This window comes from Streptomyces sp. NPDC058198 (genome assembly GCF_042882605.1).
In the GTDB taxonomy this organism is placed as follows: domain Bacteria; phylum Actinomycetota; class Actinomycetes; order Streptomycetales; family Streptomycetaceae; genus Streptomyces.
Window position 1 is genome coordinate 1 of sequence record NZ_JBHVVP010000014.1, and the last position, 56496, is coordinate 56496.

Annotated in this window: 53 protein-coding genes and 1 riboswitch (1 of these 54 only partly in view); of the genes, 28 read left to right on the plus strand and 25 right to left on the minus strand. The window is 70.5% G+C overall.

The annotated features are described in order from the left end of the window. The first annotated feature begins 222 nt into the window (after positions 1-222). From ACFVWW_RS30080 to ACFVWW_RS30125, 10 genes are all read left to right on the plus strand, one after another. The gene (locus ACFVWW_RS30080; RefSeq protein ID WP_386879472.1) at positions 223-831 is read left to right on the plus strand and encodes a CDP-alcohol phosphatidyltransferase family protein; all 609 of its coding nucleotides are present in this window, start codon (positions 223-225) and stop codon (positions 829-831) included. Positions 832-943: 112 nt separating this feature from the next. Continuing rightward, entirely contained in the window at positions 944-3439 is a 2496-nt protein-coding gene (locus tag ACFVWW_RS30085) for a sugar phosphate nucleotidyltransferase (RefSeq protein ID WP_384192768.1), read from the plus strand. A gap of 121 nt (positions 3440-3560) precedes the next feature. Next, positions 3561-4490, plus strand: coding sequence for a DUF881 domain-containing protein (locus tag ACFVWW_RS30090; protein WP_384337624.1), 930 nt, complete (start codon positions 3561-3563; stop codon positions 4488-4490). Continuing rightward, positions 4487-4819 (plus strand): small basic family protein, encoded by a 333-nt coding sequence (locus ACFVWW_RS30095; RefSeq protein WP_003970459.1) that lies wholly within the window; start codon positions 4487-4489, stop codon positions 4817-4819. Before ACFVWW_RS30090 ends, ACFVWW_RS30095 begins: the two co-directional genes overlap by 4 nt. 5 nt (positions 4820-4824) lie before the next feature. After that, positions 4825-5613, plus strand: a complete 789-nt coding sequence (locus ACFVWW_RS30100; protein ID WP_384337626.1) for a DUF881 domain-containing protein — start codon at positions 4825-4827, stop codon at positions 5611-5613. Between the two features lie 70 nt (positions 5614-5683). Then, positions 5684-6646 (plus strand): FHA domain-containing protein, encoded by a 963-nt coding sequence (locus tag ACFVWW_RS30105; RefSeq protein ID WP_384192761.1) that lies wholly within the window; start codon positions 5684-5686, stop codon positions 6644-6646. Positions 6647-6663: 17 nt separating this feature from the next. Then, positions 6664-7401, plus strand: a complete 738-nt coding sequence (locus ACFVWW_RS30110) for a MerR family transcriptional regulator (RefSeq protein WP_384192759.1) — start codon at positions 6664-6666, stop codon at positions 7399-7401. Positions 7402-7454: 53 nt separating this feature from the next. Then, positions 7455-7928, plus strand: coding sequence for a bifunctional nuclease family protein (locus ACFVWW_RS30115; protein WP_006123076.1), 474 nt, complete (start codon positions 7455-7457; stop codon positions 7926-7928). 180 nt (positions 7929-8108) lie between these two features. After that, a complete protein-coding gene (locus ACFVWW_RS30120; protein WP_384192757.1) occupies positions 8109-8678 on the plus strand; it encodes a MerR family transcriptional regulator in 570 nt (189 codons plus the stop codon). A gap of 89 nt (positions 8679-8767) precedes the next feature. After that, positions 8768-10216 (plus strand): DNA polymerase IV, encoded by a 1449-nt coding sequence (locus ACFVWW_RS30125; protein WP_386879473.1) that lies wholly within the window; start codon positions 8768-8770, stop codon positions 10214-10216. Here ACFVWW_RS30125 and ACFVWW_RS30130 read toward each other — a convergent pair. Continuing rightward, complete coding sequence (locus ACFVWW_RS30130) at positions 10180-10578, minus strand: PRC-barrel domain-containing protein (protein ID WP_384192753.1); 399 nt, start codon at positions 10576-10578, stop codon at positions 10180-10182. The two genes, ACFVWW_RS30125 and ACFVWW_RS30130, sit on opposite strands and share 37 nt — an antisense overlap. Before the next feature lie 113 nt (positions 10579-10691). Beyond that, positions 10692-10790, plus strand: a riboswitch (glycine riboswitch). Positions 10791-10967: 177 nt separating this feature from the next. On the opposite strand from ACFVWW_RS30130, the gene gcvP reads away from it, so the two are divergent. Further along, entirely contained in the window at positions 10968-13853 is a 2886-nt protein-coding gene (gene gcvP / locus ACFVWW_RS30135; protein WP_384192750.1) for an aminomethyl-transferring glycine dehydrogenase, read from the plus strand. Between the two features lie 103 nt (positions 13854-13956). Here the strand turns inward: gcvP and ACFVWW_RS30140 are convergent, their stop codons facing one another. Together ACFVWW_RS30140 and ACFVWW_RS30145 are read right to left on the minus strand one after the other, a co-directional pair. Continuing rightward, entirely contained in the window at positions 13957-14163 is a 207-nt protein-coding gene (locus ACFVWW_RS30140; RefSeq protein ID WP_384192747.1) for a DUF5999 family protein, read from the minus strand. A 312-nt stretch (positions 14164-14475) separates the two neighbouring features. Then, complete coding sequence (locus ACFVWW_RS30145; protein WP_384192744.1) at positions 14476-15063, minus strand: hypothetical protein; 588 nt, start codon at positions 15061-15063, stop codon at positions 14476-14478. A gap of 496 nt (positions 15064-15559) precedes the next feature. Here ACFVWW_RS30145 and ACFVWW_RS30150 point away from each other — a divergent pair, with 496 nt between their 5' ends. Both ACFVWW_RS30150 and ACFVWW_RS30155 read left to right on the plus strand, forming a co-directional pair. Next, the gene (locus tag ACFVWW_RS30150; protein WP_384192742.1) at positions 15560-17098 is read left to right on the plus strand and encodes a glutamate--cysteine ligase; all 1539 of its coding nucleotides are present in this window, start codon (positions 15560-15562) and stop codon (positions 17096-17098) included. Positions 17099-17207: 109 nt separating this feature from the next. Then, the gene (locus ACFVWW_RS30155) at positions 17208-18029 is read left to right on the plus strand and encodes a CPBP family intramembrane glutamic endopeptidase (RefSeq protein WP_384192740.1); all 822 of its coding nucleotides are present in this window, start codon (positions 17208-17210) and stop codon (positions 18027-18029) included. 72 nt (positions 18030-18101) lie between these two features. Here ACFVWW_RS30155 and ACFVWW_RS30160 read toward each other — a convergent pair whose 3' ends face one another. Next, positions 18102-18923: a PhzF family phenazine biosynthesis protein gene (locus ACFVWW_RS30160; RefSeq protein ID WP_386879474.1), complete on the minus strand. Its 822-nt coding sequence runs from the start codon at positions 18921-18923 to the stop codon at positions 18102-18104. Between the two features lie 195 nt (positions 18924-19118). Continuing rightward, a complete protein-coding gene (locus tag ACFVWW_RS30165) occupies positions 19119-19883 on the minus strand; it encodes an SDR family NAD(P)-dependent oxidoreductase (protein ID WP_386879475.1) in 765 nt (254 codons plus the stop codon). 234 nt (positions 19884-20117) lie between these two features. Between ACFVWW_RS30165 and ACFVWW_RS30170 the strand changes: the two genes are divergently transcribed. The 4 genes from ACFVWW_RS30170 (at position 20118) to ACFVWW_RS30185 (ending at position 23648) form a co-directional block, all read left to right on the plus strand. Then, positions 20118-20723, plus strand: coding sequence for a PadR family transcriptional regulator (locus ACFVWW_RS30170; protein WP_384192734.1), 606 nt, complete (start codon positions 20118-20120; stop codon positions 20721-20723). A gap of 216 nt (positions 20724-20939) precedes the next feature. After that, on the plus strand, positions 20940-21494 hold the full coding sequence (locus ACFVWW_RS30175; protein ID WP_384192731.1) for a Clp protease N-terminal domain-containing protein: 555 nt from the start codon (positions 20940-20942) through the stop codon (positions 21492-21494). Positions 21495-21531: 37 nt separating this feature from the next. After that, on the plus strand, positions 21532-22521 hold the full coding sequence (locus ACFVWW_RS30180; RefSeq protein ID WP_384192729.1) for a DMT family transporter: 990 nt from the start codon (positions 21532-21534) through the stop codon (positions 22519-22521). 194 nt (positions 22522-22715) lie between these two features. After that, a complete protein-coding gene (locus ACFVWW_RS30185; protein WP_389680277.1) occupies positions 22716-23648 on the plus strand; it encodes a DMT family transporter in 933 nt (310 codons plus the stop codon). A 232-nt stretch (positions 23649-23880) separates the two neighbouring features. Here the strand turns inward: ACFVWW_RS30185 and ACFVWW_RS30190 are convergent, their stop codons facing one another. Further along, positions 23881-24615, minus strand: a complete 735-nt coding sequence (locus ACFVWW_RS30190) for a pyridoxamine 5'-phosphate oxidase family protein (RefSeq protein WP_386878839.1) — start codon at positions 24613-24615, stop codon at positions 23881-23883. Positions 24616-24651: 36 nt separating this feature from the next. Here ACFVWW_RS30190 and ACFVWW_RS30195 point away from each other — a divergent pair, with 36 nt between their 5' ends. After that, positions 24652-25983: an aminotransferase class I/II-fold pyridoxal phosphate-dependent enzyme gene (locus ACFVWW_RS30195; RefSeq protein ID WP_386878840.1), complete on the plus strand. Its 1332-nt coding sequence runs from the start codon at positions 24652-24654 to the stop codon at positions 25981-25983. Here ACFVWW_RS30195 and ACFVWW_RS30200 read toward each other — a convergent pair. Continuing rightward, positions 25974-27020: a DMT family transporter gene (locus tag ACFVWW_RS30200; RefSeq protein WP_386878841.1), complete on the minus strand. Its 1047-nt coding sequence runs from the start codon at positions 27018-27020 to the stop codon at positions 25974-25976. The genes ACFVWW_RS30195 and ACFVWW_RS30200 overlap by 10 nt on opposite strands. A gap of 74 nt (positions 27021-27094) precedes the next feature. On the opposite strand from ACFVWW_RS30200, the gene ACFVWW_RS30205 reads away from it, so the two are divergent. Further along, on the plus strand, positions 27095-28000 hold the full coding sequence (locus tag ACFVWW_RS30205) for a LysR family transcriptional regulator (RefSeq protein WP_386878842.1): 906 nt from the start codon (positions 27095-27097) through the stop codon (positions 27998-28000). Between the two features lie 62 nt (positions 28001-28062). Here the strand turns inward: ACFVWW_RS30205 and ACFVWW_RS30210 are convergent, their stop codons facing one another. Both ACFVWW_RS30210 and ACFVWW_RS30215 read right to left on the minus strand, forming a co-directional pair. Beyond that, a complete protein-coding gene (locus ACFVWW_RS30210) occupies positions 28063-28509 on the minus strand; it encodes a Rieske (2Fe-2S) protein (protein ID WP_384180870.1) in 447 nt (148 codons plus the stop codon). 75 nt (positions 28510-28584) lie between these two features. Then, positions 28585-30648 (minus strand): prolyl oligopeptidase family serine peptidase, encoded by a 2064-nt coding sequence (locus ACFVWW_RS30215; protein WP_386878843.1) that lies wholly within the window; start codon positions 30646-30648, stop codon positions 28585-28587. 84 nt (positions 30649-30732) lie between these two features. Here ACFVWW_RS30215 and ACFVWW_RS30220 point away from each other — a divergent pair, with 84 nt between their 5' ends. The 7 genes from ACFVWW_RS30220 (at position 30733) to ACFVWW_RS30250 (ending at position 36767) form a co-directional block, all read left to right on the plus strand. Then, entirely contained in the window at positions 30733-31629 is an 897-nt protein-coding gene (locus ACFVWW_RS30220; RefSeq protein ID WP_384180866.1) for a HipA family kinase, read from the plus strand. Beyond that, a complete protein-coding gene (locus ACFVWW_RS30225; protein WP_384180864.1) occupies positions 31626-32009 on the plus strand; it encodes a DUF3037 domain-containing protein in 384 nt (127 codons plus the stop codon). The genes ACFVWW_RS30220 and ACFVWW_RS30225 overlap by 4 nt, the downstream gene beginning before the upstream one ends. Positions 32010-32190: 181 nt before the next feature. Continuing rightward, a complete protein-coding gene (gene fabG, locus ACFVWW_RS30230; protein WP_386878844.1) occupies positions 32191-32952 on the plus strand; it encodes a 3-oxoacyl-ACP reductase FabG in 762 nt (253 codons plus the stop codon). Between the two features lie 19 nt (positions 32953-32971). Next, entirely contained in the window at positions 32972-33733 is a 762-nt protein-coding gene (locus ACFVWW_RS30235; protein WP_386878845.1) for an SDR family oxidoreductase, read from the plus strand. A 106-nt stretch (positions 33734-33839) separates the two neighbouring features. Next, complete coding sequence (locus ACFVWW_RS30240) at positions 33840-35420, plus strand: ABC transporter substrate-binding protein (RefSeq protein ID WP_384180859.1); 1581 nt, start codon at positions 33840-33842, stop codon at positions 35418-35420. Between the two features lie 70 nt (positions 35421-35490). After that, positions 35491-36174 carry a uracil-DNA glycosylase gene (locus ACFVWW_RS30245; RefSeq protein WP_384180857.1) on the plus strand — a complete coding sequence of 228 codons (684 nt, stop codon included), beginning with the start codon at positions 35491-35493 and terminating at the stop codon, positions 36172-36174. Positions 36175-36290: 116 nt separating this feature from the next. Continuing rightward, a complete protein-coding gene (locus ACFVWW_RS30250) occupies positions 36291-36767 on the plus strand; it encodes a hypothetical protein (RefSeq protein WP_384180855.1) in 477 nt (158 codons plus the stop codon). Between the two features lie 20 nt (positions 36768-36787). Here the strand turns inward: ACFVWW_RS30250 and ACFVWW_RS30255 are convergent, their stop codons facing one another. Further along, a complete protein-coding gene (locus ACFVWW_RS30255; RefSeq protein WP_384180853.1) occupies positions 36788-37306 on the minus strand; it encodes a DinB family protein in 519 nt (172 codons plus the stop codon). A gap of 204 nt (positions 37307-37510) precedes the next feature. On the opposite strand from ACFVWW_RS30255, the gene ACFVWW_RS30260 reads away from it, so the two are divergent. Beyond that, the gene (locus ACFVWW_RS30260) at positions 37511-38416 is read left to right on the plus strand and encodes a Gfo/Idh/MocA family protein (protein ID WP_384180851.1); all 906 of its coding nucleotides are present in this window, start codon (positions 37511-37513) and stop codon (positions 38414-38416) included. Here the strand turns inward: ACFVWW_RS30260 and lnt are convergent. The 15 genes from lnt to ACFVWW_RS30335 form a co-directional block, all read right to left on the minus strand. Further along, positions 38340-39950, minus strand: a complete 1611-nt coding sequence (gene lnt, locus ACFVWW_RS30265; RefSeq protein WP_386878846.1) for an apolipoprotein N-acyltransferase — start codon at positions 39948-39950, stop codon at positions 38340-38342. The genes ACFVWW_RS30260 and lnt overlap by 77 nt on opposite strands. Positions 39951-40103: 153 nt before the next feature. Next, complete coding sequence (locus ACFVWW_RS30270; RefSeq protein ID WP_384180847.1) at positions 40104-40562, minus strand: nuclear transport factor 2 family protein; 459 nt, start codon at positions 40560-40562, stop codon at positions 40104-40106. A 123-nt stretch (positions 40563-40685) separates the two neighbouring features. Continuing rightward, a complete protein-coding gene (locus ACFVWW_RS30275; RefSeq protein ID WP_386878847.1) occupies positions 40686-41825 on the minus strand; it encodes a zinc ribbon domain-containing protein in 1140 nt (379 codons plus the stop codon). Then, positions 41822-42400: a phage tail protein gene (locus ACFVWW_RS30280; protein WP_386878848.1), complete on the minus strand. Its 579-nt coding sequence runs from the start codon at positions 42398-42400 to the stop codon at positions 41822-41824. The genes ACFVWW_RS30275 and ACFVWW_RS30280 overlap by 4 nt, the downstream gene beginning before the upstream one ends. A 3-nt stretch (positions 42401-42403) precedes the next feature. Next, positions 42404-44356 carry a putative baseplate assembly protein gene (locus ACFVWW_RS30285; protein WP_386878849.1) on the minus strand — a complete coding sequence of 651 codons (1953 nt, stop codon included), beginning with the start codon at positions 44354-44356 and terminating at the stop codon, positions 42404-42406. Beyond that, positions 44353-44763, minus strand: a complete 411-nt coding sequence (locus tag ACFVWW_RS30290; RefSeq protein WP_384180839.1) for a GPW/gp25 family protein — start codon at positions 44761-44763, stop codon at positions 44353-44355. Before ACFVWW_RS30290 ends, ACFVWW_RS30285 begins: the two co-directional genes overlap by 4 nt. A 5-nt stretch (positions 44764-44768) precedes the next feature. Then, positions 44769-45050 carry a PAAR domain-containing protein gene (locus tag ACFVWW_RS30295; RefSeq protein WP_384180837.1) on the minus strand — a complete coding sequence of 94 codons (282 nt, stop codon included), beginning with the start codon at positions 45048-45050 and terminating at the stop codon, positions 44769-44771. An 82-nt stretch (positions 45051-45132) separates the two neighbouring features. After that, positions 45133-47019, minus strand: coding sequence for a VgrG-related protein (locus ACFVWW_RS30300; RefSeq protein WP_384180835.1), 1887 nt, complete (start codon positions 47017-47019; stop codon positions 45133-45135). 6 nt (positions 47020-47025) lie between these two features. Beyond that, the gene (locus ACFVWW_RS30305; protein WP_384180833.1) at positions 47026-47817 is read right to left on the minus strand and encodes a peptidase M23; all 792 of its coding nucleotides are present in this window, start codon (positions 47815-47817) and stop codon (positions 47026-47028) included. Positions 47818-47822: 5 nt separating this feature from the next. Continuing rightward, positions 47823-48260: a phage tail protein gene (locus ACFVWW_RS30310; protein WP_384180831.1), complete on the minus strand. Its 438-nt coding sequence runs from the start codon at positions 48258-48260 to the stop codon at positions 47823-47825. A 98-nt stretch (positions 48261-48358) separates the two neighbouring features. Further along, the gene (locus ACFVWW_RS30315) at positions 48359-50179 is read right to left on the minus strand and encodes a hypothetical protein (protein WP_386878850.1); all 1821 of its coding nucleotides are present in this window, start codon (positions 50177-50179) and stop codon (positions 48359-48361) included. Between the two features lie 31 nt (positions 50180-50210). Continuing rightward, complete coding sequence (locus ACFVWW_RS30320) at positions 50211-50354, minus strand: DUF6760 family protein (protein ID WP_384180827.1); 144 nt, start codon at positions 50352-50354, stop codon at positions 50211-50213. Beyond that, positions 50351-50815, minus strand: a complete 465-nt coding sequence (locus tag ACFVWW_RS30325; RefSeq protein WP_386878851.1) for a hypothetical protein — start codon at positions 50813-50815, stop codon at positions 50351-50353. The genes ACFVWW_RS30320 and ACFVWW_RS30325 overlap by 4 nt, the downstream gene beginning before the upstream one ends. Continuing rightward, a complete protein-coding gene (locus ACFVWW_RS30330; protein ID WP_386878963.1) occupies positions 50815-51213 on the minus strand; it encodes a phage tail protein in 399 nt (132 codons plus the stop codon). Before ACFVWW_RS30330 ends, ACFVWW_RS30325 begins: the two co-directional genes overlap by 1 nt. A gap of 124 nt (positions 51214-51337) precedes the next feature. After that, positions 51338-52885 (minus strand): phage tail sheath family protein, encoded by a 1548-nt coding sequence (locus tag ACFVWW_RS30335; protein ID WP_386878852.1) that lies wholly within the window; start codon positions 52883-52885, stop codon positions 51338-51340. A gap of 233 nt (positions 52886-53118) precedes the next feature. On the opposite strand from ACFVWW_RS30335, the gene ACFVWW_RS30340 reads away from it, so the two are divergent. Beyond that, positions 53119-56496, plus strand: partial view of a hypothetical protein gene (locus ACFVWW_RS30340; RefSeq protein WP_386878853.1) — the 5' portion only. The gene runs 726 nt beyond the window's last position; only the first 3378 of its 4104 coding nucleotides appear in the window; the start codon lies at positions 53119-53121; its stop codon lies off the right edge, out of view.

Below are 56496 nucleotides of genomic sequence, written 5' to 3' on the forward strand. Positions count from 1 at the left end.
ACTGCAGGGGGGACCCTGTGGGAGAGTAGGACGCCGCCGAACAATCTTTGTGGGAATGCCCCGCACCGTATGGTGCGGGGCATTTCTGCGTTCACGACTCTTTTCATGGCCCGTTTTCAAGACCGTTTCAGGGATGTCCGGTTACCCCCTTGCACTCGCCGGCCGAGGCTGAGGGTAAGGTCAGGAGGCATCGTTGGCACGTTCCACACAGGAGGCCCCCGGGTGGAGGTCCAGGAGACTCGCGTTCAGACGGACCGGGTGCTCACCATCCCCAACATCCTCAGCATGGCTCGCCTCGTCGGTGTGCCGCTCTTCCTGTGGCTGATCCTCCGCCCCGAGTTCGGAGGACCCAAGAGCGACGGCTGGGCATTGCTGGTGCTGATGCTGAGCGGTGCCAGCGACTATCTCGACGGAAAGCTCGCTCGCCGGTGGAACCAGATCAGCAGCCTGGGACGGCTCCTGGACCCCGCCGCCGACCGGCTGTACATCCTTTCCACCCTGGTCGGGCTCACCTGGCGAGAGATCTTGCCCCTCTGGCTCACCGCGGCGCTATTGGCGCGAGAGTTGATGCTTCTGGTGATGGTGGGAATCCTTCGCCGGCACGGCTATCCGCCTCCCCAGGTGAACTTCCTCGGGAAGGCGGCTACCTTCAACTTGATGTATGCCTTCCCGCTCCTGCTCCTCAGTGACGGGAACGGATGGCTTGCGTCACTCGCCGAAGTTTTCGGATGGGCGTTCGCCGGATGGGGTACAACCCTGTATTGGTGGGCAGGGATCCTGTATGTGGTCCAGGTCCGCCGGCTCGTCAAGGCGGACAACGCGGCCGATTGAGCTCGTCGAAGTGGTGCCGTGCAGAGTCGCCGGCCCGCGCCTGACGCCATGAGGCCTCTGTCCAGACGGGTGAAGTCGGCGAGTCCGTCTCTTCAAGGAGGACGCTTCCGACATGAAGGCCGTCGTGATGGCTGGTGGCGAAGGAACTCGACTTCGCCCCATGACCTCAAGCATGCCCAAGCCGCTCCTGCCGGTGGTGAATCGGCCGATCATGGAGCATGTGCTGCGGTTGCTCAAGCGTCATGGGCTCAGCGAGACCGTCGTAACCGTGCAATTCCTCGCCTCCCTCGTCAAGAACTACTTCGGCGACGGTGAAGAGCTCGGTATGGAGCTCACCTACGCCAACGAGGAGAAGCCGCTCGGCACCGCCGGGAGCGTCAAGAATGCCGAAGAGGCCCTGAAGGACGATGCCTTCCTCGTCATCTCCGGAGACGCTCTCACCGACTTCGACCTGACCGACCTCATCGCCTTCCACAAGGAGAAGGGCGCACTGGTGACGGTGTGCCTGACCCGGGTGCCGAATCCGCTGGAATTCGGCATCACGATCGTGGACGAAGAGGGAAAGGTCGAACGCTTCCTGGAGAAGCCCACCTGGGGCCAGGTCTTCTCGGACACCGTGAATACGGGCATCTATGTCATGGAGCCCGAGGTCTTCGACTACGTCGAGGCCGATGTCTCCGTCGACTGGTCCGGCGATGTCTTCCCTCAGCTGATGAAGGAAGGCAAGCCCATCTACGGCTATATCGCCGAGGGCTACTGGGAGGACGTGGGCACGCACGAGAGCTATGTGAAGGCCCAGGCCGATGTTCTCGAGGGCAAAGTCGATGTGGACATCGACGGCTTCGAGATCTCTCCCGGCGTATGGGTGGCCGAAGGCGCCGAGGTCGACCCCGACGCGGTGTTGCGCGGTCCGCTGTACATCGGTGACTACGCCAAGGTCGAAGCCGACGTGGAGCTCCGCGAGCACACCGTCGTCGGGTCCAACGTCGTTATCAAGACCGGTGCGTTCCTCCACCGGGCGGTCGTCCACGACAACGTCTATATCGGGCAGCACAGCAATCTGCGTGGCTGCGTGATCGGTAAGAACACCGACATCATGCGAGCGGCCCGGATCGAGGACGGCGCGGTCATCGGCGACGAGTGCCTCGTCGGCGAGGAATCGATCATCCAGGGCAATGTGCGGGTCTACCCGTTCAAGACCATCGAGGCGGGCGCGTTCGTCAACACCTCGGTGATCTGGGAGTCCAGGGGGCAGGCGAATCTCTTCGGAGCCCGGGGCGTCTCCGGCATCCTGAACGTCGAGATCACGCCGGAAGTCGTGGTGCGGCTGGCCGGCGCGTACGCCACCACCCTGAAGAAGGGGTCCACGGTCACCACGGCGCGTGATCACTCACGTGGCGCGCGTGCCCTCAAACGGGCCGTGATCTCCTCGCTGCAGTCCAGCGCCATCGACGTGCGGGACCTGGAGAACGTACCGCTGCCGGTCGCCCGTCAGCAGACCGCCCGGGGCAGCGCCGGCGGCATCATGATCCGGACGTCGCCGGGCGTGCCCGACTCGGTGGACATCATGTTCTTCGACGAGCGGGGAGCGGACCTTTCGCAGGCCGGTCAGCGCAAGCTGGACCGGGTGTACGCACGCCAGGAGTACCGTCGCGCGTTCCCCGGGGAGATCGGGGACCTTCACTTCCCCGCCAGCGTCTTCGACTCGTACACCGGCTCGTTGCTCCGCAATGTCGACACCTCGGGGATCGCCGAGGCCGGGCTCAAGGTCGTGGTCGACGCGTCCAACGGCAGCGCCGGCCTGGTGCTGCCCAGCCTGCTGGGCCGGCTCGGCGTCGACGCGCTGACCATCAATCCCGGCCTCGACGAGGCGCGGCCGACCGAGACGGCCGAGTCGCGCCGCTCCGGTCTGGTCAGGCTCGGGGAGATCGTCGCCTCGGCGCGTGCCGCGTTCGGGGTGCGGTTCGACCCCGTCGGTGAGCGGCTGTCGCTCGTCGACGAACGAGGGCGGATCATCGAGGACGACCGGGCCCTCCTGGTGCTGCTGGATCTGGTCGCGGCCGAGCGGCGCAGCGGGCGGGTGGCACTGCCCGTGACGACCACCAGGATCGCCGAGCAGGTCGCCGCGTACCACGGGACTCAGGTGGAGTGGACGACCACGTCACCCGACGATCTGACCCGGGTGGGCCGCGAGGAGACCACGATCTTCGGTGGTGACGGCCGTGGAGCCTTCATCGTGCCGGAGTTCAGCAGTGTCCTCGACGGTACGGCGGCCTTTGTGCGGCTGCTCGGGCTTGTGGCGCGTACACAGCTCACGCTGAGCCAGATCGACGCCCGCATTCCGCGTGCGCATGTGCTGCGGCGGGACCTGGCGACCCCCTGGGCCGTCAAGGGTCTGGTGATGCGCACCGTCGTGGAGGCGGCGGGCGACCGGCAGGTGGACACGACCGACGGCGTACGGGTGGTCGAGGCCGACGGGCGCTGGGTCATGGTGCTGCCCGACCCCTCCGAGGCCGTCACTCATCTGTGGGCGGAGGGCCCCGACGACGCGTCGGCGCAGGCGCTCCTGGACGAGTGGTCGTCCGTCGTGGACAGCGCAGGCCACTAAGGCCGGTCCAGGGCAGGTCAGCCAGGTGGGACCGGTGTGCCGGGCGGTGTCTTCGTACGCCGTCCGGCACACCGGTGGGGCCATTCGGCGGTAGCGCGTGCGACGTGCGACGATGTGCGGCATGTCGCCGCAGCCCCCCATTCGGAGTACCGCTTCTCCACCCGCGCGCCCCGATGCTTCGATGTCGCTGCTGACGAATGTGATGGACCACAGCCTCGACGAAGGCTATGCGGAGGCGGCGGCCCGCAGGGACGCCGAGGAGGGCGGACTGCCGCGCACACTCCGGGCGAAGCTCGGGCTCGCGGCGGGTCTGGTGCTGGCCGCCATGGTGGTCACCGTCGGTGCGGCCCAGGCGCGGATCTCGGCGCCGGTCGTGGCCAAGGAGCGCGAGGAGCTCATCGACCGGATCAACGACGAGACCTCGGCGGCGGACGCGCTGGAAGACACGGTCGAGAAACTCCGTGGTGAGGTCGGCGAGCGGCAGCGCGCGGCGCTGCGCTCCCTCGGCGGCGACCAGGGCGCACGGGTCGCGTTGGTGGCCGGTGCCACGGCGGTGCACGGTCCGGGTGTGAAGCTCGTGGTCGATGACGCCAAGGACACCCAATCGGGCGGCGGCGGGCCGCGGGAGAGCAGCGGCTTCTCCGACAAGGGCCGGGTACGCGACCGGGACATGCAGCTGGTCGTCAACGGCCTGTGGGAATCGGGCGCGGAAGCCATCGCCATCAACGGACAGCGGCTGACCTCACTGTCCGCGATCCGGGCCGCGGGCGACGCCATATTGGTCGACAACAGGCCGCTGGTGCCGCCGTACACGGTGCTCGCGGTGGGGGACGGGAAAAAGCTGAGCACCACATTCGAGAAAAGTGCCGACGGCCAGTATCTGCATTCGCTGCAGGAGAGCTTCGGTATCCGCACCAGCATCTCCGACCAGGAAGAGGTGCGTCTGCCTGCCGCGCCGAGCCTGATCGTACGTACCGCAGAGCCGCAGGCCGCCGACGCCGGGAAGGGCAACGGGCAGGGCACGGCCGACACCGGGAAGGGCACATCGTGATCGCCGTACTGGGCCTCGTCGTGGGAGTCGTGGTCGGGCTATTGGTCCGGCCCGAGGTGCCGGCGGTGGTCGAGCCCTATCTCCCGATCGCCGTCGTCGCCGCTCTGGACGCGGTCTTCGGTGGCCTGCGGGCCATGCTCGACGGGATCTTCGTCGACAAGGTGTTCGTCGTCTCCTTCCTGTCGAACGTCGTCGTGGCCGCACTCATCGTCTTCCTGGGCGACAAGCTGGGCGTGGGCGCCCAGCTGTCCACCGGCGTGGTCGTCGTGCTGGGTATCCGGATCTTCTCCAACGCTGCCGCGATCCGGCGGCACGTGTTCCGGGCGTGAGGCCGATGAGCAGCGAAGAGACCCCCAGGAACGAGGGATCCGCGGACACTGCGCCGGCCGCCGAGCCGCAACAGCTGACCGGTCGTCAGCGGTTGGCGGCGGGGCTGTGGCCGCCGCGTGTCACGCGGGCTCAACTCATCGTCGCCGTCCTGCTGTTCGTGCTCGGGCTCGGGCTCGCCATCCAGGTCAGGTCGAACAATGACGACAGCGCGCTGCGGGGCGCCCGTCAGGAGGACCTGGTGCGCATCCTCGACGAGCTCGACGACCGCACCCAGCGGCTGGAGGACGAGAAGCAGCGTCTCGTGAACCAGCGCACCGAGCTGGAGACCAGCTCGGACCAGGCCGAGGAGGCCCGTAAGCAGACGATGGAGAAGGAACAGCAGCTGGGCATCCTGGCCGGCACGGTCGCCGCTCAGGGGCCCGGTATCACCCTCACCATCAACGACCCGAGCGGCACGGTCGAGCCGGACATGCTGCTCGACGCGCTCCAGGAGCTGCGGGCTGCGGGCGCCGAGGCGATTCAGGTCAATGACATGCGGGTGATCGCGGATACTTACTTCTCGGGTACGGGAGGTGACGTACAGGTGGACGGCAAGGCGGTGACGGCGCCGTACCGCTTCAAGGTCATCGGCAAGCCGCAGGATCTCGAGCCCGCTCTCAACATTCCGGGCGGGGTGGTGCAGACGCTGGAGAAGGAGCAGGCCACAGCCACGGTGACCCGGGCTGAGAAGATCACCGTGGACGCCTTGCGACCGGCGCAGCGGCCTGACTACGCTCGGTCGTCATCGCCGTGAGCCGGCGGTGCATGGCAGCTGCCGGACGCGGGCATGAGGTTGCGGGGGGTCGGCGCACGAACAGCGTGGTGTGTGGTGGAAACTGTCCGGTGGATACGGACGTTGTCAAGATGTCCGGGTCGGCAGGTGTGTTCATTCAGGGTTCGTCCTGCCCCACGGGCGGGTCTGTATCGGTCAAGGGGAATCGCCCGTGAAGTTGTTTGCGAAGTTGTTCGGCAAGAGCGCACGCGAGGACGGCGGCTCCGCTCGCCATCGCGCGGCGCGCCAGGGCCAGAGCGAGGAGCCGGGCGGCGAGCGCCCGCTCTTCCGTGACGAGGTGGGTGGTCAGGGTGGCGCCGCGCCCGAGGGGCGGGGCGCGTCGTCTGTTGACCCTGCCGGTCCCGGCCGCATAGGTTTCGGGGAGTCATCAGCCTCACGTACGGGTGGAGGGTTTTCCTCGGACCCGCACGCATCCGATGCCCCCACGGGGCAGTCGCGGCAGGAGGACCCCGCCATGTCGGCCTTGCCGGTTTGTACGAGGTGCGGACACCGAAACGCCGAGGCCAGTCGGTTCTGCTCCAACTGTGGTGCGCCGCTGCGGCCCGGGGTGCCCGCGGAGCGCGCTTCGGAGACGACCTCGACGATCTCCATCTCCGGCCTCGAAGCGTACGACTCCGAAGTGACCGGTCAGACGGCGCTTCCGTCGCTCTCTCCGGAGGCGCAGGCCGCCGTCGACGCCCTGCCGCTGGGCTCGGCGCTCCTGGTGGTGCGCCGCGGTCCGAATTCGGGCAGCCGTTTCCTGCTGGACAGCGAGCTGACCACGGCCGGCCGTCACCCCCAGAGCGACATCTTCCTCGACGACGTGACCGTGTCGCGCCGCCATGTGGAGTTCCGCAGGGGCGCCGACGGTCACTTCACCGTCTCGGACGTGGGCAGCCTCAACGGCACGTACGTCAACCGTGAGCGGATCGATTCGGTCCTGCTGGCGAACGGCGACGAGGTCCAGATCGGCAAGTACCGGCTGGTCTTCTACGGGAGCCAGCGGGGCGTGTGACCCCTCAGGGAAGGTCCATGCTGCGAACACCGTCGGGCGGTGCCGGTCACGGCACCGCCCCCACGGGCGACCCACTGGTCAGCATCGGCGCGGTGCTGAGCCGGCTGCGGGACGAGTTTCCCGAGGTCACCATCTCCAAGATCCGTTTTCTGGAGGCGGAGGGGCTGGTCGAGCCGCGCAGAACCGCCTCCGGCTACCGCAAGTTCAGCTCCGAGGACGTCGAGCGGCTGGCCCGCGTGCTGCGGATGCAGCGCGATCACTATCTTCCGCTGAAGGTCATCAGAGAGCATCTGGACGCCCAGGGACGCGGCGAGCGCGTTCAGCTGCCCGGCCCGCAGCGGGAGCCGCTGGGCGGCGCCTGGGAGGCCGGGAGCGAGGTTCCGACCGCGGCGAGGATCGGCCGCGAGGAGCTGCTCGCCGCCGCCGAGGCCACCGAGAGCCGGCTCGACGAGTGGGAGTCGTACGGCCTCATCGGTCCGCTGCCGGACGGTGGATACGACCCGGAGTCGGTCACTGTGGCGAAACTCATCGCGGATCTGGGGAGATTCGGCCTGGAGCCCCGGCATCTGCGAGCCATGAAGGCGGCCGCCGAGCGTGAGGCGGGGCTGGTCGAGCAGGTGGTGGCGCCGCTGCGGCGGCACCGTAATCCGCAGACCAGGGCCCATGCCGAGGCGACCACGAATGAACTCGCCGCGCTCTCCGTACGGCTGCACGCGGCGCTGGTACGGACGGCTCTCGGGGTCCGGCAGCACTGATCATGGGGATGTCCGACTACCCAAACCGGCCGGGCACGTCCTAGGGTTGCTGTGTGAACGAGCTCGACGTTGTGGGTGTCCGGGTGGAAATGCCCTCCAACCAACCGATCGTGCTCCTGCGTGAAGTGGGAGGCGACCGGTACCTCCCCATCTGGATCGGACCGGGGGAGGCTACCGCTATTGCCTTCGCCCAGCAGGGCATGGCCCCGGCCCGGCCGCTGACGCACGACCTCTTCAAGGACGTCCTTGAGGCGGTGGGCCAGGAGCTCACCGAGGTCCGCATCACGGATCTGCGTGAAGGGGTCTTCTATGCGGAGCTGGTCTTCGCCAGCGGGGTCGAGGTGAGCGCCAGGCCGTCCGACGCCATAGCGCTGGCGCTGCGCACGGGTACGCCGATCTACGGCAGTGACGGGGTTCTGGACGATGCCGGCATCGCCATCCCGGACGAGCAGGAGGACGAGGTGGAGAAGTTCCGCGAGTTCCTCGACCAGATCTCTCCGGAGGACTTCGGAACCAACAGCCAGTGAGCGGCCGGTGAGCGCTGCACCGGGCTTTTGTCAGCGCATTCGAGCAGCCCTTCCCCGAAAGCGGGCACGGGAAACCACACTCAGGGTGATTATCACTCGGCGTGGCGAGTGTGGCGATCGTTGACGCACCCCGGGTGACTGCCTACCTTCGACAGGGCAGGTCAAGGACGGAGGGTCGGCGTGAGAAGCAGCGGCGACGGTACGGCGGCGGGCGGGCCGTATCCGCTTCACGGCAGTGCGGCCGACCCCGGTGTCGAGACCGTCGGATACCGGGGCCCGACCGCGTGCGCGGCGGCGGGCATCACCTACCGCCAGTTGGACTACTGGGCGCGTACGGGGCTGGTCGAGCCGAGCGTGCGCTCGGCGTACGGCTCCGGCACCCAGCGGCTCTACAGCTTCCGGGATGTCGTCGTCCTGAAGATCGTGAAGCGGTTCCTGGACACCGGGGTCGCTCTGCAGAACATCAGGGCGGCGGTCCAGCATCTGCGGGCCCGGGGTTTCCAGGATCTTGAGCGGATGACGCTCATGAGCGACGGCGCGACGGTCTACGAATGCTCCTCGCCCGACGAGGTCGTGGACCTCCTCCAGGGCGGCCAGGGCATCTTCGGGATCGCGGTCGGCGTGGTGTGGCGCGATGTCGAGGCCGCGCTGTCGCAGCTCCACGGGGAGCGGATCGACACCGGTGAGACGCTGATCGGCAACAATCCCGCCGACGAACTGGCCCGGCGGCGCCGGGACCGCGCCGTCTGACCCCTCCGCCGGTCCTTCCGGCCCCTCCGGGCGCTGTCCCGCGCCGCTCCTGCGGCCGATTGTCAGTGGTGTGAGGGAGCATCGGTGGGGTGAGATCCGCGCCGACGATCCTGCATCTGGACATGGATGCCTTCTTCGCCGCCGCCGAGCAGGCGGCGAAGCCGAGTCTGCGCGGAAAGCCCGTGGTGGTCGGCGGTCTGGGTCCGCGCGGGGTGGTCTCGACGGCCTCGTACGAGGCGAGACGGTTCGGGGTGCACTCGGCGATGCCGATGGGCCAGGCGAGACGGCTCGCTCCGAACGCCGCCTATCTCGTACCGCGCTTCTCCGTCTACCGCGCGATCAGCGAGCAGGTGATGGAGCTGCTGGGGCGGCTCTCCCCGCTGGTGGAGCCGCTCAGCCTGGACGAGGCCTTCGTGGACCTGGAGGCGGGCGGCTCCGCGCATGACTCGGCTTCCGCGCGGGCGGCGGGCGAGCGGCTGCGCCGGGACATCAGGGCGGTCACCGGCCTCACCGGTTCCGTCGGGCTCGCGGGGTCCAAGATGCTGGCGAAGATCGGCTCGGAGCAGGCCAAGCCGGACGGTCTGGTGCTCATCGAGCCCGGCACGGAGCGCGAGCTGCTGGGGCCGATGTCCGCGAGGATCCTGCCCGGGGTGGGGCCGGCGACCGGAGAGCATCTGAGACGGGCCGGGATGACCACCGTCGCCGAACTGGCCGGGGCGGGTGAGGACGAGCTCGTACGGCTGCTGGGGAAGGCGCACGGCGCCTCGCTGTACCGGATGGCGCGGGGGCACGACGACCGGCCCGTGGTGTCGGACCGCGATGCCAAGTCCGTGTCGGTCGAGGACACCTTCGATGTCGATCTGCACGACCGGGTCCGGGTGAGGACGGAGGTGGACCGGCTCGCCGACCGGTGCGTCGAGCGGCTGCGGGCGGCGGGGCGCTCGGGGCGGACGGTCGTGCTCAAGGTCCGGCGGTACGACTTCTCCACGCTGACCCGTTCGGAGACGCTCCGCGGTCCCACGGACGACCCGGGAGTGGTGCGGGAGGCGGCGGGCCGGCTGCTGGAGTCGGTGGACACCATGGGCGGGGTGCGGCTGCTGGGGGTGGGGGTGACGGGGCTCGCGGACTTCACCCAGGAGGATCTCTTCGCCCAGGCCGCGGCCGACGAGTCCGCCCGTCACGGGCCCGTCGCGGCGCCCGAGCCGGCCGACGACCGGGCCGCCGAGGGCGGCCCGGAGCGGGAGGCCGAACGGGCGGCCGAGCAGGAGCCCGGGAGCGCGCCGGCGGTGGTGGCGCCGGCGCCCGCCGAGCGGCGCTTCCCGGCCGGACATGATGTGCGCCACGCCGAGTTCGGAGCGGGCTGGGTACAGGGCAGCGGGCTGCGGAGGGTCACCGTACGGTTCGAGGAGCCGGGGTCCGCGCCGGGGCGGGTGCGGACGTTCTGGGTCGACGATCCGGATCTGGAGCTGTCCGACCCGCTGCCTCTGGTACCGGCGGCGGATCAGTCGTCCTGGCCGGCCAGCCGCCCGAAGTTGTGATCGGAGTCACGCTCGGAGAGGGACGCGGCCCCCTCCGGCGGCTCGGGCTCGGGAAGGGTGAGTCCGTAGTGGTGGTAGAGCTGGAGCTCCTGCTCGGGGGAGAGATGGCGGCCCACGCCGAAGTCGGGGGCATCCCTGATGAGGGCGCGCTCGAACGGGACCTGCAGTGCGTTGTTCGTCAGTGTGCTGGGTGCGAGAGGGACGAAGGCATCGCGGCTGAAGATCCCGGTGCGGACGGCCGCCCACTCAGGGATCCCGGTGGCGTCGTCGAGATACACCTCGTCCACCGTGCCGAGCTTGTGGCCATGTCGGTCGAATGCCTTGCGGCCGATCAGGCTGCGCGGATCGATATCGGTCTCCACGGTCCCTCCAACTGGTCGCAACTGCTGGTAAATACTACAAAAGTGCAGATATGAGACGTCGGCCACTCGAAAGTTGTCCGCAAGACCTCGCTGGTAGGCTGGCGAACGGCTGCTGACCCCGTGCGGGAGAGTCCTCCGGTGAGAACAACCGGAGGCGCCGAAGGAGCAAATCCTCCCCGGAATCTCTCAGGCCCCCGTACCGCACGGACGAGGTCACTCTGGAAAGCAGGGCGGGCGTCGGACGGCATCCGCTCTCACCGACGGTGAAAGCCGGGCCGCCTCGTGGCGGGCCGGTGAAGCTCTCAGGTCGAGATGACAGAGGGGGAGGCCGTCCGGGCACCCGCGTCTTGGTGCCCCTCGCAGGTCGTGTCAGACCAGGAGGCCTCCGCATGACCCCCAACCGCATTCCGCTCGCACAGCTGGAGCGAGGGATCCCCTTCGAGCAGCGCCACATCGGGCCCGACGCGGCGGCGCAGGCGAAGATGCTCGCGCAGGTCGGATACGGCTCGCTCGACGAGCTGACCGCCGCCGCGGTGCCGGACGTGATCAAGAGCGCCGAGGCGCTGCGGCTTCCCGGCGCCCGCACCGAAGCCGAGGTCCTGGCCGAGCTGCGGTCCCTCGCGGACCGCAACCAGGTGCTCGCGCCGATGATCGGTCTCGGGTACTACGGCACGTTCACCCCTCCGGTGATCCTGCGCAACGTCATGGAGAACCCGGCGTGGTACACCGCGTACACGCCGTACCAGCCGGAGATCTCCCAGGGCCGCCTCGAGGCACTGCTCAACTTCCAGACCGTCGTGGCCGAGCTGACCGGCCTGCCGACCTCGGGCGCCTCCCTGCTGGACGAGAGCACGGCGGCGGCGGAGGCGATGGCGCTGTCGCGCCGCGTCGGCAAGGTCAAGGACGGTGTCTTCCTGATCGACTCCGACGCCCTGCCGCAGACCGTCGCCGTGATCAGGACCCGCGCCGAGCCGACCGGCGTCGAGGTAGTCGTCGCGGACCTGAGCGAGGGCATCCCGGCCGAGGTGGCCGAGCGCGGTGTCTTCGGTGTGCTGATCCAGTACCCGGGCGCCTCCGGGGCCGTCCGGGACATCAGGCCCGTCGTCGAGCGGGCGCACCAGCTGGGCGCGATCGTCACGGTCGCCGCCGACCTGCTCGCGCTGACGCTCCTCACCTCGCCCGGTGAGCTGGGCGCGGACATCGCGGTCGGCACCACGCAGCGCTTCGGGGTGCCGATGGGCTTCGGCGGACCGCACGCCGGCTTCATGGCCGTACGCGACAGGTTCGCGCGCAGCCTGCCCGGCCGGCTCGTCGGGGTCTCCGTGGACGCCGACGGCAACAAGGCGTACCGGCTGGCGCTCCAGACCCGTGAGCAGCACATCCGCCGCGAGAAGGCCACCAGCAACATCTGTACCGCGCAGGTGCTGTTGGCCGTCATGGCCGGGATGTACGCCGTCTACCACGGCCCCGAGGGGCTGCGCGGCATCGCGCGGCGCACCCACCGGTACGCGACGCTGCTCGCCGAGGGCCTGCGCGCGGGCGGTGTCGAGGTCGTCCACGGCGCGTACTTCGACACGCTGACCGTGCGGGTTCCCGGCAGGGCCGCCGGGGTGGTCGCGGCCGCCCGCGAGGGCGGGGTCAACCTCCATCTCGTGGACGGCGACCATGTCTCCCTCGCCTGTGACGAGACCACCGGACGCGCCCAGCTGGCCGCCGTGTGGACCGCCTTCGACGTCGAGGGCGACATCGAGGCGCTGGACGCGGTGGTGGCCGAGGCGCTGCCCGAGGCCCTGCTGCGGACCGGCGAGTACCTGACGCATCCCGTCTTCCACCAGTACCGCTCCGAGACCGCGATGCTGCGTTATCTGCGCAAGCTCGCCGACCGCGACTACGCGCTGGACCGCGGCATGATCCCGCTCGGCTCGTGCACCATGAAGCTGAACGCGACCACCGAGATGGAGCCGGTCACCTGGCCCGAGTTCGGCGCGCTGCACCCCTTCGCCCCGGCCGACCAGGCGCAGGGCTATCTGACGCTGATCAGGGAGCTGGAGGAGCGGCTCGCCGAGGTCACCGGCTACGACGCGGTGTCCCTCCAGCCGAACGCCGGTTCGCAGGGCGAGCTGGCCGGTCTGCTGGCGGTGCGCGCGTACCACCGGGCCAACGGCGACACGCGGCGCACCGTCTGCCTCATCCCGTCCTCCGCGCACGGCACGAACGCCGCGAGCGCGGTGATGGCCGGGATGAAGGTCGTCGTCGTCAAGACCCGCGAGGACGGCGACGTCGACGTCGAGGACCTGCACGCCAAGATCGAGCAGTACCGCGAGGAACTGTCCGTCCTGATGGTCACCTACCCGTCCACGCACGGCGTGTTCGAGGAGCACATCGGTGACATCTGCGCGGCCGTGCACGACGCGGGCGGCCAGGTGTACGTGGACGGCGCGAACCTCAACGCGCTGGTGGGGCTGGCCCGGCCGGGCAAGTTCGGCTCGGACGTGTCCCATCTGAATCTGCACAAGACGTTCTGCATCCCGCACGGCGGCGGTGGCCCCGGGGTCGGTCCTGTCGGGGTGCGGGCGCACCTCGCCCCGTACCTGCCCAACCACCCGCTCCAGCCCGCCGCCGGCCCCGCGACGGGCGTCGGCCCGATCTCGGCGGCTCCGTGGGGCTCGGCCGGCATCCTGCCGATCTCCTGGGCGTATGTCCGGCTGATGGGCGGCGAGGGACTCAAGCGGGCGACGCAGGTCGCCGTGCTGGCCGCCAACTACATCGCCAAGCGTCTTGAGCCGCACTACCCGGTGCTCTACACCGGTCCGAACGGACTGGTGGCCCACGAGTGCATCGTGGATCTGCGGCCGCTGTCCAAGGCCACGGGCGTCAGCGTCGACGACATCGCGAAGCGGTTGATCGACTACGGCTTCCACGCGCCGACGATGTCCTTCCCGGTGGCGGGCACGCTGATGATCGAGCCCACCGAGAGCGAGGACCTCAACGAGATCGATCGTTTCTGCGAGACGATGATCGCGATTCGTACGGAGATCGAGAAGGTCGCGTCGGGCGAGTGGCCCGCCGACGACAACCCGCTGCGCAACGCCCCGCACACGGCGGCCGCGTTGGGCGGGGAGTGGGAGCACGCGTACAGCCGCGCCGAGGCGGTCTTCCCGGCCGGTGTCTCGGCTGCGGACAAGTACTGGCCGCCGGTGCGCCGTATCGACGGCGCGTTCGGCGACCGCAATCTGGTCTGCTCCTGCCCGCCGTTGGACGCCTACGACCACTGACGCGGGCCGGGGAACGCCTCGGCGCACACGTCGGGGCCGGTGCGGAGGGAGGTCTCCGGGCCGGCCCCAGTCAGAACAACGGCAACAAGCGTGCCGGAACGCATCAGGCCGCTGTCACCACCTGTTCGGTGCGCAGCGGCCGGTGCGGGGCGATGATCTTTCCGTCCGGCAGCAGTTCGCCGGTGTCCTCGAAGATCAGGACGCCGTTGCACAGCAGACTCCAGCCCTGTTCAGGGTGGTGTGCCATCAGTCGGGCGGCATCGCGGTCGGCGGAGTCGGCTGTCGGGCAGGCGGGTTGATGCTGGCACATGGGTGGGTTCTTTCGCTGTGTCGTGGCGGGTGTCCTGGGCCTCGATGTGGTCAAGGTCGCCCCCCGGTTATGTTTGGTCCAGTCCTAGTGTTGCCCTACGGACGGCAATCCGCAGGTATTTCGCGGCAGCTCTTCCTTCTGCACTAGGACGTGTCACCCAGCCGGACGGTTCAGTTCAACTTCTCTGTCTCTTCGGGTGGTTCGGGGTGGCCGGACCGGACTAGTCCGGATGGGCAGAACTGTGCCCCGCGACCACGGGGGCCGCGGGGCACAGGCGGAGTGGGGCAGGACCGACGAGTCGCCGCGGGCGGTTCAGGCCGGAGTGCGCAGGAGTGGCGCCGGGGCGAGCCGCAGTCCGATCATCGGCAGCAGCTCCGTGACGCGGTGCGGACGGTGGGCAGCGATGCCGGGCGGGGCCGGCGCGAGGGGCACCAGGACGTCATCCGGTGCGGGCGAGCCCGTGGAGGCGTCGGCCTCCGTGTCCCCGTGCAGCCAGAGCGTGAGCATGTAGAGCTCGGGCACCGACAGCAGCCGGGGCTGGTACGAGGTCCCCAGGGTCTCCGCCTGGCGTACCGCCCGCTCCGTCGCGGTGATGTACGGGCCCTCGAAGAAGCGCGAGAAGGTCCAGCCGTCCGCGGTGAGCATCGTGTCGGCGGCTGCCACGGCGCGGTCGCCGCTGCGGATCAGGAAACGCCAGCCGACCAGCCGGGTGCGCGGCGTGCGGCCGGCCGGGGTGACCTGGTCGAGCACATGAAGGGGAAGCGGGAGTTCGGGGCTCAGCGGTCCCTGGACGGACTGCAGAGCGGGGGTGCGGGCATCGCGCACGGCGGTGGGGGAACCGAGTGCCGCGAGAACGCTGCGCAGGGCGGGCGCGGGGGCCGGTGGGACATGCAGCGGCATGGTGGGTTGCCTCTCACTCAGGAGACAGGGTGATGCGTGAGGTGGAGCCGGGGCGGGTGCGGACGTCGCTGTCAGCGTGCGGGGTCAGAGGTGGGCTCAGGGCTGTACGCCGGACGCCGACTCTCTGCCTCGTAGGCGGAGTTTATACGACACGTGTTCACACCATGTTTCTTCTAGCGGTCATGGATATTGCAGGCAAGGCACTATTAGGTCCATCTCCTGCGGAGTTTATGTTGATAAACCGTGAACGCAGGCGTCTGGCCTGGGGCGATTCGTCCGGCGGGGACGGCCGAAACTCGTCGGCGTTTTTCGCGCCGGTCGGGCAGTGGTAACAGAGGACCACGCCATGCCAAAGGAATGTGCCGCACGACCGTTGGGGCCACTGTAGCGGGCACGGGGCGCCCGTGGGACGTTACGGATCAGCCAGTCTGGGCATTATCGATCGTGACGCGAGCGGCCGATGCCGTTGGCTGCCCACTCGAGGAGGGACACTTCGATGGGGGAGAAGGTCGAGTCAGGCGCTTCAGGCCTGTCCGATCGGCAGAAGTACCGCAGGAAGCTGCAGCAGTGCCTCGCGGTGCTGGAGCGACTCCTGGCGGAGGACAGGTTCGACCGGCCCAGGAACCTGATGGGTCTGGAGATCGAACTGAATCTGGCGGGCTCCGACGGGATGCCCCGCATGATGAATGCGGAGGTGCTGAACCGCATCGCGAGCGGTGATTTCCAGACCGAACTCGGAATGTTCAACCTGGAAGTGAATGTCGCGCCGCACCAGCTGAGCGGCCGGGTGCTCGATCAGCTCGCGGAGGAACTGCGCACCGGCCTCGGATATGCGCACCGCAAAGCGAGCGAGGTCGACGCCGGGATCGTGATGATCGGAATTCTGCCGACGCTCGGCCGGCATCACGTGGTGCCCGCGAATCTCTCGGACGTCGACCGCTACACGCTGCTCAACGAGCAGATGGTCGCGGCCAGGGGCGAGGATTTCACCCTGGACATCGAGGGCGTGGAACGGCTCAGGTGTACGTCGTCGTCCATCACTCCGGAAGCGGCCTGCACCTCCGTACAACTGCATCTCCAGGTCACCCCGGACCGCTTCGCGGATGTGTGGAACGCGGCCCAGGCGGTGGCATCCGTGCAGGTGGCACTGGGTGCCAACGCGCCGTTCCTGTTCGGCAGAGAACTGTGGCGGGAGTCCAGGCCGCCGCTCTTCGAGCAGGCGACCGACACCCGGCCGCCGGAGCTGAAGGCGCAGGGGGTGCGCCCCAGGACCTGGTTCGGCGAGCGCTGGATCGACTCCGCGTACGACCTGTTCGAGGAGAATCTGCGCTACTTCCCGCCGCTGCTGCCGATCTGCGACGACGAGGATCCGCTGCGGATGCTCGACGCCGGCGAGATGCCCAGCCTCCAGGAGCTGGTGCTGCACAACGGCACGGTCTACCGATGGAACCGGCCGGTGTACGAGGTCACCGACGGCGTACCGCATCTGCGGGTGGAGAACCGCGTCCTGCCCGCGGGCCCCACGGTCACCGATGTGATCGCCAACGTCGCCTTCTACTACGGCCTGGTGCGCGCGCTCGCCGAGGACGCGCGGCCGGTCTGGCGGAGGCTGCCCTTCGCCGAGGCCGCCGAGAACTTCGAGATCGCCTGCCGTCATGGCATCGATGCCGAACTGCGCTGGCCGCGGCCGGGGCGGGCCGCCGGGATCACCACGGTGCCGGTGGTGAAGCTCGTACGTGACGAGCTGCTGCCGCTCGCCGCCGCCGGGCTCGACGCGTGGAATGTCGAGCCCGCGGACCGCGACTTCTATCTCGGGGTGATCGAGCAGCGGTGCAACCGGCGGGTGAACGGGGCCTCGTGGCAGGTGGACACCTTCCACCGGGCGCTGGAGGCCGGCCTGGAACGGGACGCGGCGCTCGCGGCCACCACACGCCGCTACTGCGAGCTGATGCACCAGGGCGAGCCGGTGCACACCTGGCCGGTGGGGTTCCCCGCGCGGTCCGCCGGAGGCAGGTCCGCCGGAGGTCCGGGATGAGGTGTGCCGTACGGGCTGAGCACTGACGGTCCGACGGCGGACCGAGGGGGCCCGCCCGCGCCCATCGTGTACACGTGGGGCAAGCTGTGACGTCCCATGGCGGTGGGGGATGAGGCGACTGGAGGCAGGTGTGCAGGCGGAGGCGGGCCGGGAGGCCGGGTCTTTTCCTCAGGAGGCCCTCTCACGGAGGACCCTGCGGTCCGAGACGGTGATCGTGCTGGCGCTCTCGCTGGGCGCGAGTGGCGTATCGGCGCTGATCAGTTTTGTCGGTTCGCTGACGAAGCCCGGGGCGCTGAGCGACCAGGCGGCCACGCTCAACTCGTCGGCGGCCCCCGGGCGGCCCTGGCTCGATCTCGCCTGGCAGCTGTTCGGCATCAGTGCCGCCCTGGTGCCGGTCGCGCTCGTGGCGCATCTCCTGCTGAGGGAAGGCAGCGGGATGCGCGACCTGGGCTTCGACGGCCGGCGGCCCTGGCCGGACCTGGGCCGCGGAACGCTGGTGGCGGCCGGCATCGGAAGCGCCGGCCTCGCGTTCTATCTGGTGGCGCAGGCGGTCGGATTCAATCTGACGGTGGTGCCGGAATCGCTGCCCGACGTGTGGTGGAAGTTCCCGGTGCTGATCCTCTCGGCGGTGCAGAACTCCGTCCTGGAGGAGGTCATCGTCGTCGGGTATCTGCTGCGCAGGCTCGGACAGCTGGGGTGGACACCGATGGCCGCACTGGTGGCGAGCTCCGTGCTGCGTGGCTCGTACCACCTGTACCAGGGGATCGGCGGCTTCGTCGGCAACATGGTGATGGGTGTGGTGTTCGTGCTCCTGTACCGGCGCTGGGGCCGGGTCGGCCCGCTGGTGGCGGCGCACGCGCTGCTCGACATCGGGGCGTTCGTCGGATACGCGCTGCTGGCGGGCACGGTGGACTGGCTGCCCACGGGGTAGCGCCGCGGGACAGCATCGAGGGGCGTACGGAAGTGTCCGTACGCCCCTCAGCGCTGTCGGCGCGCGCCGTTGTCAGGGTGAGGTGAGCAGCTCCCCGTCGATGACCGTCACCGCCCGGCCGGTGAGCAGGGTCCGCTCGCCGCGCAGCGAGGTGCGGACGAGCCCGGAGCGGGCGGAGACCTGGAGGCCGGTCAGCTCGGTACGGCCCAGCCTCGCGGACCAGAACGGGGCGAGCGCGGTGTGCGCGCTGCCGGTCACCGGGTCCTCGTCGATCCCGACCCCGGGGAAGAAGCCCCGCGAGACGAAGTCGTAGCCGCGGCCCGGGTCCTCGGCGGCCGCGGTGACGATGATGCCGCGCCGGGAGAGGACGGCGAGCGAGGCGAAGTCGGGTGCGAGACCCCGTACGGTCCGCTCGTCGGCCAGCTCGACCAGCAGATCGCCGATGTGCTCCGAGGTGTCGTGCACCGAGACCGGATCGGCCCCCAGCGCCGCCGGAACCCCGTCCGGGATCGTCAGCGGGGTCAGCGTGGACGTCGGGAAGTCGAGGGTGAGCGTGCCGTCCTCGCGCGCGGTGGCACCGAGGATTCCCGGGCGGGCCGCGAACCGCAGGGGCCCGCTCGCCCGCCCCGTCGAGTGCAGCACATGAGCGGTGGCCAGCGTGGCATGGCCGCACATGTCCACCTCGGTGGCCGGGGTGAACCAGCGCAGCGCCCAGTCGGCCTCGCCGCCGGGCGGCAGGGGATGGGCGAAGGCCGTCTCCGAGAGGTTCACCTCCGTCGCCACCTGCTGGAGCCAGGTGGCGTCGGGGAAGCCCCCGGAGTCGAGGAGCAGCACCCCGGCGGGGTTGCCGGCGAAGGGGCGGTCGGTGAAGGCGTCGACGATTCGAATCCGCATGGCCCGAGCGTAGGAGAGCCACGAAGCCGCAGACCAAGGCCAATCCCGGACCGGCGGCCCGGATTCGACCACGGGGGCAGGGCCGGCGTCAGCCAGGGCGCGGGCCAGACACCTTCCTGGTGCGCGGCTCACGGGTCGGGGCGGCCGCACCGAAACCACCTACACCCTGGGCGCTCCCGGGGGCGGTGCCATGTGTCAGCCGGCGATGACGGCGGCGGTGGTGCGGCCGCCGTCGACATCGAGCACGATGCCGTGCACGAATGAGGACTCGTCGCCGGCCAGGTACACGGCGGCGCTCGCGATGGCATCGGGGGTGCCCATCTGTCCGGCGGGCGTGCCCTTCATCATGATCTCGGCGGGATGGACCTCTCCGGGGGCGGCCGTCTGGACCACGCCCGGGGAGATCGCGTTCACCCGAACGCCCCGCGGCCCGAACTCCGCTGCCCAGGCTCGGGTCAGCGTCTCCATGGCTCCCTTGGTGGAGCTGTAGAGGGCGCCGATCGGAATGCCCAGTCGCGCGATCCAGGAGCCCAGGTTGATGATCGCTCCGCCGCCGGCCTCCACCATGGCGGGTGCGACGGCCGCGGTCAGGAAGAACGGGGCCTTCACGTTGACCGCGTAGACCCGGTCGAAGGTCCTCTCGTCCGTGGCCGCCGTGGTATCGCCGGGGTAGATGCCGGCGTTGTTGACCAGGACGTCGATACGGCCGCCGAGGACCTGCGTCGCCTCCTCGGCCAAGGCCTGCGAGGCGGCGGCACTTCCGTCCAGATCGGCCCGCACGAAGTCGGCGCGCCCGCCGCGTGCGCGGATCCCCTCGACGACCTCCTTGCCGCGCTCGGCGCTGCGGCCCGAGACGACGACGTACGCCCCCTTGGCGGCGAAAGCCTCCGCGATGGCCCGCCCGATGTTGCTGGTCGCTCCGGTCACCAGGGCGGTCCGGCCCTCAAGTCGCATTGACATGGTCCACTCCGTCGCTCGGTTCTCCACCGTGAACCCGAACGGCCGGACCGCATACCGCGGTCGACCGGACGGGGCCCTGGAAAGCCAGGGCGCAGTGCCACTGTGCGACAACGAAAATGGACCCGCAAGTCCAAAACCGGCGGTCCCTGGGCCGGACCAGGGTGTTTGTCAAACGATGGGTTCCGATATATCGTTGACGTATCGCGACAGATCAACGATGAGAGGAGCGTAGCGATGCGTTCACATGGACATGAGCACGGACCGGGTTCCGGTCACTGCGGGCCGGGCCATCACGGCCGGGGCGACTTCGAGGGGCGGCGCGGGGCTTTCGGGCCGTTCGGTCCCCCCTTTGGCGGACCCTTCGGTGGTGGCGGCAGGGGTCGCGGTGGCGGCCGGGGCAGGGCGCGCCGCGGCGACGTGCGCGCCTCGATCCTGGCGCTGCTGAAGGACCGGCCGATGCACGGCTACGAGATGATCCAGGAGATCGGCGAGCGCAGTGGCGGGGCCTGGAAGCCCAGCCCCGGCTCGGTCTACCCGACGCTCCAGCTGCTGGAGGACGAGGGGCTGATCACCAGCCGGAGCGAGGGCGGCAAGAAGCTGTTCACGCTCACCGAGACCGGGCGTACGGAAGCGGAATCGGGGCCCGAGGCGCCGTGGGAAGAGGCCGGTCGCGGAATCGACTGGGACACCATGAACGAGATCCGTCAGGCCGGCTTCGGGCTGATGGAGGCGTTCGGGCAGGTCTGGAAGACCGGCACCTCCGAGCAGCGGCAGAAGGCCCTCGCGGTCATCAACGAAGCGCGCAAGAAGCTCTATCTGATCCTCGCCGATGAGGACTGACCCTCACCGGAAGGACACGAAACGGCCCCGCGGCCATCGCCGCGGGGCCCTTTCGTGTCCCGGGAAGGCAAGGAGGCGCGCGCGCCTCGGGGGAGAAGGGGGGTGATCTCATTCGTAAGGAGGAGAACCCGTCCAGATGTGCCCAACTCCGGTGGGACAGCAAGATGCTTCCCACCGGTGATGCCACAGACGGGACGGGACTGATGGGGTGGGAGAGTGCAAAGCCCTCTCCCGCGGGTGCCCGAACAGCCCGCACCGACCCCCGCCGATTCCGTACCGCGCCGCGCCGAAATCGAAGCCCGGCTCACCACGGAGCTGGCTTCGGTCGTCGCGGGCGCACGCCGACGGGCGCACCGCGACGGTGACGCGCAGATCGACACGGCGCATCTGCTGCACTCGCTGCTGGAAACGGACCCCGAGGTGCGGGCCGCGTTCGACAGCGGCGCCCAGGTGGCCCGGGTGCTCGGCTACCTCGTACAGCGCAGCATCGGCTACGGCCTGCGCTGGCACGGGACGGTGGAGGACTCCGGGGCCGTTCCCCTGGTGCGGAAGCAAGCCGTGACCGGCTGGTCCCCGCCGGCCGTCGCCGCCATGGGACACGCGCTGAACCGTGCGGCGGTACGGGGCGAACCGCGGGCCGGCGGACTGGATCTGCTCGCCGCGCTCGCCGCCGACCGGGTCTGCCGCGCGGTCGAGGTGCTGGAGCGCGCCGGGGTGGACACCCGGTCGCTGGCCGGGCGGCTGTCCGCCGCGTCTCGACAGGCGTCATGAGGATGACGCTCCTGACGCCAGCTGTCATGATGACGCCATGCACGCGTCTCAGCGGAGGAGCGCCGGCCTGGGACTCGCCCTGGCGTCGGCGTTCGCGTTCGGCGGTTCCGGAGTCGCGGCCAAGCCACTGATCGAAGCGGGTCTCGACCCGCTCCATGTGGTCTGGCTGCGGGTCACCGGCGCCGCCCTGGTCATGCTCCCGGTGGCCTGGCGCCACCGCGCGCTGGTGCGCCGCAAGCCCGCGCTGCTCGCCGGATTCGGCCTGCTCGCCGTCGCGGGCGTCCAGGCCTGCTACTTCGCCGCGATCTCCCGTATCCCCGTCGGGGTCGCGCTGCTCATCGAATATCTCGCCCCGGCGCTCGTCCTGCTCTGGGTCCGCTTCGTCCAGCGCCGGCCCGTCACCCGCGCCGCCGCGGTCGGGGTCGTCCTGGCGGTGGGCGGTCTCGCCTGTGTGGTCGAGGTCTGGGCCGGAGTGGGTTTCGACCCGGTCGGAGTCCTGCTCGCGCTCGCCGCGGCCTGCTGCCAGGTCGGCTATTTCGTCCTGTCCGACCAGGGCGGCGACGCGGACGACGCGGCCGACCCGCTGGGGGTGATCGCGTACGGCCTGCTCGTCGGCGCCGTCGTGCTGACCGTCGTCGCCCGTCCCTGGGGGATGGACTGGTCCCTGCTCGGCGGGAGCGCCGACCTGGGCGGCACACAGGTGGCCGCCGGACTGCTGCTCGGCTGGATCGTTCTGATCGCCACCGTGCTCGCCTATGTGACCGGAGTGATCTCCGTACGCAAGCTCTCTCCGCAGGTGGCGGGCGTGGTCGCCTGTCTGGAGGCGGTCATCGCGACCGTACTGGCCTGGGTGCTGCTGCGCGAGCATCTCTCGGCGCCGCAGATCCTCGGCGGCGCGGTGGTGCTCATCGGCGCCTTCATCGCGCAGTCCTCCACACCGAAGGCGCCTTCAGGGCCGGTGGCCGGCGGCCTGGGGGACGAGGCCGCCGCAACGGCGCGGTTGTCCGCCGACCGCACCACCACCTAGGCTGCCGATCATGCATTTGACCGTACTGCCGCCTCCCGCCGCTTAGCGCGGGCGGCCATCCGCTGACGAAGACCGGGCTCGGGCAGTCCCCGAGCGGCTCGTCGCTGCCCGCGTGACGGAGCTGAGCGACCATCCACCCGTTCTTCACACGGAGACGTCACGTGTCGAATCCTTCCTCCGCCCCTGCTTCCGGCATGCCTGTCGGACGGGGCCTCTTCTTTCTGATCGTCGCCGGGGTCGCCTGGGGGACCGCCGGCGCCGCCGGCTCACTGGTCTACCGGATCAGCGACCTCGGCCCCCTCGCGCTCTCCTTCTGGCGCTGCGTCGGCGGGCTCGTCCTGCTGCTCGGGGTGCTCGCGCTGCGGCCGCGCCGTGAGCCCGCCCCCGTGGAGCCGCGCCGTCGGCGGCTGGTCCGTATCGCCGTGACCGGTGTCGGTCTCACCCTCTTCCAGAGCGCCTACTTCGCCGCGGTCGAGGCGACCGGTCTCGCGGTCGGCACGGTGGTCACCCTCGGCGCGGGCCCCGTCCTGATCGCGCTCGGCGCGCGATTCACCATGGGCGAGCGGCTCGGCGGCGGCGGTCTGGTCGCGGTGACCGGCGCGCTGGCCGGGCTCGGTGTGCTGGTCCTGGGCGGCGAGGGCGGCAGCGTACGTCCGGCCGGGGTCGCGCTCGCGTTCCTGTCGGCGGCCGGGTACGCGGGGATCACGCTGCTCACCCGGTGGCTGGGGCGCGACGGCGGCGGAGCCGACGCGGTGTCCACGACCGCCTGGGCCTTCGGCATCGGCTCGGTCCTGCTGCTGCCGCTCGCCGCGGGCGAGGGACTGCTGCCGCACACCACGGAACCCGCCCAGGTGATCTGGCTGCTGGTGTACGTGGCGTCGGTGCCGACCGCGCTCGCCTACGCCCTCTATTTCGCGGGGGCCGCGGTGGTACGTGCCGCCACGGTCTCCGTGATCATGCTGCTGGAGCCGGTGAGCGCGGCGGTCATCGCGGTCGGTCTGCTCGGTGAGCGGCTGACCGCCGCCACCGTGGCGGGCACCCTGCTGCTGCTCGCGGCGGTGGGCGGTCTCGCGGTGGCCGAGGCCAGGACCGCGGCGGTCCGCCGCAGGGCGGCGGCGCTCGTCTGATGTGCGCGGGCGCGGGCCGCACGGCCCGCGCCCGCCGACGCCGGAGAGGATCTGGTGCCGGAGAGGATCTAAGGGCTGTCCCGTAATCCGTGGTGGATCAGCGCACGGCGTCAGATGCGGTGCATCGCAAGGCGGAGGGACGTCCGCATACTGGATGTATTCGGGCGTTCCGGCAACGCAGCGAGGTGCCGTAGCTGTCGTCGTGCGCCCGCCACGGATTACGGGACAGCCCTTAGAGCACGGAGAGGTAGTCGGGCAGGGCGACGGACGGATCGAGATCGTCGGCCGGGACGGGTGCGCCATAGCCGTGCACGACGGGTACGACTCCCGTCCAGTGGGGCAGCAGGACATCCTCGGGCTCGTCGTTGGGGCCGCCGGTTCGGACCTTGGCGGAGACCTCGTCGAGATCGAGGCGGAGCACGGCGGTCGCGGCCAGCTCACGGTCGTTGGCGGGGCGCGAGTCGAAGGAGCGGCCGGGAACGACATGGTCGACGATCGCGTCGAGGGCGCTGCGCCGCTCCTCGGGGTCGGTCACCTGACGGGCGATGCCGTGCACCACGACGGAGCGGTAGTTGATCGAGTGGTGGAAGGCGGAGCGGGCCAGCACCAGCCCGTCGACATGGGTGACGGTCAGACAGACGGCGAGGCCGGGGTCCGTCCCCTCCGTCCCCTCCGTACCGCTGTGATCCGTGCCCGTCCCGCTCGCCATGCGCAGCGGGCGCGAGCCGGTCGAGCCGTGGACGTACAGCCGCTCGTCCACGCGTCCGTAGAGCGTCGGAAGGACGACCGGGGCGCCGTCGCGGACGAAACCGAGATGGCAGACGTACGCCTCGTCGAGTATGCCGTGCACCAGTTCACGGTCGTAGCCGGCCCGGTCCCGGGCGCGGGTGGGGACGGTGCGCGCGGTCTGCCGGTAGGCGGTGGTGTTCCCCCGTGGTGCGGTCTCCGGCGTTGCCCTCTCCGGCATTTGCGTCCTCCATTGCACTAGTGCATAGTGTTCTTTGTGCTAGGAGAGTATCGGATCGCGGGCCGGCGTGCGGTCGACATCGCGGCGAATGTGGAGCGCGCGGTCGGCTCCGGCGAGCTGGTCCCGGGGCAACTGCTGCCCCCTATGAGGGAGTTGGCGACCGACCTCGGGGTCAACCCGAACACGGTCGCGGCCGCCTATCGCACCCTGCGCGACCGCGGGGTCATCGAGACGGCGGGGCGCAGGGGGAGCCGGGTGCGACCGCGCCCGGCCAGTACGGCCCGTGGCTCTATCCGTGTCGACGCGCCGCCCGGCGTGCGGGACGTGTCCGAGGGAAACCCGGACCCGGCCCTGCTGCCTCCGCTGCACGACGCTCTCGCGGCCGCCGCGCGGCACAACGCGGAACGGCCCGGGCTGTACGGACAGGCGCCCGTCGACGCGGAGTTCGCGCGGCTCGCCCGCGCCGGTCTGGACGCCGACGGGGTGCCTCCGGGACCGGTCGCCGTCACCTCCGGATCGCTGGACGCGATCGAACGCGTGCTGGCCGCGCACCTCAAACCGGGCGACGCGGTCGCCGTCGAGGACCCGGGGTGGAGCAGTCTGCTGGACCTCGTGCCCGCGCTCGGGCTGCGGCCCGTGCCCGTGGGGCTCGACGACGACGGGCCGCTCCCCGCCGAACTGGACCGGGCGCTCAGGGCGGGCGTCCGGGCGGTCATCATCACCGACCGCGCGCAGAATCCGACGGGCGCCTCGGTGGGAGCGGCCCGCGCCGGGGAACTGCGCGCCCTCCTCGCCGCCCGTCCCGAGGTGCTGCTCATCGAGGACGACCACGGCCACTGCATGGTGGACCTGCCGCTGCACCCGCTCGCCGGCGTCACGGACAGCTGGGCGCTCGTCCGCTCCACCGCGAAGGCGTACGGACCGGATCTGCGGCTCGCCGTACTGACCGGGGACGCCGTGACCGTGGACCGGGTGACGGGACGGCAGCGGCTCGGCCCCGGCTGGGTCAGCCGGCTCCTCCAGCGGGCCGTCGTCGAGCTGTGGACCTCGGGGGCCGTGGACCCGCGCGCCGCCGCGCGGGCGTACGGGGAGCGGCGGGACGCGCTCGTACAGGCCCTGGCGGCACGGGGTGTCGAGGCCCACGGCCGCAGCGGGATGAATGTCTGGGTGCCGGTGGCCGACGAGACCGGGGCGGTGGCGCGGCTGCTGCACGCGGGCTGGGCGGTCGCACCCGGGGCCCGCTTCCGGATGTCCGCGCCGCAGGGCGTACGGCTGACGGTGTCGGACCTGACGGCCGACGACATCGGGCCGGTCGCCGACGCGGTGGCATCGGCGGCCGGCCCGATGACCGCGCGCAGCTACGGCTGACGGCCGGCGGGCCGCTTGACCCTGCTCTGGGTGAGTGCGGCCCCGGCGAGGACGATCAGGGCGCCGACCGGGGTGTTCCAGCTCAGCTGCTCGCCGAGCAGCGTGACACCGGCCGCGGTGGCGATGACCGGGATGAAGTAGGTGACCATCTGGCCGGTTGTCGGGCCGACTTCGGCGACCAGTCCGTACTGGATCAGGATCGCCAGCCCCGTCCCCAGCGCGCCGAGCACGATCACGGAGAGCAGCGGGCCGACCGGGAAGGAGGTCGGCAGGGTGGTGAACAGCGGCGTCACCACCGCCAGCTGGACCGTCCCGAGGAAGAGCTGCGCACCGGTCAGGGAGAGATGGGAGCTGCTGCTGCCCGCCAGGGTGCGGCGTACGTAGATCCAGCCGATCGGGTAGCTCAGCGAGGCGAGGAGGGCCATGGCCGTGCCCGTGAAGTCCAGCCCGGAGAAGCCCTGCCAGGCGCCCAGCACGGTCAGCACACCGAGGAAACCGATACCGAGCCCGGCGACCCGGCGGCGGGTGGGCCGGTCCTCGGAGAGGGCGACCATGGACAGCGCCATGCCCCACAGCGGGGAGGTGGCGTTGCAGATGCCGGCGAGCGTCGAGGGGATCGTCAGCTCGGAGTAGGCGAACAGCGAGAACGGCAGCGCGTTGAGGATGAACGCCGCGACGGTGAGATGGCCCCAGGTGCGCAGACCGCGCGGCAGCCGATCGCGCTTGACCGCCATCGCGACGGCCAGCACCGCCGTGCCGAAGAACAGCCGGCCGAAGGTGACCTGGAAGGGGGCGAAGCCGTGGGTACCGACCTTGATCAGCAGAAAGCTGAAGCCCCAGATGAGCGAGAGCGCCGCGAACCGGATGCGCCAGTCGAGAGCCGGACGGGTACGGGGCTGAGCGGCGGCCGGGGACGGAGCCGGGGCCGGGGCCGGATCGGTGGTCAGGCCCGGGGTCGGGTCCGGGGTCGGGTCCGGGGCGGAGGGAGACAGGGGCGCGGAGGCCGGCCCGGGACGGGGCGGGGTGGCGGTGCTCATACGGGTAACGATGACCCGGACCATCTCGTAGGACAAGCGAGACTTTGTCCACCACTCTGATTAGTATTGCTTACATGTTGAATCTGGAGCGGCTGCGGACGCTGGACGCCCTCGCCCGGCACGGTTCGGTGAGCGGCGCAGCCGAGGGGCTGCATGTCACCACCTCGGCGGTCTCCCAGCAACTGGCCAAACTGGAGCGCGAGGTCGGCCAGCAGCTGCTGGCCAGGAACGGGCGCGGAGTCCGGCTCACCGACGCGGGGCGGCTGCTCGCCGACCACGCCGCGCGGATCCTCTCCCAGGTCGAGGTCGCCCAGTCCGACATCGAGGCGCAGCGCGGCCGGGTGGTGGGTGAGGTGCGGATCGCGGCCTTCCCGACGGCTGCCCGCGGGCTCTTCCCCGTCGCGCTCCGCGCGCTGCGGGCGAGCCATCCCGAGCTGCGGGTCAGCTCGCGGGAGCTGGAGCCCGAGGCCGGGATCCGCGGGGTGATCAGGGGCGATCTCGATCTCGCGGTGGTGCTGGACTGGAGCAACAAACGACTGCCGGTGCCCGGCGGCCTGGCCACGGCGCATCTGCTGGACGACGCGGCCGATGTGGCGATGCCCGTCGACCACCGGCTCGCCGAGCGGCCGGAAGTGGATCTGGAGGAGTTCGCCGACGACGAGTGGGTGTCCTGGCCGGAGGGTGAGTTCTGCCACGACTGGCTGATGTTCACGCTGCGCTCGAAAGGCTTCGAACCACGGATCGGGCATCTCGCGGGGGAGCATCACACCCAGCTGGCGCTGATCGCGGCGGGACTCGGTGTCTGTGTCGCGCCCCGGCTGGGGCGTGGCCCGGTGCCCGAGGGCGTCGCGGTCGTCCCCGTACGGCAGAAGATGCGCCGGCACATCTACGCCGTCTGGCGCACCGACGCGGACCGCCGTCCTTCGATCAGGGCGGCGGTCGAGGCGCTGGGCGGGGCGGCCCTGACGGTCAACGGCTGACCGGCCGCGCCGTCCGTCAGCCGTTGACCGTCAGCCGTCTTTCATCGCCTCTCGACGCCCGGTCACGCGAGCGTGATCGCGTCCCCCGCCACCTTGATCGACGCGGCGGGCAGCGGCTGGGTCGCGGGCCCGGTCTTCACACTGCCGTCCGCCGCGCTGAACTGGCTGCCGTGACACGGGCAGTGGATGATCCCGTCGGCGACGTCCTTCACCGCGCAGCCCTGGTGCGTGCACTTGGACGAGAAGGCCTTGAACTCGCCCGCCACCGGCTGCGTGACCACCACACCCTGATCGGCGAAGACCTTTCCGCCCCCCTCGGGGATGTCGGTGGTCTTCGCGAGGACATCGCCGTTCCCGCCGGCCGCGGGCTTCTCGGCGGCGGAGCCTGCCGGGCTGCCCGATTCCGAGTCGCCGCACGCGACGAGCGCCGCGCCCAGTCCCACCGCGCCCGCCGCGGCGACCACGGTCCTGCGCGCCACGATCCGTGCGGTCCCCTGCGTTCCCGTCATGAGCCAGCTCCCGTTCCATGGCCGGCTCTCCGTCGGCCGGTTCGTGAAGAGATACGGGGACAGACACTGCAACGTTCAAGCATTCAGAGATTTTTTGAGGAAGTCGAGTTCCAGGAGGAGAAGGCTGTCCGCCACCCCTTCCCGGTTGACGAGGTGGCCCGTCCCGGACAGCGGCAGTACGGTGTGCGGCCGGCCCGCGGCGAGCAGCGCCGCCGAGAGGCGCAGCGTATGGGCCGGGGCCACATTGTCGTCGGCGAGTCCATGGACGAGCATCAGTGGGCGGGTCAGCTTGCCGGCGTGCGGGAGCAGCGAAGAGCGCTCGTAGGCGTCGGGCTGGACGTCCGGGTGCCCGAGAAAGCGCTCCTCCCAGTACGTGTCGTACAGCCGCCGGTCGGTCGGCGGCGCCCCCGCGACCGCCGCGTGGAACACATCGGGACGGTGCAGCACGGCGCCCGCCGCCAGATAACCGCTGAACGACCAGCCCCGGATGCCCACGCGTGCCAGGTCCAGGGCGTCGTACCGCTCGGCCGCCGCGTGCAGCGCGTCGATCTGGTCCTCCAGGACGGGCCCCAGCCGGTCACCGACGATGCCCCGCTGCCACTGCACCCCACGCCCGGGGGTGCCTCGCCCGTCCGTGGCCAGCACGGCGAAGCCCTGCTCGGCGTACCACTGCGCCACGGCGGTGTACCAGCCGCGCGCCCTGGTCACGACCTGCATGCCGGGGCCCGCGTACGGGCAGAGCAGCACCGGCAGCCTGCCCGAGCCCGGTTCGTACCAGGACGGCAGATGCAGCCGGCTGCGCAACTCCCGCTCCCCGAGCACCAGATGGACCGGCCTCGGGGTGACCAGCGGCTCTTCGGTGAGGACCGTGATCCGGCCGGCCGGCTTCCCGCCGCGCACCACCGTCACCGTCTGCCCGGCCGGCGTTCTGCTGTCGAGGACGACCGTGTCGCCCCCGACGCAGGCCGTGTGCACCCCGGGCTCGTCCGTCAGCCTGACGAAGCCGCGCTCCGGTTCGTACGACCAGACATGGACCTCCGCCGGATCCTCGCTCGCCGTGAAGAAGACCTGTTCACCCACCGCGCCGAGCACCGCGCGGACCTGTAGCCCGGCCGGCGCGGGCACACCCCCGATCCGGATGGTGCGGGCGTCGCCGCGCACGCACGGCAACACGGCTGTCCCGGAAGCGGTGTGCAGGGGAGCGCCCGGCGGGAACTCCACCCAGTAGTCGTCCGTCTGCCGGTACAGCGGCTCGACCTCGCCGGTCGCCGGGTCGGCGCGGACCACCCACATCGTGCGCTGATCGCGGGTCTGCACGCTGATCACCGGGCCGGCGCTCTGCCAGCCCGCGCTGACGACGTACTCGAACGCGAGGTCCTGCCACACGCCGGCGGGCGCGTCCTCCTCGGGCGCCCGGCGCGGCAGCCGGACCGGGGTGTGCCCGCCCGCGACGGTGACAAGACGCAGCGAGGTCTCCGCGTTGGCCGTGCCGGCCGCCGGGTAGGGGATCGAGCGAGGCAGCCGGCCGGGGTCCGAGAGGTCACCGATGTACCGGCGCTCCACCATCGATGTGTCGACCCGGGCCACGAGCAGCGCATCGCTGTCCGGCGACCACCAATAGCCGCGCGACCTGCCGATGGACTCCGCCGCGGCGTGGTCGGGCAGGCCGTAGGTCACCTCGGCGCCCTCCGGCTCCGCCAGCGGCCGGTCCTGAGTCCCGTCGGCCCGTACGGCACGCAGGGCGCCCCCGGTGACGTACGCGATGAGCGCCCCGTCGGGCGAGGGCCGCGGGTCGGTCACCGGTCCCGCGGTGGGGATACGCCGCGGGGCGCCGCCGTCGGTCCGCAGGACATAGAGCGCACCGTCCAGTGCGTACGCCACCACGCGCGCCGCGCGGTCGGTCGCGTACGCCACCACTCCCGCGGACGCCGCGGCATCGCCGCCGAGCGCCGCCGGGTCGACGAGAAGCCGCTCCGCCCCGTGCTCGTACTGCCACAGCAGACCGCGCGGACCGGAGCCGGAGACGGACCGTACGAACAGCACGCGGTCGCCGTCCGGTGAGACGGTGAACTGCCGGGGGACACCGAGCGAGAAGCGGCGGGTCCGGGCGAACTGACGGGGAAATGCGTTCGTTTCCATGGTCTCCACGGCTTTGGTTAGGGGGCACTGTGACCTGCGGACAACACGTCGGACCGCCCCGGCCCCCGGCAGTAACCTGGCGCAATGCTCACCGAAGTCATCGCGACCCGCTATGTCACGCCCTTGCGCGAGGGCGGGTCGCTTCCGGGGATCGTCGAGGCCGACGATCTCGGTACGTACGTCATGAAATTCACCGGCGCGGGACAGGGCCGCAAGACTCTCGTCGCGGAGGTCATCTGCGGGGAACTCGCGCGCAGGCTCGGCCTGCGCGTCCCGGTGCTGGCGCGGATGCAGCTCGACCCCGTCATCGGGCTCTCCGAGCCGGACCAGGAGGTACAGGAGCTGCTGAAGGCGAGCGGCGGGCTGAACCTCGGCATGGACTATCTGCCGGGATCGCTCGGCTTCGACCCGCTAGCTTACCAAGTGGGGGCTCAGGAGGCGGGGCGTATCGTCTGGTTCGACGCGGTCATCAACAACGTCGACCGGTCCTGGCGCAACCCCAACATGCTGGTCTGGCATGGCGATCTGTGGCTGATCGACCATGGCGCCACCATGATCTGGCACCACAACTGGCCCGGCGCCCAGGCCTCCGCGGCCAAGCCGTACAACGCCTCCGACCACGCGCTCGCGCCCTTCGGCCCGGACATCGCGGCGGCCGCCGCGGAGTTGGCGCCGCTGGTCACCGAGGAACTGCTGACCGAGGTCGCCGCCGAGGTGCCGGACGAGTGGCTGGTCGACGAGCCCGGCTTCGACTCGACGGACGCGCTGCGCCGCGCGTATGTGGCACCGCTGCTGGCGCGCGCCGCGACGATCCATGAGCGCGTCACCATCGAGGCGCCCACCGGGAGCGGGCCCTCGCGGGCGCCCGGCTGGCTGGCCGACCGCCTCACCCCCCGCACCCGTACGACGGGGCAACCGCAACCGGCTCAGCGCGCTGAGCAGGCTCCGCAGGCGAAGGACGAGAAGGACGGCGGCCAGTGAGCAAGAGGGACGTCTACGAGTACGCGCTGCTGCGGGTGGTGCCGCGCGTGGAGCGCGGCGAGTGCTTCAACGCGGGGGTGCTGGTGTACTGCCGCGCCCAGTCCTATGTCGCGGCCATGACCCATCTGGACGAGGCCAAACTGAGCGCCCTCGACCCGTCGGCGGACGTCGTGGGGGTACGGGCCGCGCTGCGCGCGGTCGAGAGCGTCTGCCACGGCGGCGAGCGGGCGGGGCAGGCCGCCGGCGACGACCCGGGCCGGCGCTTCCGCTGGCTGATCGCGCCGCGCTCGACCGTCGTCCAGCCCGGTCCCGTACACACCGGTCTGACGGCCGATCCGAAGGCCGAGGCCGAACGGCTGCTCGACCTGCTGGTCCGCTGACGGGCCGCCCGCCGGGTCACCGACGGGCGGCCGCCCGGTGTGACTTCGGCTGCTGATCCCCCTGTCGGTCCCATGGGCCGTTGACACCGCGTGCCGGGGCTTCTAGCGTCTCGACTGCTGAAGCTACTAAGCGGTTGCTCAGCAATCGAGAGCCGCGGTTCCTAGGGCGAGGAGAACAGGGATGTCCACCACCGAGCAGCGCGTAGCCATCGTGACCGGGGCGGCGCGGGGCATTGGCGCCGCCACCGCGGTACGACTGGCGGCGGAGGGCCGCGCCGTCGCCGTACTCGACCTCGACGAGGCGGCCTGCAAGGACACCGTCGAGAAGATCACCACGGCCGGTGGCACCGCCCTCGCCGTCGGCTGCGACGTCTCCGACGGCGCGCAGGTCGAGGCCGCCGTCGCGCGGGTCGCCGCCGAGCTGGGAGCGCCGACGATCCTCGTCAACAACGCGGGTGTGCTCCGGGACAATCTGCTCTTCAAGATGAGCGAGTCCGACTGGGACACCGTGATGAACGTGCACCTCAAGGGCGCGTTCCTGATGTCCAAGGCCTGCCAGAAGTACATGGTGGACGCCCAGTTCGGCCGTATCGTCTGTCTCTCCTCCAGCTCCGCCCTGGGCAACCGGGGCCAGTCCAACTACGCCGCGGTCAAGGCCGGTCTCCAGGGCTTCACCAAGACCCTCGCCAAGGAGCTCGGCAAGTTCGGCATCACCGCCAACGCCGTCGCGCCCGGCTTCATCGTCACCGAGATGACCGCCCAGACCGCCGCCCGTATCGGCATGGGCTTCGAGGAGTTCCAGGCCGCGGCCGCCACCCAGATCCCGGTCCAGCGCGTCGGGAAGCCGGAGGACATCGCGAACGCCATCGCCTTCTTCACCGGCGAGGCGGCCGGCTTTGTCTCCGGCCAGGTCATGTACGTCGCCGGCGGACCGCTCAACTGAAGCCGGGGGGATGACGGACATGACGCAGCAGACGCGGGACAGCGGAAAGGTCGCCCTGGTCACGGGCGCGAGCCGGGGCATCGGATACGGCGTCGCCGAGGCGCTCGTCGCCCGCGGCGACCGGGTGTGCATCACCGGACGGGGCGAGGACGCGCTCAAGGAGGCGGTGGAGAAGCTCGGCTCCGACCGGGTGATCGCCGTGGCGGGCAAGGCGCACGACGAGGCGCACCAGGCGGTCGCCGTCGCGCGCACCATGGAGGCGTTCGGCCGGGTCGACTTCCTGGTCAACAACGCGGGGACGAACCCGGTCTTCGGCCCGATGGCCGAGCTGGACCTGAACGTGGCCCGCAAGGTGTACGAGACCAATGTCATCTCGGCGCTCGGCTTCGCCCAGCAGACGTGGCGGGCCTGGCAGAAGGAGAACGGCGGCGCGATCGTGAACATCGCGTCGATCGCCGGGGTCTCGGCGTCCCCGTTCATCGGCGCCTACGGCATGAGCAAGGCGGCGATGGTCAATCTGACCCTCCAGCTGGCCCATGAGTTCGCCCCGGGCGTACGGGTCAACGCCATCGCGCCCGCCGTGGTCAAGACCCGGTTCGCGCAGGCGCTCTACGAGGGCCGGGAGGCCGAGGCCGCGGCCGCGTACCCGCTGGGCCGGCTCGGAGTCCCGGAGGACATCGGCGGCGCCGCGGCGTTCCTCACCTCCGACCAGTCGGACTGGATCACCGGTCAGACACTCGTGGTTGACGGGGGTATTTTCCTCAACGCCGGCGTCGGATGACACCCTCCACCGGCGACCGCCGCAAAAGCCCCTCCGGATCTCCATATTGATCCGGAGGGTGCTGCGGTATGGTCTGCCGATCCATGGCTGAGCAAGGAGCGTGCACGTGTTCAACCGGACCAGTCGGCAGACCGCTGCGGCCCTCGCATCCATATCCCTGCTCGCGGGATGCGGTCTGTTCTCGGACGAAGACGCCGAAGCCGAGCAGAAGATAGTCGTCGGTTCGACGAGCGAGCCCAGCACGCTGGATCCGGCGGCGTCGTGGGACAACTCCTGGGAGATGTTCCGCAATGTCTTCCAGACCCTGGTGAGCTTCCCCACCGGCAGCACGTATCCGCAGCCCGACGCCGCGCGGAGCTGCAAGTTCGCCGACAAGTCCAACCAGGTCTTCGAGTGCGTACTGCGTGAGGGCCTGACGTTCTCCAACGGGGACAAGCTCGACGCGGCGGCCGTCAAGCACTCCTTCGACCGCATCCGGAAGATCGACGTGCAGGGTGGTCCCGCCGGTCTGCTGGAGTCCCTCCAGGAGGTCGAGACGAGCGGGGACGACACCGTCATCTTCCGTCTGAAGAAGCCCGACGCGACGTTCCCCTTCATCCTGGCCACACCCGCCATGTCCATCGTCGATCCGGCGGAGTACCCGATGGACAAGCTCCGGGAGGACGGCAAGCTCACCGGCTCGGGCCCGTACGTCCTCGACTCGTACGCCGGCGGCGAGAAGGCGGAGCTGACCCGCAACGAGCACTACGACGGGTTCGCGAACCGCAGGAACAAGTCCGTCACCATCGAGTATTTCAAGGACTCCGACACCCTCTTCGGTGCCTTGAAGAAGAAGGAGATCGACGCCATCTACCGAGGTCTGACCTCGGAGCAGGTTGTCGAGCTCGAAGAGAAGAAGGCCGAGAACGAGGACCTCCAGCTGGTCGAGACCGTCGGCGCCGACATCCGCTACCTGGTCTTCAACCCCAAGGACCCGGCGGCCGGGAAGCTCGCCGTACGGCAGGCGGTGGCGCAGGTCGTGGACCGTGACGCGCTGGTCGCCAAGGTCTACCAGGGCACGGCCGAGCCGCTGTACTCCATGGTCCCCAAGGGCATCGCCGGCCACGCCACCAGCTTCTTCGACCTGTACGGCGACCCGGATGTGGACAAGGCGAGAGCCATCCTCGAAGAGGCGGGCATCACCGAGCCCGTGGCCCTCACGTTCTGGTACACCACGGACCGCTACGGATCGGGGACGGCCGCCGAGTTCGCCGAGCTGAAGCGCCAGCTCGAAGGGTCGGGACTGTTCGACGTCACGCTGCGGAGCAAGCCGTGGAAGGAGTTCCAGGCGGGCTACCAGAAGGGGGAGTATCCCGTCTTCGGCCGCGGCTGGTTCCCCGACTTCCCGGACCCGGACAACTTCATCGCCCCCTTCGTCGGCAAGAACAACGCCCTGAGCACGCCGTACGAGAGCAACGAGATCACCCAGCAGCTGCTGCCCGAGTCGCGCAAGGTGAGCGACCGCGCCGCAGTCGCTCGTCAGTTCGAGCGAGCCCAGGAGATCTTCGTCGGTGATGTCCGGCTCCTCCCGCTGTGGCAGGGCAAGCTGTACGTCGCCTCGACCGAGGACATCGCGGGCGGCGAGCGGGCGCTCGACCCGCAGACCGTCATGCAGCTGTGGGAGCTGTACCGCAAGGCCAGCTGGTAGCGGCCGTTGTCAGTGGGCACCGGTAGGTTCATTCACTGATACAAGTGATCGCTTACCGGAGGTTGTTGACGTGACCGACACCGACATGCTGCCCGAGTCCTGGCGCGGCGTCCTCGGCGACGAGCTGCAGAAGCCCTACTTCAAGGAGCTGACCGAGTTCGTCGAGGAGGAGCGGGAGAAGGGGCCGGTCTACCCCCCGCGTGACGAGGTCTTCGCGGCGCTCGACGCCACTCCGTACGACAAGGTCAAGGTCCTGATCCTGGGCCAGGATCCCTACCACGGAGCAGGCCAGGGGCACGGTCTGTGCTTCTCCGTCCGGCCGGGGGTCAAGACCCCTCCCTCTCTGCGGAACATCTACAAGGAGATGAAGGAGGAGCTCGGACACCCCGTGCCGGACAACGGCTATCTGATGCCGTGGGCCGAGCAGGGGGTGCTGCTGCTCAACGCGGTGCTGACGGTCCGCGAGGCCGAGGCCAACTCGCACAAGGGCAAGGGCTGGGAGAAGGTCACGGACGCGGTGATCCGCGCCGTGGCCGAGCGGCCCGACCCGGCGGTCTTCGTCCTCTGGGGCGCTTACGCCCAGAAGAAGCTGCCGCTGATCGACGAGGAGCGCCATGTGGTGGTGAAGGGCGCGCACCCGTCGCCGCTGTCGGCGAAGAAGTTCTTCGGGTCGCGTCCGTTCACCCAGATCAATGAGGCCGTCGCCGCGCAGGGACACGACCCCATCGACTGGCGCATCCCCGACCTCGGCTGATCCGCCACCCGTCCGACAGGCTCGGGCCGTGTGCCCGAGCCTGAGGGGGATTGTCCGTAACGGCGGCTAGCGTCTGGTCCGTCGGATTCACGGTACGGGCAGCGAAGGCGGCAGCGATGGAGCAGCGGGAAACGTCGGGGGACGCCTTCATGACCAGGATCGGGCAGGCGGCCATGCTTCTCCACGGCGGCGACCGCGAGGAGGCGCGCAATCGCTTCGGCGAGCTCTGGACGGAGATCGGGGAGGCGGGTGACGCGCTCCACCGCTGCACGCTCGCGCACTACATGGCGGACACCCAGGACGACCCCGGCGACGAGCTGGCCTGGGATCTGCGGGCGCTGACCGCCGCGGACGGGCTGGGCGGGGGCGAGGAGCGGCCGGCGTGGCCCGAGACCTCACCGGCCGTGCGCGCCTTCTATCCCTCGCTCCATCTCAATCTCGCCGCCGACTATGTGAAGCTCCAGCGGCCGGACTCGGCGCGGATTCATCTCGACCGGGCGCGCGACGCGGCGGACGCGCTGGGCGAGGACGGATACGGCAACGGAGTCCGGGCGGGGATCGACCGGCTGGAGCGTCGGCTGCGGGAGCGCTGAGCCCCCGGGCCGGTGCCGGGTCAGTCGCCGGTCGCGCCGTCGATCCGCTCGCGCAGGAGATCGGCGTGGCCGTTGTGCCGGGCGTACTCCTCGATCATGTGGGTGTAGATCCAGCGCAGGCTGTACGGCTCGCCGGTCTCCCGGTGCCGGCGGCCCGCGCCGACGTCGTCGAGGGAGAGCGGCGCGGAGAGCTCACGGGCGCGGGCGATCTCGGCCTGCCAGGTGGCGTACGCCTCGTCCCAGGTGTCGCCCTCGCCGACATGGAAATCGCCGTCCGGGTCGTCGTCGGTGTAGTAGATCGGTCCGGCCTCCTCGTTGGAGAGCGTCCGGCGGAACCAGCCGCGCTCGACCTCCGCCATGTGCCGGACGAGACCGAGCAGGGTCAGCTCGGCGGGCGGTACGGACGCCTCTCGCAGCTGTTTGTCGTCCAGGCCGGCACATTTCACGGCCAGGGTCTCGCGGTGGTAGTCCAGCCAGCCGTCCAGCATCTCGCGTTCGCCGGCGACGGTGGAGGGTTCGCTGCGCTCAGGTGTGGTCATGGCGGCCATCCTCACGTACCGAGAGGGACCGCCGCCAAGGTTTATCCGACCGGCCCGCCGCGCTCGCCGAGCAGGCCGCGCGGCAGCGGATCGCGGACCGGCACGCTCCGCAGCGCACGTATGCTTCCCGGACAGCGCGTCAGTAGGCGAACAAGTGAGCGAACTGAGGCGCGAGATCATTTCACCACACGCTGGGGAGGCCTCGTGAAGGTCGGCTGCATCGGGCTCGGCGACATCGCGCAGAAGGCGTATCTGCCGGTGCTCACCACGCTGCCCGGGGTCGAACTGCATCTGCAGACCCGCACCCCCGCCACCCTGACGAGGACCGCCGAGGCCCACCGCATCCCGGCCGCGCAGTGCCACACCGACCTCGACTCACTGCTCGGCCAGGACCTCGACGCGGCCTTCGTGCATGCCCCCACCGGCGTCCACGCCGAGATCGCCACCCGTCTGCTGGAGGCGGGCGTGCCGACCTATGTCGACAAGCCGATCGCGTACGAGCTCGCCGACTCGGAGCGCGTGGTGAACCTCGCCGAGGAGCGGGGCGTCAGCCTCGCCGTCGGCTTCAACCGGCGTTTCGCACCCGCCTACGCCCAGTGCCTGGAGCATCCGCGCGAGCTGATCCTGCTGCAGAAGAACCGCGTGGGGCTGCCGGAGGACCCGCGCACCTTCGTCCTGGACGACTTCATCCATGTCGTCGACACCCTGCGCTTCCTGCTCCCCGGACCGGTCGAGCACACCGACGTACGGGCGCGGATCCGGGACGGGCTGCTGCACCATGTCGTCCTGCAGCTCTCCGGCGACGGCTTCACCGCCATCGGCATGATGAACCGGCTGAACGGCTCCACCGAGGAGATCCTCGAAGTGTCGGGCCAGGACACCAAGCGGGCCGTGCACGACCTCGCGACCGTCATCGACCACAAGGGACAGCCGAGCGTGCGACGGCGCGGCGACTGGGTTCCGGTGGCCCGCCAGCGTGGGATCGAACAGTGCGTCCTGGCCTTCCTCGACGCCGTACGAGCGGGAAAGCCGCTCAGCGCGCGGGATGCGCTGCGGACTCACGAGCTGTGCGAGCGGGTGGTACGCGCGGCGCTTGAGCAGGCCGCCTGAGCGACCGGGCGGCCGCCACGGCGCCGAGCGCCGCGAGCACGGCGAAGGCGGCGTACACCGCCCAGTCGCCGAACCTGACGTACGCGGTCGTGCCCCGGGCCAGCGGAATGTCGAACACGGCGGCGGCACCGCGGTCCGCGCCGACCCCGGCGCCGACCCGCTCCCCGCCGGGCCCGAAGACCGCGCTGACGCCGGTGAGCGTGGCGTGCACCATCGGGCGGCCGGTCTCCGCGGCCCGCAGCGCCGCCAGCGAGGCATGCTGCTCCGGCGCCCAGCTGCCCTGGAAGGACGAGGTGGAGGACTGCGCCACCAGCACCTGGGCGCCGTCCTTGGCCAGGCGCCTGCTCATATCGGGGAACGCCGACTCGAAGCAGACCAGCGGCCCGAACCGCAGCCCGCCCCGTCCCTCGCCCGGCAGCACCATGACCGCCTGCCGGGTGCCGCGCCTGCGGTCCTCACCCGCGGCCTTGCCCACCGAGGTCGCCCAGCCCAGCGCAGAGCGGGCCGGGACGTACTCACCGAAGGGCACCAGCCGCATCTTGTCGTACGTGTCACCCGTCGGGCCGTTCTGCCCCACCAGGACACTGCGCTTGTAGATCCCGGCCCGGCCCGCCGCGTCCGTGCTGCGCGCGTCCACATTGACCAGCACCTCGGCGCCGATCGCACGGGAGAGGGCGGCGATCCTCGCCGCCAGATCGGGCCGCTCCGCGAGATCCGTACTGACACTGCTCTCGCCCCACACCACCAGATCGAGATCCCGTCCCGCCAGGGTGCGGGTCAGGGCCTCGCCGCGCGCGAACCGGCGCTCGACGGCGTCGGGTCCTTCGACAACACCCGGCTGGACGACCGCGATCCGTACCCGCCCCGACTGCTCGGGCTCCGGCGCCCACGTCCACACGGATCCCACCGTGACGGCGCACACCACGATGCCCACGGCCGCCGTGATCCGCGCCCCGGAGACCGACACCAGCAGGGTGAGCGCGGTGTTCACCCCGACCACCAGCAGGCTCACCAGCCAGACCCCTCCCACGGAGGCGAGCCGCAGCGCCGGGGAGACCTCCCACTGGCTGGCGCCGAGCAGTCCCCACGGTCCGCCAAGTCCCTGCCAGGACCTGACCAGTTCGACCATCAGCCAGCCCGAGGGGACCACGGCGAGTGCGGCGAGGGCGCGCTTCGCGGACGGCGCACCGCCGACCATGGACCGTACGAGCCACCCCCAGGGCGCCCAGAGCAGCCCGAGCAGCGCCGCCAGCACCACGATGAACACATGCAGGCTCGGCATCAGCCAGTGATGTACGGCGACCATGAAACCGAGGCCGCCCAGCCAGCCGTCCAGCGCCGCGCGACGGCCCGTCGGGGCGCTCCGTACGAGCAGCATCCAGGGCACCAGCGCGCCGTACGCGAACCACCAGAGGGACGGCTGGGGGAAAGCGAGGGCGGGCAGCGCGCCGGCGCCCACCGCGGCCGCACCCCGCCACCACGGCGACGCCAGCCGCCGGCTGAACGGTGCCTGCCGGCCGACCGGGATCCCCATACCGCGCCTCCTCGCCCTGCTCATTCCGCAGTCCCTTCCCCGAATGTGAGGGACCGAAGCAGGACCGAAGCAGGCAGGGAGCAGGAGCGAAGCAGGCGGGGAGCAGGGCCGGAGCGGAGCCGGAGCAGGAGAGCGGCCGGCCCGGACGGGGCGTCAGCCGCCGTTGGAAGAGCCGGTGGCGTGCCGCCACTTCTCCTGGACGACCACGGTACGCAGCTGCCAGCCCGCGTCGCCGCGCAGCAGACCGAACACGCCCCGGCCGCCGCACATGAGCTCCTTGCCGGACTCATGGCGCAGCGGGCTGAGATAGTCGGCCCGCACCTCGGCGCGGTCACCCGGATAGCCCCCGAGATCCTGGATGCGCAGCCGGCGATTGACGATCAGATGCTGACGGACGGTGAAAGGCCGCAGGGTGCCGGCCAGCCAGTCGGCAACCTCCCCGGCAGGCCCCTCGATCCCGCCCGCCGCGGTGTAGTCGGCGCGGCCCTCCGGGGTGAACAGGGCCCGGAACCCTGGCCAGTCGGCGTCGTCCACGGCCACCGCGTAACCGGTGATCACCTCATCGATGGCCAGACGGTCCATCACGGTCGCGAGATCCACACGCTGCGTCATCGACTCAGTCTCCGGCAGTGGGAGCCCCAGGCCAAGAGCCGCGCACACGCGGCGATCGCCGGCCGGCGCGCGGCGGCACCGTCCGAGGGGTGCCGGCGCCGTCCGGGGAGCGCCGGCTGCCCTTCAGCGGCGGCCGAAGAAGTCGATCTCGGCGATGGCGGGCCGGCGGCCCTCCCGGTCGCCGTAGACGTCATCGACCGTCAGTCGCACCTGGACGACCTCGGCGCCCCGGATGTCGAAGGTCTGCTGGCCGGGCTGGTCCTTGAGCGTGATCCTCTTGTCGACGACCTCGCCGTCCGCGGAGCGCATCGTCACCGTCAGCGCCGCGGGCCGCGCCTGCGAGAGGAAGGCGTCCCCGTTGGCGGACCGGCCGGCGAAGACGGCCAGCTTCAGCACGCGCACCGGCTTCTCGAACTCGCATTCAAGGAACTCGCCGATACCCGGTCCCGCCTCGGCGGGCGCCCAGTAGCGGTTGGTGTAGGTGTCGAAGGCGGCCCGCGCCGGGTGGTCCGGCATGGCGCTGGAACCGCGGACCTGGCTGGGCCGCAGCTCTTCGGGGGTGGCGGTCCTGTCCCGGGCGACGTCGTACGCCTCGGACAGATACGGGCGCGCGAACCAGGCCGCGCAGAGCAGGACCGCGAGGGTGATCGGAATGGCCAGGCTGGGGCGGCGCCACAAGCGGCGCCTGGGACGCGCCCCGGCGGCCGGCAGCGAACGCCGTCGCCGCCCGAGGATCCGGCGCCACCACGGCGGCGGTACGTCGGGGGGCGGGCCGGGGTCCAGGAGCAGGCCGCAGCGCAGACAGAGGACGCGTTCCGCCGCGTTCTCCGTCCGGCAGTTGGGGCAGCGGACGGCGCCACGGCTGAGCGGGGGCGGGAGCGCGGGGCCGGGTGGCTGCTCCGGCGGGTCTTCCGGGGGGCCGGGTACGGGCGCGTCCAGCCGGTCCCCGGGCCGCCGCGGGCCGGCCGGCGTCTGCCCACGCTGTCGCTCCTGCTCGGCGCGTTCGTCCTGACTGCCCTGGCCGTCCTGGCCGGTCCGTTCGTCCGGTTGGACCCCTGCCTCTGCCGTCGGCGGGCCGTGCGGTGTCACAGGAGACGGTTCCGGCTGAGGCCGGCCAGCACCCCCACCCGTGTCCCCGCCCGCGTCCCGACCCGCGTCCCCGCCCTCGGGCTGCTGCGGATCACCCCACTCCAGGAAGGTTTCGCAGGACGTGCAGAACGCCGTGTCCGGCGCGTTGCGGTGCCCGCACTCCGGACAGATCATGGCCGCTCCCCGGACGCGCCACCGGAAGGAGCGCCACCGGCCGGCAGGATCTCCAGCTCGTAGCCGATATGGGCCGGGATCTCGCCCTCGATCAGCTCCTCCACCCCGACCCGGTCCACCGCCTCAGGCTCCGGCACCCGCAGTCGTACGACCACCCAGGGGCGTGCCTCGCCCGGCAGCTCCGTGTTCGGGGTCGGCGACCAGCCGGAACCGCCGCTCTCGGCGATCTCCGGTTCCACGCCGGTCTGCCGGCGGATCGCCTCGGCCAGCCCGCCGCGCGTCCCCCGGCGGCTGTGCCGGGCCACCGCCTCCGTCACCGCCGCCCGCCGTGCCGCTGCCGGTACGTCCCCGTGCGGCTCCACGGCCACCCACTGCGCCACCCAGTCGAGGAAGTCCTCGGGCGCGCTGCGCGGATCGAGGTGCGCGGGAAGGTTGTCGAGGGTCAGCAGGATCGGTGCGAGTACGTCGTCCAGCGCCGACAGGAACCGGCCCAGGAAGTCCTGTTCGAGATAGAGCGCGGGCAGCAGCTCGACCAGCGGGTGCGGTGAGGGCAGTCCGGTCACGGTTCCGCGCATCGCTCAGGCCTCCCGTATCCGCAGCTGGTGTTCGTAGGAGAAGGCCAGCGCGTGCCGGTCGAGCGCGATCCTGGTGGTCGCCTCGCCGCGCTGTCCGGTCATCGGGTCGGCCGGGAAGAGCCGTACGTCCTCCACCAGGTCCACGTCCGGCACCCGCTGGAGCACCGCGAACGCCTCACCGGACTGGATGGGCCGCCCGAACGGCCAGCCCTGCCCGTCGGGACCGCCGGTCAGCGGATTGAAGTAGCCGTAGAGCGCGGCGAGCGCGGCCTCGCGCAGCCGCTCGGCCACGGCGCCCCGGCGGGCCTGCACGGAGGCCACGACGGTCACCCCCTGGTAGAACGGCGGTTCCACCATCAGCCGGGCGCCGATCGGCCGCCGCGCGTCCAGATGGTTCCTGATCTGCGCCATGGTGTCCGGCGGCGGGGTCAGCTCGTCGAAGTGGATCCGGCCCTGCGCGTCACTGCGCCCCGCCGGTACGACCAGCAGCCGCACCCCGCCGGCGTCCGCGTCCCTGCCCGCCGGTACGCAGTACACCCGGGCCGCGTCCGGAGCCACCTCGCGGGCAAGCAGCTCGTAGTCGTGCGGTACGACCGCGCGGTGCAGCGTCCGCAGTGTCATCGGCCCGCGCACCCGGGCGCTCTCCACCGTCTCGCCGTCGACACCGCCCAGCGCGGGACGCCGGTTCTCCACCCGGGCCACGAACGGCAGCGAACTGCGCAGCACCCGCAGCGCGCCCCGGGCGACATTGCCCCGCCGGCCGCCGCCGGTGCGGTAGCTGCGTACCCGCACCGGGCTGCCCTTGTGCGGCACCGCGCCGTAGTACCGCAGCCCGCCGTCCTGCTCCCGTACGGCGGGGCCGAAGTCCACCCGGCCCGAGTTGGGGTCCAGGGTGATGTGCCGGTCGTCAGGGCCCGAGTGGGCGAAGTCGTCGACGCGGGTCCAGTCGGACCAGCCCGAACCCTCGTCCACATCCGCCACCTCGACCACGAAGTCACCCGGTACCACGGGCGGTCGGGCGAGCCGGAAGCTCTGGCCCGGTACGCCCTCCGCCGGCCCGAGGATCTCCTCCCGTACCGTCTCGGCGTGCGTCGCCTCGACCGTCCCCCCGATGGTGAAGGCCGTGATCCTGCGGACGGTCGGAGGCGCCACATAGCTGGGCTGACCGGGCTCCGGCTCCACCAGCCTGCAGCGCAGCCAGCCGCCGGTGCGCCGTACGACGGTCGAGGCGGTGTGCGTACGGGGCAGATGCAGGATCAGCTCGCCGGACTTGTTGAAGCCGCCGGTGTCGTCCTTCTCGATCTCGCAGGCCCGCCACTCCGTGCCGTCCCACGCCTCCCACCGCAGCGGCGGCCGCCGCGGGTCGACGCCCACGCCCTCGACCCGGCAGTCGAGACGCAGGACGACGACCCCCGTCGGCACCGCGTTGGAGAGGCCCACATAGAGCGTGTCGCCGGGCCTGGGGGTGGGGCCGAAGCACGGTACGTCGCGGCCGAGCGCCAGTTCCTCGGACCGGTCGACCCCCTCGCCGTCCGCGAACCGGGTGGCCAGGTGCCCGAAGGCACAGGGCACGATCGACAGGTCCTGGGCGGTGGTGAAGACCACCGCCTCGTCGGTCTCGGTACGGACCGTGGCGACCTCGGTGCCCGCCCGCACCCGTACCGGCTCGGGCTGGGGCGCGGAGAGCCGGAAGGTGACCTCGGTACGGGCCGCCGTCGGCGGGTACAGCCGTACCCCGATCAGGTCGAGGAAGGTCAGATAGTTCTTCTCCGGCACCCGGTTCAGCCGGTAGACGAGCTGGTCGACCATGGTGGCGAAGGCTTCGATCAGCGTCACCCCGGGGTCGGAGACATTGTGGTCGGTCCACTCCGGACAGCGCTGCTGCACCAGGCGCTTGGCCTCGTCCACCAGGCTCTGGAAACGACGGTCGTCCAGATCGGGGCTGGGAAGCGTCACGCGCCGTCCTCCTCGTGCTGCGGGATCACATAGAACGGGAAAACCAGGTTCCGCGGGTCGTTGGAGCCACGCACCGTGTAGCCGATGTCGATGTAGAGCACCCCGTTGTCCGCCTCGTCGAACCGGACGGTCACCTCGGCCACCTCGATCCGCGGTTCCCACCGCTCCAGCGCGAGGCGCACCTCGTACGCGAGCTGCCCCGCCGTACCCGCGTCCGCCGGGGCGAACACATAGTCGTTGACGGCGCAGCCGAACTCGGGCCGCATCGGCCGCTCGCCGGGCGAGGTCGCCAGGATCAGCCGGATCGACTCCTCCAGCGCGCGCTCCCCGCCCACCAGGGCGATGCTGCCGGTGGCGTCCGTACGCGGCGGGAAGGCCCAGCCGGCGCCGATGAACTGCTCTCCCATACCGCTCAGCCCCCGATCAGCACGGTCGGGCAGCCGGACACCACGGGTGAGCCGCAGGCCGCCCGGTCGCCGACCCGGGCGGCGGGCTTGCCACCGATCAGCACGCTGGAGCTGCCGGGTCCTGCGAGGGCGGACGGCGGATGGACGGCCGGCGGCGGGACGGCGCACTGGTGCGGGGTGCCGACCGTGGCGGCGGGCTTGCCGCCGATCAGCACCGACGGGACGCCGGGCGGGCCGACCGTACCCGGGTGACCGGTGGGGTCGCCGACGCGTGCGGCTGCCGACATCTCTCCGCGCTCCTCTCGCTCCGCGTCCGCGGAATCGGTTCACTCCGCGTTCGCGGAATCCGTTCGCTCCGCGTCCGCGGAATCAGTTGATCCTGACCAGTGGTGCGTTGATGGAGCAGGAACTGCCGCCCTTGATCTCCGTGCGCGAGGTCCCGTTGACCGCCACCTGGCTGCCCTGCACATCCAGCGCACCGCCCGTGGCCAGCCGGAGCCGGCCCGTCCCGCCGTCCACCTGGACTCCCGTACGCGCCGTCAGCTTCACCGAGTCGCCGCTGAGTTCGAGCACGCCCTGCCCGGCGTCCATCGCCACCCCGCGGCCTGCCTTGATCGACACCTGTTCCCCGGCCTCGATCTCCACGCTGCCGTCGCTGTTGATGACGATGGTGGTGCCCTTGCGGTCGAGGTCGATCTTCAGCTTCCCGTCGCCGGTGACCAGCCGTACGCCCTGCGGGCCGTTCGCGGTGTCCAGCAGCTCCAGCTGATTGCCGCCCTTGGAGGCGAAGGCCCGCCGGTTGACCGCGCCGCTGGTCGGATCGACCAGCTCACCGCCCCCGCCGCTCTCCCCGCCGCCCTGCGCCGGCTTGTCCTGACCGTTGTACAGACCGGCCAGGACATACGGCCGGTCCAGATGCCCCTGCTCGAAACCGACCAGGACCTCGTCCCCCACCTCGGGGATGAACGCCTCGCCGCCGCCCGTCCCGCCGGCCTGCGCCGTACGCGCCCAGTCGCTCGCGTACTCGTCCGACAACCAGGGGAACCTGACCTTCACCCGCCCCAGGCCCTCCGGGTCCTGAGTGTCCGTCACCGTCCCGTTCACCAGGCCCGAGCAGCGCCCGCCCGCCCCCGGGCCACGGCCCGCCGCGCCCGCGCCGCCGCCGGTCAGTCCGAACAGCGAGCGCTCCTGCTGCCCCGAGACGGTGATCCAGGTCTCGTAGCCGCGCACGGCGTCGAAGACATGCCGCGAGGAGGTGACCGTATAGCGCCCCTCGAAAGGCGCCCCCACGGCGTTGAGCGCCACCGCGCTGCCCGCCCGTACCTCCGGATTGCCCCGGATCACCGCCTCCAGCTCGGCGAAGGAGCCCGCGATCCGCTCCGCCAGCGCCTTCGCCGCCTGGTCCACCTGCGCCTGCGTCCCGTACGAGGCGTCCGTGACGACGAAACTCGCCTCGCCGAAGGGTGCCGACACCTCGGCCGCCGTCACCCCCAGGTCCAGCGTCGACGTGGTGCCCGCCGGCGCCCGGCCCACCAGCGGCCGCTTGGCCGCCACATCCCAGCCGCGCACCTCCACCTCGGACACCTGCTCGGCCGCCGACACCCCCGCCCGGCAGCGGATCAGATTGCTCCCCATCTCCAGTACCAGCGGGTTCTGTTCGGCCCGCGCCGAACTGTCAGGAGCGCCACTGGCCTCGGCGGGCCTGGTGATGTGCAGCCGGCCGTCCAGGACGTACGCCTGCGCGCCCGCGTCCTCCGCGAGCCCCCGTACGAACTCCCAGTCACTGATGTTCGGCTGGGCGACGTGCTCCAGCACCGGGCCCGCGACATCCACCGTCCCCGGGCGCAGCCCGGCCCGCTGCGCCACCTGCGCGCAGATGTCGGCGAGCGTCATGTTCTGGTAGCCGGCGACCCGGCGCCCCCGGAACAGCCGGTGCGACTCGTCGAGCCCGCGCACCACCGTGAAGGTGCCGGTGTCGTCGATCTCGACCTCCAGCGCGGTCACGACACCGGTCAGCAGCGGCGTGGCGGACGGGCCGCCGCCGGCGTGGGCCAGCAGTCTGGCCTCGCTGCCGATCTTGAGACCGGTCTGCTCCAGCAGGACCCGGCTGGGATCGCGAAAGCGCAGCACGAAGAGATCGGGCAGCGTACGGCTGTCGTCCACGTACCCCTCGACCAGTGTGTTGGCGAGGGCCGGCGGCAGCGGTGTGCCACCGAACTCGACCACCAGCGCCTTGGCGACACTCTGCTGGGCCATCCGCCCTCACCTCAGCCGTTCCCGCTCGGAGTCCTCGAGCCGCCCCAGCTCGTCCAGAGCGGGCAACAGCAGCTCCTGGCCATTGGTCAGCCGCATCGGGTCGTCGATCCCGTTCGCCTCGGCGATGACCCGCCAGGCGGCCGGGTCGCCGTACTCGTGGTGGGCGAGACCCTGCAGCGAGTCCCCGGCGCGCACCCGGTGCACGCGCCGCGCCGCCAGCGCGCCCGAGGTCGGGTTCTGGCCGGGCGTCTCCCCGCTGATCTCCTCCATCGTCACCTGGCACAGCGCCCGGATCGGCACGCCGGAGGTCGTGAAGAGGGTGTACTTCGCCTGCACCTGGCTGACATAGCCGGGAAAGCCGGTGAGCCCGCCCCAGTGGAAGACCACCCACGGCGGCGACGACCGCTGCTGCTGCCGGGTCTCGCTGGTCGGCACACAGCAGGCGAACAGCTTCTCCACCGAGGTCACCACGCTGCTGTCCTGGGTGTCGCTCGCGTCGAAGAACATCTCCACGGTGAGCTTGCTGGGCTGCGGCCCCTGGTATTCGGGCGGCCCGGAACTCTTCGCCCCCTTGGCGGGGGTGCGCTTCCAGGACGCCGCCTTGGTCAGGCTCAGTTCCTTGGGGTTGAACTGGAAGTCGATACGGCCGCACGGCCCGCCGGGGGTGAGACTGCCGCCGGGCGGAGGCGTACGCAGCTCCAGATAGGCGTGCTCCAGTTTGGGCCGGGCCGAGCCCGGCGCGCGGGCGGAGGCCGTGCCGGAGGTGCCTGCGGCGCTGAACGCGATGGGTCCGCTCATGGCGCTCAGCCCTCCATCACATAACCGTGGTGGGCGATCTCGATGGTCTCGATGGCGACCTTGGGGGACTCGGGGGTGAACGACGGGCCGGTCCAGCGCACCGGTACGACCTCCAGCAGGCCCCACTGCGCGACCTTGCGGCCGTCGCCCGTGCGGGCTTCGATATGGGCGGTCTTACGGCTGAACCCCGTCGTCATGCTCGCGAACCACTTGGCGACCTTCTCCGTCTCCCGGGTCAGCGGCCGCGACAGCTTCACGTTCGAGTACTTGAGCCGGGTGGGCAACTGCCAGATGTGGCCGTTGTTGCCGCCTTCCTCGCGTGCTTCGAGGACCACTTCGCAGCCGAGACCGTCACAGGTGTTGAACGAGCCGAGTTCGATGTCGTCGATCGTGACGACGAAGCAGACGCTGACGGCCGGATCGTCGTTGTCGGTCGGTGCCATGGCACGTACCTCTCCCTCTCCATCGGCTGTCGGCTGTCCGCTGTCGTCTGTCGGCAGTGGGCGTCTCGGTAGTGGGTGGTCGGCTGCGGTCGGTCGTGTCAGTGCCTGGTGTTGATCAGGAATCCGGCGCGTTCGCGTTCGAGCCGGAGGTCCGCCTTGAGGAGCCGGCTGAGGGGTGCGTACAGGGCCCGTACGAGTTCATCGGTGACGGGGGGTGTGCCCGCGCCCCTGCCCGGGGAGCCGGCCACGGCGGACTCCGCGCCTCCGGGCGCCCCGCCGTCGGCCGCGTCCGGGAAGGCGGGGTCGGGATCGAGGCCCGGGTCCGGCTCCGGTTGGGGTTCGGCTTCGGCTTCGGGGAGGGGATCCGGGGGCGGCGGCTCGCTGGTTTCCGCCGCGCGCTGCACCACGTGGGCGCCGCCGAAGACCACGCTGCCGTCGGCCATCCGCTGGGCCACTCCGGCCGCTACGGCGACGGAACCGGCGTCGCGGAAGGCCGGGGAAGGGGACGAGGTTCCTGAGGACACCGACCGGGGCACCGGCGGGCTGCCGAGCGCGTGCCGCTGGGCTGTTCTCGGTGGTACGGAGCCGGGGGCGGCGCCGAGCGAGGCGGGTGCTGTCCCGGCCGCCGCACCCGTACCTGTCCCCACCGCTTCCCTCGCCACGGTGACCTGACCGGCGGCGTACGAGCGCTGGACCGCCGCTTCCGGGCCGGGGGCGGACCACCGTACCGGCACGGCGGGGGGCTCCGGGGTCGCGCCTCTGGGGGCGGGCGCCATGGGGGCGTCCGGACCGGTGGCGAAGAGGGGGACCGCCCGTTGTGCGAGGAGCGGCACCACCGGACCGGACGCCGGTTCTGGGAGCCGGGGGAGTGCGTGGGGGGCGGCGAACCGCTGGACCGGTACGGGGAGACCGCCGGGCGCCGGGGCCGGTGCGCCCGGTCGCTCAGGCTCGGACTCCGCTGCCCGCTGGACGTGTTGGTGCGGATGGTGTTGTACGAGGGGCGGGGCGTCGCCGAGCAGCGGCCCCGTCGGTGTGTCCGGTGGTGTGTCCACGGGGGTGACAGCGGGTGTGTCCACGGGGGCGTCCGTATCCGGGGGAGACTCCGGTCCGCCGGGCTCCGTCATCGGGCCGGACGTGCGAGCCGCGATCTCCCGCTGGGCGGTGGGAGGCAGACCGGCCAGCGGCGCCCCCAGTCCGGGCGGGTGTGGACGGGACGGCGGCTGTGGAGCGGTGAACCGCTGAACGGGGGCAGGCACGGGGCCGGTTGGCGGCCCGCCGGAGGTGGGGGCGCTGTCCCGTACGGGCACGGCCGACGGGGGCGGTGCGGGAGGCACGGGTGGCGCGGGCAGTTCGGGAGGCGCGGGCAGTGCGGACTCGACGGGCCGCTCGCCCACGAGCCGCCGTACGGGCAGTCCGTCGGGCAAGGCCCCGGCCGAGACCATCGTCTCCTGGCCCTCGGACGCGCTCCGTTGCAGCGGTACGGCCCTGGGGTGCACCTGCACCCGGCCCTCGGTCGGCGGCCCGGAGGCCACCATCCCCTCGCGCCGGCTGCCTTCGTCCCGGCCGTCCTCCACCTGACGGCTCACCGTCGTGGGCCCACTGGACGCGACAAGCCCGTGCACCAGCCCGGAGGGCGCCTGCGGGCTGACCAGATGGCCGAGGGGAGTGGTTAGTGTTGCGTCCTGCCAGGTGCCGAGCGAGCCTCGGAAGCCGTCCGGGTCCGTGACCAGGCCCGGCGCGGTCAGGGTGCGCTGGACCGGCGGGAGTTCACGCCAGCCGGCCGCCGGGCGGGCGGAGCCGGCCGGTGTTTCGTACGCTGCTCCGGACGACGCTGACGCGGTGGACTCATGGGGGGTACCGGACAAGGCCCCGTCCGGCCCGTCCGCCCGGTCGCCGCGCAGCCAGGACAGCAGTCCCATGATCCCCTCGCCCCCCTCGGCTTTCCCTGTCCTACGGCCCGGTGAGCCGGGCGATCTGTGCGACGTACGTCAGCCGTTCGGCGTGCTCCAGATCGAGCAGCTGATCGAGCGGCCAGTGGAAGTGATAGGCGAGGTACGCGACTTCCTCGTACAGCAGGTCGGCCGCGTACGTCACGATTCCCCCGGGCGACCACCCCCGGCGAGATCCACGGCGAAGTTCTCCTGGCAGGACGGGCAGGTGACGGCGGCCCGGGTATGCCCCTCGGCGTTGATCCGGCGGTAGAAGTCCTGCAGAAAGGCGAGGTCGGAGGCGAACAGGTCCTCGATGACGCCCGGGTGGATGTCCTCGACGGTGCCGATCCTGCTCACCACCCGGGCGATCAGCACGACCGACAGGTAGGCGGCGTTCTCCCGTACGCGATCGTCCCGGAGCGGGACCAACTCGTCGCGGGCGGTGGCCAACCGCATCACCCCGGTACGGTGCACGGTGCCGGACTCGTCCACGTACCCGCGCGGCAGCTCGAAGGGGAACTCGGTCCGCAGGCTCTCGCGAGCCTCGCGCCCCCGCTCCTCGCCGCCGGACCGGCCGGGCGCGGTGTCGTCCGGCCGGGCGGAGGGGGACAGCATGCGCCGCATCAGTCGACTTCCATGCTCTCGTAGGTGATCGCCAGCTTTTCCGTGAGGACGGACGTGTCGCCCGCCTTCAGCGTGCCGATCTCCAGCGACTTCGGCCAGGCGTTGATCAGCTTGTAGCGCTTGATCGCGATGCCCTCGTAGTCGTACACGATGATCGCGCCGTTGCGCCGGGCGTTCGTCATCCGTCCGAACCGGGAGTCCTTGATCCACTCCTCGAAGCTGTTGTCCTCGGTGAGACCGCGGCTGACCGTGACCTCGCCCGCCTTCGGGCGGCCCGGCAGCTTCTTGATGGCGTACTTGCCGTCGGCGGTGTTCTGCTTCAGCTCGATGACGTCCTGCTCCATCTTCAGACCACTCACCTCGGTGATCTGCTTGATGAGGACGCTGTCGAATTCCAGACCGAAGGAATGCCCGACGGAACTGTCGAGATCGGGAAGTGGCTACCAGCCTCCTATGCGTTCGCTGTCCGTCACCGGCTGCCCCTCATCCGCCGCGTCCGTCCGCTTGCTCTGCCGTCCGTCCTCATTCGTCGACCGCGCCGGTGCCGCCGGTCAGCTGGGACAGCCGGAACACCACGAACTCCGCCGGTTTGACCGGCGCCACCCCGATCTCGCAGATCACCTGACCGGCGTCGATGCTCTCCGGCGGGTTGGTCTCGCGGTCGCATTTGACGTAGAAGGCCTCGTCCGGCGTCAGCCCGAACAGCGCGCCCCTGCGCCACTCGTTGACCAGGAACGCCGAGACCGTGCGCCGGATCCGCGCCCACAGCGCGTCGTCGTTCGGCTCGAACACCACCCACTGCGTCCCGGCCAGAATCGACTCCTCCAGATAATTGAAGAGCCGTCGCACATTCAGATAACGCCAGTCGGAATCGGCGGCCAGCGTCCGCGCTCCCCAGACGCGGATACCGCGACCGGGAAAGGCGCGGATGCAGTTCAGGCCGATCGGGTTGAGCAGATCGTGTTCGTTCTTGGTCAGCTGGGTCTGGAGCGACACCGCGCCGCGTACGACCTCGTTCGCCGGGGCCTTGTGCACCCCGCGCGAGGCGTCGTTACGGGCCCACACTCCCGCGACATGCCCGCTCGGCGGCACAAACGCATTGCGGCCGGCCGCCGGATCGAACACCTTGATCCACGGGTAGTACAGCGTCGCGAACTTTGAATCGAAGCCGGTTGTCTCCATCCGCCAGGCCCTTATCTGCTGCGGGCTCAGGCCGGGCGGGGGATCGAGGATCGCGATCCGGTCCCCCATCAGCTCGCAGTGGCCGATCAGGCCCTGCTGCACCGAGACCACCGACTCCAGATCCAGCACCCCACGCTCGTACGCGCTCATCAGATCCGGTACGGCGACCATGGTGACCTCGTCGATCGCCTCCAGCCCGCCGAAGCCGGTGCGTTGATCCGCGTCACCCACGTACTCGTCCGCCGACAGGGGCCCGTCCAGCGGACCCGCGTCGGGCGTGGGGCCGAGCGTGACCGTCTGCGCCTCGGGCCTGACCGGCGCTGCGCCGCGGCCCGGCTCCCGTACCTCGATCAGCCGCGACCGCGCCTTCACCTGCGTGGCGACATTGTCCTTGCTGCGCTTCGTCGTCACCGCGGGATAGGTCTCCACGACCTTGCCGTCCTGCGTCACCACCAGGGTGAACACATCCTGCGGCGGATCCTCGCCCTCGGGCTCCGTCACCTCGACGGTGATCTCACCGGTGACCCCGGGCAACGCCCGTACGGTGTACGGGCCGAGCCGTGCCTCCGCGCCGGCCTCCAGCTCACCGGGCGTACCGGCCGTCTCGTCACCGCCGCCGCCCCGGTGTCCGCCGATCCGGACGACGTAGCAGGTGCCGCCGCCGTTGGCGAAGAAGCCGTAGACGGACGAGGCGAGATACGTACCTTCGACGAATTCGCCGAACCGGCTCGTGAACTGGGTCCAGTTGGTGATCAGGGTCGGCTCGTTGAACGGGCCTCGCTGGGCGAAGCCGACAAAGGCGGCGACGGACGTGCCCACGCCCTCGATCGGGCGTGAGCCGGACTGGACCTCTTCTACGTAGACGCCCGGGGACAGATACGACGGCATGCGACTCTCCTTGACCGGGGAACGTGGGCGATTCTCGCCGGGGGAGAGATCATCGGGAACGGGCGTACGGCCGCCTCGTCGTACCGAACCCGCTGCCCGAAGAGGCAGGCACGGCCGGTCATCTGATCGGGCAACGAACGCTGCCCCCGGCACTGCCCCGCTCGCACTGCTCGGCGTACGGACCCGGCCCGCACCCTGGCTGGCATGTCGGGGACCTGTGGCCAGGGGCGACGGTGAAGGCGGCTCAGGAGAAGCGCGCCGCCGCGCCCACGCACGCCACCGCGCCCGCCCATGCTGCGTCCGCCCATGCTGCGTCCGACCACGCCGCCGCGCCCGACCACGCCGCCGCTCCCCGGTCCTCGACGCCTGCGCAGGAAGCGCACTCCACTCCCGAGGCTTCTCCGGCGGCCGGCCCCGGGCTGGATGCCCGGAGCGTGCAGCTGCTCCAGGCCCGCGCCGGAAACGCGGCCGTGTCGCGGCTGGTGGCCCAGCGCTACGCCGATGTGGTCAAGCCACCGCCGGCCCAGGCGCCCGGTTTCCGCAAGGTCCAGCAGGACGTCGCGGCGAAGAAGCAGAACATCAAGCGGCACAAGCCCGCGGCGGCCGAGTCGAAGTCGGCCCAGGACGCGGCCGTCGCTCCGCCGGACGACAAGCAGGCGCAGGGCAAGGCGGCCAACGCCGAGAAGATGAACGCGGCCAAGCCCGGGGAGTTCGACAAGAGCGCGTTCATCGGAGCGGTCAACGAGGCGATCTCGGCCCAGGCGCCGAAGAACCTCGACGAGGCCGACAACTTCGCCGACTCCGGCAACGCCGACCACATCAAGGACTCGGTCGACGGCAAGGTCAAGGACGGTAAGAAGTCCTCGGCTGAAGACATCGAGACCGCCACCACGGCCGCCCCGGACCTGTCCCAGGCCAAGGAGAAGCAGGTCACCCCGATGGGGCCGGACCAGCCTCCGGGCAACCCGGGCGCGCCCAGCGCCGCGGACGCGGTCCCGGCCAAGCAGCCGGACAAGGTCCTGGACTTCTCCGAGGGCAACCAGCAGGTCGACCAGCAGCTGGCCGATTCCGAGGTCACCGAGGAGCAGCTCGCCAAGGGCAATGAGCCCCAGTTCGACAAGGCGCTGTCGGAGAAGAAGAAGGGCGAGCAGAACACCGCCGCCGCCCCCGCCAAGGGCCGCGCGGCCGAGGGCAAGCAACTCGCCGCCGCGCAGGCGGGCGCCGCGGTCTCCGGCGCCCAGGCGATGAACGCCATGACCGCCGACCGTAACGCCGCGGGCAAGGCGGTCGACAGCGGCAAGGGCGAGACGAAGTCGGCGGACGAGAAGAAGCGCGAGCAGGTCACCGCCAAGCTCCAGAAGGTCTTCGACACCACCCAGAAGGACGTCGAGAAGATCCTCGGCGACCTGGACGGCAAGGTCGACAAGCAGTTCACGGACGGCGAGAAGAAGGCGCGCGGCGACTTCACGGCCGACCACAAGCGCCGGATGAAGGAGTACAAGGACAAGCGCTACTCAGGGTTCACGGGCAAGGGCCGTTGGATCAGGGACAAGTTCAAAGGCCTGCCGCAAGCGGGTCTGGACATCTTCAAGAAGTCCCGCGAGCTCTATGTCAGCACCATGCAGACGGTCATCGCGTCCATCGCCGACACCATCGGCACGGAACTGGGCCGGGCGAAGACCCGGATCGCCGAGGGCCGCTCGGAGTTGAAGGCCGAGGTCGACAGACTCCCGGCGGACCTGAAGCAGTTCGGCCAGGAGGCGGCGGCCGACTTCGCGGGCAAATTCGACGACCTCGAATCCGAGGTCAACGACAAGTCCACGCAGCTGGTCCAGGACCTGGCTCAGAAGTACACCGAGGCCCTCAACTCGGTCGACGAGGAGATCAAGAAGCTCGAAGAAGAGAACAAGGGCCTCATCGCCGCGGTCATGGACGCGGTCGTCGGCGTCATCCAGACCATCAACGAGCTGAAGAACCTGCTTCTCGGCGTCCTGGCCAAGGCGGCCGGCGTCGCTATGAAGATCATCAAGGATCCGATCGGCTTCCTCCGCAGCTTCGCCTCGGCGGTCGGCGCGGGTCTGAACCTGTTCATCGGCAATATCCCCGAGCACCTCAAAAAGGGCCTCGTCTCCTGGCTCCTGGGCACGGCGGTCAGCACGGGCCTCGAAATCCCGGCCAAGTTCGACCTGAAGGGCATCATCCAGCTCATCGCCTCCCTGCTGGGCCTGACCTGGGACAACATCCGCGCCCGCGTCACCCGCAAGGGCGTCCCGGACGAGGCGATGACCAAGGTCGAACAATCCGTCCCGGTAGCCGGCGCCCTGGCCCGCGAGGGCCCGGCAGGCGCCGCCCAAGAGATCACCGCCGAGACGGGCGACCTCAAGTCCACGATTCTCGACGACCTGAAGTCCTACCTGATCCCCACCGTCCTGATGGCGGGCATCACCTGGATCCTCTCCCTCCTCAACCCCGCCTCGGCCTTCATCCGCGCGGTCAAGGGAATCATCGACATCGTCACGTTCATCGTGACCCAGGGCGCCCAGATCATCGAATTCGTCAACGCCTGCCTCGACGCGATCATAGCCATAGCCAACGGCGCCCAAGCCGGCGTCCCCAAGCTAATAGAAACCGCCCTCGCCACCAGCATCCCCCTTCTCATCGGCCTCCTGGCCTCCCTCCTAGGCATCGGCGGCCTGGCCAACCGAGTCAAACAAGCCTTCCAAAAAGCCTCCCGCCCCGTCACCCGCGCCATAGACAAAATAGTCAACAAAATAACCAAGGCCGGAAAAAAACTCTGGGCGAAGATGAGAGACCCTAAGGGGAGTAATGGTAAGGGGAAAGTGAAAAACGGAGAGGGGGTGGCAGGTCAGGAATTTGACCGGGACTCAAGGGGGAAAGAGGCGAGGCTCAATAAGGGTATCAAGTCTGCGGTCGAGTCTTTCAATAAATACAGCGACATGCCGGTTTCGGGGAAATTCCTTCGATCGCTCTTGCGCCCCATAAAGGCACGTTATCGCCTCGCCGAGATTAAGCCTGTTGAGAATGGCGAAAAATGGGATGTGTATGCACGAGTGAATCCGACAGGGACTGGGTCTTCGAATGCCTTGACTGTGGAGGAGGCCATAAAGAAATGGCTGCCTTTCCGTGGGGCGGATAGGGTAAAGGAGGTTAAGGAGTCTTGGCGGACGGAGCAACTCGACAAGACGAAAGTGTGGGAAGCGGGAGACTTGGATGACGTCGAGGAACCGGTTCTGTCATATCTCAACTCAAAGAAGGCGCAGGATTCTGTGGCCGGCTTCTTTGCTGGCGGCAGGACGGCTGCAAGTGCCGAATCTGCGACATTCGCATCCTATGCTTTGAAGGAAATAGACCCCAGTCCTTCGCATCCAGTGAGGAACAATTTCTTTGTGAAGCTGGGGCAGCGGGCAAATAGTGAGCTGAAGAAGAAGGGGCGGACGGCAGACCTGTCGGACAACAGCAGGACCAATCTGGAGGCGATGAAGTACACTACGGATCGTCAGTTTGGAAGATTCTCCCCGCTGCCAGTCGATGAGCCGCAGGTTGATCCGATTCTGAAGGAGGCCATTGATAACGCCCAGGGAGACCATGTG

Excerpts from the sequence above, each read along its gene's own strand:
- ACFVWW_RS30145 (WP_384192744.1), bottom strand. The coding sequence starts at position 15,063 with ATGCCGCTGCATGTCCCACCGGCCCCCGCGCCCGCCCTGCGCAGCGTT.
- fabG (WP_386878844.1), top strand. The coding sequence starts at position 32,191 with ATGTCCACCACCGAGCAGCGCGTAGCCATCGTGACCGGGGCGGCGCGG.
- ACFVWW_RS30315 (WP_386878850.1), bottom strand. The coding sequence starts at position 50,179 with ATGGGACTGCTGTCCTGGCTGCGCGGCGACCGGGCGGACGGGCCGGAC.
- ACFVWW_RS30190 (WP_386878839.1), bottom strand. The coding sequence starts at position 24,615 with ATGCCGGAGAGGGCAACGCCGGAGACCGCACCACGGGGGAACACCACC.
- ACFVWW_RS30280 (WP_386878848.1), bottom strand. The coding sequence starts at position 42,400 with ATGCGCGGAACCGTGACCGGACTGCCCTCACCGCACCCGCTGGTCGAG.
- ACFVWW_RS30170 (WP_384192734.1), top strand. The coding sequence starts at position 20,118 with ATGCGTTCACATGGACATGAGCACGGACCGGGTTCCGGTCACTGCGGG.
- ACFVWW_RS30205 (WP_386878842.1), top strand. The coding sequence starts at position 27,095 with ATGTTGAATCTGGAGCGGCTGCGGACGCTGGACGCCCTCGCCCGGCAC.
- ACFVWW_RS30300 (WP_384180835.1), bottom strand. The coding sequence starts at position 47,019 with ATGGCCCAGCAGAGTGTCGCCAAGGCGCTGGTGGTCGAGTTCGGTGGC.
- ACFVWW_RS30180 (WP_384192729.1), top strand. The coding sequence starts at position 21,532 with ATGCACGCGTCTCAGCGGAGGAGCGCCGGCCTGGGACTCGCCCTGGCG.
- ACFVWW_RS30185 (WP_389680277.1), top strand. The coding sequence starts at position 22,716 with ATGCCTGTCGGACGGGGCCTCTTCTTTCTGATCGTCGCCGGGGTCGCC.
- ACFVWW_RS30210 (WP_384180870.1), bottom strand. The coding sequence starts at position 28,509 with ATGACGGGAACGCAGGGGACCGCACGGATCGTGGCGCGCAGGACCGTG.
- ACFVWW_RS30200 (WP_386878841.1), bottom strand. The coding sequence starts at position 27,020 with ATGAGCACCGCCACCCCGCCCCGTCCCGGGCCGGCCTCCGCGCCCCTG.
- ACFVWW_RS30235 (WP_386878845.1), top strand. The coding sequence starts at position 32,972 with ATGACGCAGCAGACGCGGGACAGCGGAAAGGTCGCCCTGGTCACGGGC.
- ACFVWW_RS30310 (WP_384180831.1), bottom strand. The coding sequence starts at position 48,260 with ATGGCACCGACCGACAACGACGATCCGGCCGTCAGCGTCTGCTTCGTC.
- lnt (WP_386878846.1), bottom strand. The coding sequence starts at position 39,950 with ATGGGGATCCCGGTCGGCCGGCAGGCACCGTTCAGCCGGCGGCTGGCG.
- ACFVWW_RS30165 (WP_386879475.1), bottom strand. The coding sequence starts at position 19,883 with ATGTCAATGCGACTTGAGGGCCGGACCGCCCTGGTGACCGGAGCGACC.
- ACFVWW_RS30305 (WP_384180833.1), bottom strand. The coding sequence starts at position 47,817 with ATGAGCGGACCCATCGCGTTCAGCGCCGCAGGCACCTCCGGCACGGCC.
- ACFVWW_RS30085 (WP_384192768.1), top strand. The coding sequence starts at position 944 with ATGAAGGCCGTCGTGATGGCTGGTGGCGAAGGAACTCGACTTCGCCCC.
- ACFVWW_RS30295 (WP_384180837.1), bottom strand. The coding sequence starts at position 45,050 with ATGTCGGCAGCCGCACGCGTCGGCGACCCCACCGGTCACCCGGGTACG.
- ACFVWW_RS30250 (WP_384180855.1), top strand. The coding sequence starts at position 36,291 with ATGGAGCAGCGGGAAACGTCGGGGGACGCCTTCATGACCAGGATCGGG.
- ACFVWW_RS30140 (WP_384192747.1), bottom strand. The coding sequence starts at position 14,163 with ATGTGCCAGCATCAACCCGCCTGCCCGACAGCCGACTCCGCCGACCGC.
- ACFVWW_RS30100 (WP_384337626.1), top strand. The coding sequence starts at position 4,825 with ATGAGCAGCGAAGAGACCCCCAGGAACGAGGGATCCGCGGACACTGCG.
- ACFVWW_RS30215 (WP_386878843.1), bottom strand. The coding sequence starts at position 30,648 with ATGGAAACGAACGCATTTCCCCGTCAGTTCGCCCGGACCCGCCGCTTC.
- ACFVWW_RS30335 (WP_386878852.1), bottom strand. The coding sequence starts at position 52,885 with ATGCCGTCGTATCTGTCCCCGGGCGTCTACGTAGAAGAGGTCCAGTCC.
- ACFVWW_RS30150 (WP_384192742.1), top strand. The coding sequence starts at position 15,560 with ATGGGGGAGAAGGTCGAGTCAGGCGCTTCAGGCCTGTCCGATCGGCAG.
- ACFVWW_RS30090 (WP_384337624.1), top strand. The coding sequence starts at position 3,561 with ATGTCGCCGCAGCCCCCCATTCGGAGTACCGCTTCTCCACCCGCGCGC.
- ACFVWW_RS30155 (WP_384192740.1), top strand. The coding sequence starts at position 17,208 with ATGAGGCGACTGGAGGCAGGTGTGCAGGCGGAGGCGGGCCGGGAGGCC.
- ACFVWW_RS30160 (WP_386879474.1), bottom strand. The coding sequence starts at position 18,923 with ATGCGGATTCGAATCGTCGACGCCTTCACCGACCGCCCCTTCGCCGGC.
- ACFVWW_RS30325 (WP_386878851.1), bottom strand. The coding sequence starts at position 50,815 with ATGCGGCGCATGCTGTCCCCCTCCGCCCGGCCGGACGACACCGCGCCC.
- ACFVWW_RS30275 (WP_386878847.1), bottom strand. The coding sequence starts at position 41,825 with ATGATCTGTCCGGAGTGCGGGCACCGCAACGCGCCGGACACGGCGTTC.
- ACFVWW_RS30220 (WP_384180866.1), top strand. The coding sequence starts at position 30,733 with ATGCTCACCGAAGTCATCGCGACCCGCTATGTCACGCCCTTGCGCGAG.
- ACFVWW_RS30270 (WP_384180847.1), bottom strand. The coding sequence starts at position 40,562 with ATGACGCAGCGTGTGGATCTCGCGACCGTGATGGACCGTCTGGCCATC.
- ACFVWW_RS30255 (WP_384180853.1), bottom strand. The coding sequence starts at position 37,306 with ATGACCACACCTGAGCGCAGCGAACCCTCCACCGTCGCCGGCGAACGC.
- ACFVWW_RS30290 (WP_384180839.1), bottom strand. The coding sequence starts at position 44,763 with ATGGGAGAGCAGTTCATCGGCGCCGGCTGGGCCTTCCCGCCGCGTACG.
- gcvP (WP_384192750.1), top strand. The coding sequence starts at position 10,968 with ATGACCCCCAACCGCATTCCGCTCGCACAGCTGGAGCGAGGGATCCCC.
- ACFVWW_RS30110 (WP_384192759.1), top strand. The coding sequence starts at position 6,664 with ATGCTGCGAACACCGTCGGGCGGTGCCGGTCACGGCACCGCCCCCACG.